Below are 42,077 nucleotides of genomic sequence, written 5' to 3' on the forward strand. Positions count from 1 at the left end.
CCCGCCCACCCCCCCCCGGGGGGGGAGATCTGACGTCCGTCCGGCCGGAAGGAACAGACGGCTCCTGCCAGACAGGTGCGGGATGACCGGTCAACTGGGGTGTGGCCGGGTCAGCGACGATGGTGACCCGGTAAGGGCGACGATGGTGACCCGGTAAGGGCGACGATGGTGACCCGGTAAGGGCAGCGTGCTGCTGCCGGACGACCGGTCGGGGGAGCATGCCCGACCAGGGCACTGGATGGTGCCGAACCTGTCCAAGAAGTACGAAACGTGCCGACGCGTGGACGTGTACGGCTGCTAGCTGACCGCGGCCGGAGGGGGGTGGCCGCGGGCGGCGTCAGACGTCCAGGTCAGGTCGTGTCCACGGCAGGCGCCGCGAGGTCCAGGAAGGGCTGCTGGCTACCCTCGGAACGTGCGGGAGGGTGGCCGCTGGGCCCGGCTCGGACGAAGCGGTGGCGAAGGTGTCGTCAGATCCGGCCCACGTAGTACGACGTGGTGTAGATCGACTGGAGCTTCACGACGTCGCCGGTGTGCGGGGCGACCCACATCTTGCCGTTGCCGGCGTAGATGCCGACGTGGTAGATGTTGCCGGGCGTACCCAGGAAGATCAGATCTCCGGGCTGCTTGTTGTACATGGAGATCCGGGTGGTGGCGGCGAACTGGGCGTCCGTCGTGCGCGGCAGGGTCTTGCCCAGCTGCCGGTAGACGTACTGGACGAGCCCGGAGCAGTCGAACGAGCTCGGGCCGTCGGCACCGTAGACGTAGGGCTTGCCGGCCTGCAGAGAGGCCAGGTAGACGGCCTTCTCACCGATGGAGTTCGCCGGGAGCGGGACGTCCACGTCGACGGAGACGTTGTCGATGATCGCGCCGCGGGCACGCGAGGCCGCCGCCGGGGCGGGCTGCGCGACCTGCAGGGTGGCGTCGTTCGACGAGTGCGCCGACTGGAGGGCGTCCGTCCCGTCGAAGATCGCGGTGACGTTCGTCGTGGTGAGCACCCGGGCCGTGTACGACGTGTAGCCCTGGTCGTTGGTGTACAGGTGCTTGAAGGTCGCCCAGCCGGTGGGCAGCTTGACCTGCACCTTGACGAGCTGGTTCGCCAGCGGCTCGTGGGTGGCCTCGTTGAACAGCGAGAAGCCGATGTCCACGGGCTCGTTCGGGGTGACCGTCACGTTCGGGTTGGTGACCCGCAGGCCGACCTGCACCTTGCCCGCCAGGGGCGGTGCGTCGACGGTCGTGGTGGTCAGGGTGGTGCCGACGGAACCGTCGGAGCTGATCGCCGCGGCGGCGATGCTGCCGCCGAGGGCGGCTCGCGAGCCGATCTGCGCGGCGAGGGTGACCGGGGCGGTGTTCGTCGACTCGTCGCGCGCCTGGTCGGCGTGGACGTCGGTGGCACAGCCAGCCAGGGCCACTCCGGAGACCGCGACGGTCCCGGTGGTCATCGCGGCGAAGGCACGCGCCCGGCCCCGACTACGGGTGACCGGCGTGGGGGACGGGGCACGGTGACGGCCGCGACCCGCGACGCGTGAATCTTCGTCGAGCTGCACGCTTTGTGCGGACAACGATGTATTCCTTCCCGTACGCCTGCGAAGTGAGCTGTCGGGTTCGGGCTGGGCTGCCCGGCCCGCGGCGTGACCTTCACGCTGCGGACTTCACCCCTAGGCCGGCACCGTGGCTCGGTGCTGGCCGGTGTGGAGGATGGGTCCCCCGCTCCTGCCCCAGATGACGACTCGGAGGGGACACCGGGGCCGGGGGCAGGATTCGGCGTTCGGCCCGGTGTTGTCGTTTCGTCGGCGTGAGACTAGTCCACTCGGATGGTGCGGGTAAACACTAGCTCCTCCCAACTACAGGCAGTGTGCACTGAAGTGCCCGTGTCCGGGTCACCGCAAGTGCCGCCCGGCCGAGCCGATCAGGCCGTCCCAGCACGCGAAAACGCCTGGATGGGAGGTGGTCGCCAACCCCCGGATCGATGCCGTGACGTCGTGGAACCGGGTGACCGCAGCCGGGTCGCCCCGATTGGACACCCACAGGTGGACACAGCCTCGGTCGCACCCGGTAACCGCGGAGTCGGGGCCGCGCGGCGGGCCGCCCCGGCCGTGGTTCATGCCCATCAGGCAGATCCGAGGGGGTGTCAACGGGGGGTCCGGCCGCGGCGGGAGAGGAAGCCGGCGGTGTCGAGCATCTGGAGTTCGAGGGCGAGCAGCTGGACCTCGCCGGGCAACGAACGCTGGTGGGCGAGGGAGGCGACGGCGGCGCGGGCGCGGTCGGCGAGCGCGTCCAGGGCGCGTTGGCGCTGACGCATCCGGGCCCGCTCCTCCTGGATGGTGCGGACCGTCTCCTCCTGCCAGTCGCGCGTGCGGGCGAGGAACTCGCTGGCGTCCTTGGCCTGACGCTCGGCTTCCTCCAACCGGCTCAACAGGCCGTCGAGGACCTCCAGGCGGCCGACCAGCTCGACGATCAGATCACCGCGGTCGGGCATGGGGGTGGTCGCTCGCCGGGCGGGGTCAGACGAGGGCATGAGCTCCCCTGGGGGGTGGGGGATCGGGGGCTGTGCCGAGCCGCGGAGACGAGGCCCGGTCGCTCCGACACGGATGGTTACGGTAGCCGACGGCGACGACCGAATGTAACCCATCGTACGGATACGTCGGCACTGTCAACTGATAGTAAAAATGAACCATGGACCACCGGCTGGCTGCGCGTTTTGCGGCGTACTGGCGGTTTGGGCGCTATTTGTATGGGCATGCGCTGCGGGGCACCGGTTCCCGGCCGGCGTCAATGACGCAGGTCACTTTCGGGCCGGCTAAAGCCAGCCGTTACGTTTGAACGCCCGGTACAGCAGCAGACAGGCGACCACCATCACGCTCAGGACCGCGGGATAACCCCAGGTCTGGCGCAGCTCGGGCATGTGCTCGAAGTTCATTCCGTAGATTCCGGCGAGCGCGGTCGGAACGGCGGCGATCGCCACCCAGGCGCTGATCCGCCGCATGTCCTCGTTCTGCGCGATGGTCAGCTGGGTAAGTGTGGCCTGGAGCACCGAGGAGAGCAGTTCGTCAAAGTGCGAGATCCGCTCGCTGACCTGCTCGAGATGGTCGGCGACGTCGCGGAAGTAGCGGCGCATCGCGACGTCCACCATTCGTGGCCGGTCCAGGATGAGGCTGCGCAGCGGTCCGGCCAGCGGCTGGACGGCGTGCTTGAGTTCGAGCAGCTCCCGCTTCATCTGGTAGGCGGACTCGGTGGACGGGGTGTGTTCGCGGCGGAACACCCCGGCCTCGATCTGGTCGACATCCACCTGGATCTTCTCGACGGTGTCCACGTAGTCATCGACGATGCTGTCGCAGATCGCGTGCAGGACGGCGGTCGGGCCGTGGCGCAGCATCTCCGGGGCGGCCTCAAGCTGGCGGCGCAGCTTCGACATCTCACCGTGCCGCCCGTGGCGCACCGTGACGACGAAGTCCTCCCCCAGAAAGATCATGATCTCGCCGGTGGTGACCACCTCCGAGGTGCCGGTCACCTCGGTGTGCGCGACGTAGGTCGTGGTCTTGAGCACCATGAACAGGTGGTTCTCGTACTGCTCGAGCTTGGGTCGCTGCCCGCCGGTGACGGCGTCCTCGACGGCGAGCTTGTCCAGTCCGTACTCCTGCGCGACCTCGGCGAGCTGCTCGTAGGTCGGTTCGAACAGGCCCAGCCAGGCGAACCCGTCCCGTTCGTCGCGTGCGAGCCGGAGCGCGTCGGCGGTGTTGACGTCCATCGTCACCCGCTTGCCGTGGCTGTAGACCCCGCAGGCCATCACCCGTCCGTCCGGCGTGGACCGCCGGATGATCGCGCGGGCCTGGCGCCGCTTGCGGCCGACCCGCACCAGCGAGACCGCCGGTCGGCTGAGCGCGCCGGCCAGCCGGTGGGCGTTCGCCGAGGCGTGCTCCAACGCGTCCAGCACCGGATGCTCACCCTGGGACCCCGACTGGTCGAGCGCACCGGCCGGGTCGGAGCGGTCGGAGCGGTCGGAGTCGTCCGATCCGCCGCCGTGTGGTGTCGAGAAGTGAGGTTGTCCGGTGGTGTTCGCCGTACTGGAGATGTCCACACCGTTGTTGTCCGCGGCGTCGCCTTGTGTCATCGCTTCGTCGCCCCCTTCCAGGCCATCGGCGTACCGTTGGCTGTTCTGACGTACCGGTTGCCATCGTGACAAGGCGGCCGGGACTGCCGGGCAGGGTACCGGTCGGGTAAGAGGATCCGTCCTCGGCGTTCCGTGTGGATGCGCGGGTGCGCCGTGGGATGGCGAGCGTGATGGCGAAGGTGACGCGCACACTGCCGTGGCGGCCCATGGGCGGCCCGGCGCCAGCCACGGAGGTACGGGTGACCGAGATCGAGGTACGCAGGCTGCGGGTGTTCGCCGATGAGACCGGCGCGGCGGGCAGCCTGCTCGCGGTGGTGCTCGACGCCGCCAAACTACTGCCCGACCAGCGGGAACGGGCTCAGATCGCACGGCGGCTCGGTGTGCCCGCTACCGTCTTCGTCGACGACCTGGAGCAGGCGGAACTCGCCGTGCACACCCCTGACCGGCAGGTGCCGACCGCGGGGGACGCTCTTGTCGGCGCCGCGTGGCTGATCGCCCGGCTGCTGGGCGGGCATCCGGCGGTCCTGCGCCTGGCCGGTGGGGACGCGGTGAGCTGGCAGGACCAGGGCCGGGTGTGGACCCGGGCGGCGCTCACCGGTGTCACCGGCTGGACGCACCGCCAGGTGGGCAGCCCCGCCGAGGTCGAGCAGCTGACACTGCCACGCCCCGAACAGGACGATCTCGTGCAGGTCTGGGCCTGGCTGGACGAACAGGCCGGCGTCGTGCGGGCGCGTGCGTTCGGGGAGCGCCACGGTGTCGCCGAGGACGAGGCGTGTGGGTCGGCGTCCATGCTGCTCGCCGCGCGGCTCGAGCGCCGGCTGACGATCCGCCACGGCATCGGCTCGATCGTGCTGGCCGGGCCCGGCCCGGAGGGCTTCGCCGACATCGGCGGCCTTGTCGTCGAGGACGAGACCCTCCACATCGACCATCTCGACGACTTCCTCGCCGACTGAGCCCCACCCGCCAGCGGCGCCTCTCCTCCTCCTCCTCCTGCCCGCTCCTCCTCCTGCCCGCGCGGACGGCTACTCCCCGCGCGGACGGCTACCCGCTCGTCAGAGTGGCGGTTCGGCGGGTGAGCGCAGCATGCGCGTCCACGCGCCTTCGGTGATCTCGCCGCGGGCGTCGATGATGGCCCAGTCGACGATGTCGACGCTGTGGATGCGCAGCGGCAGGCCCATCCGGACGTGGGTGAGCGAGGGGTGCGCGCCGTCGCTGAGGCTGCGCCCGTGCAGCAGCGCCGGATGCGGCCAGCCGGACACGCGCGCCCAGGGCCACTCGACGGTGTCGGCCACCGCGATCTGATGGCGCACGAGCAGACTGCCCAGCGGGGGCAGCGCATGGTTGAGGTAACGCCGCCGGGCGTCGGTCAGGAGTGAGCGGGCGGCGAAGACGGCCTGCTCCCGGACCAGCCGCGACTGCTCTCGCATCGGCTGGTCGGGTGTGGGCTGGTTCTGGATCAGGGGGACATTCCTGACGGCCATGGCGGCCACAGTAGTGGAAATCTTCCGCAGGGTACACATATGCACCCCGGGTTCGACACGCTTTCTTCGATGCCCGCTTACTTTGTGTAGACATTTTCCGGATGCGGTCATCGTGAGCAGGGCGTATGTTCGACGTATTGACAGTGATCCGTTACTCCATTCGTCCGTTCGACGAGGTGATCATGGCTGAGGCGTTGGCGACCCTGGTGGATTCGGCGCATGCGGATGCCTTCCACCTGATCGAACTGGCCGGTGGCTCGCCCGAGGTCGATCCGGGGGGCGCGGCCGATCCGGGGGGCGCGAACGCCACGCCCAGCGACCCGCGGCAGGTGCTGCGGGCCAACGACGTCGCCGTCGCGGCGATCTCCGCGCATCTGAGCGCGATGGAGGCCGTCGTCTACCCGATGTGCGCGCGCAACGTGCCCGGCGGGCGAGCGCGGGTGACGGAGCTGCGCCGGTTGGCGCGGCGCAGCTCGTCGGTGATGCGCGGCATCGAGCAGTACGTGCAGGGCGATCTCAACCGCCCGGCGGCCAGCGTCACGAGCCTGCGCCGGGACCTCGCGGTCCTGCTCACCGAGCATGCCCAGACCGAGAACGCGCTGCTGCATGAGCTCGACCGGACGCTGTCCGACAGCGAGCGCACCCGCCTGCGGGAGCGGTTCTCCGCCGCGATGCGCCACGCCCCGAGCCGGCCGCATCCGCATCTCGGGCACGGCGGCCCGTTCGGCGGCAGCGCCACCGTCCGGCTGCTTGGCACCATAGATCATCTGCTGGATGTGATGGATGCCCGTGAGGTGGCCGGCGCCCCCGTTCGTGCTCCGGCGCCCGCGGGTCTCTGGGGCTGGTACCTGTTGGGCCGCCCGACCGCACCGGCCCCGGAGTGGCCCGCCGAGACCCTCACCGTCACCACGGCTGATCCCGCGGACGGGGCCACCGCCGCGGCCGGTGAGCGGGCACGATCGGTGGGTGGCGGATAGTCGATCGGGGGGTGGCGACCCTGACCGTATGGTGAAATGTTACTGACCTTGGTCGGGTAATGACCGCGACGACAAGCCCGTTCGGTGTTCCCTTCCCCGCGTCTGCCACTCGACATGCCATGCTTCGGGTCCAGGTTGGGCCGATATGGCCCGCACGTCGTGCACTGCCGAGGAGATGTGTCCGGAACCGAGAGCGCCGTCGCCCCGGCGCCCGCGACGCCAGCGGACGTGATCTGGCCGATCCTGCTGGTCGAGGATGATGACGGGGACGCCTTCCTCGTCTCCGAGCTGTTGGAGGAGGTGTCCGCCCCGGTTTCCGTCACCCGGGTGCGCACCGTCGCCGAGGCGCTGGTCGGCAGCGCCGGCGCCGCCTGCATTCTGTTGGATCTCGGCCTGCCCGACAGCGAGGGCCTGTCCGCGTTGCGGCGGCTGCTCGAGGTCGAGTCCGGCGCGCCGGTCGTCGTGCTCACCGGTCTGGTCGACGAGTACCGCGGCGAGCAGGCCGTCGCCGCGGGTGCGCAGGACTACCTGGTCAAGGGCCAGGTGGACGGGCGCGACCTGGTCCGCGCGGTGCGTTACGCGATCGAGCGGACCAGGGCCGACACGGCCGCCCAGGCGCTGCGTGAGTCCGAGTTGCAGGCCGCGGAGCGGTCCCGGCTCGAACGCGGTCTGCTCCCGCGCCCCCTCTACGACGACGTGCGGCTGCGCCACGACACCCGCTATCGCCCCGGTCGGCGCCAGTCGCTGCTCGGCGGGGACTTCTACGACATGGTGGCGACGCCCGACGGTGTCCTGCACGTCCTGCTCGGCGATGTCTGCGGGCACGGCCCGGACGAGGCGGCCCTCGGGGTGAGCCTGCGTATCGCGTGGCGAACACTTGTGCTCGCCGGTGTGCGGGAGGCCGATCGGTTGGGGTATCTCCAGCGGGTGCTGGTCAGCGAACGAGATCATGATGAGATTTTCGCGACGGTCTGTGAGCTCTCCATCGCCGCGGATCGTGAGTACGCCCGGATGCGCCTGGCCGGGCATCCGCCCCCGGCGATCCTGTATCCGCGGCTCGCGGCCCTGCCCGGTGATGTCGTCAGCCCCGCCCTCGGCATCCTCGACGAGGACCTGACCCAGGAGGTGCGGGTCGAGCTCGGCCCGCGCTGGGCGCTGCTGCTGGCCACCGACGGCCTGCTGGAGGGTCGTGACGGCCCCGGTGGCGAACCCCTGGGGTGGGAGGGGGTTCTCCCCGAGCTCGCGAAGCTGTGGCCGCCTCAGGGCCCCGACCACCTGCTCGACAGTCTCATCGACCGGATCGAGGCCCGCAACGGCGGCCCGCTCACCGACGACGTCGCCCTGCTCCTGCTGATGCGGGGCGACGACTGATGCCCGCCGCCGCGGCACCCAGCGCGCCGACGGGTGGCGCGCCGACGGGTGGCGCGCCGACGGGTGGCGCGCCGACGGGTGGCGCGCCGGCCGGGGATGGTGCGACCGGGGGTGGTTCGTCCGGGCTGGGCAGGTGGCGACTGCGGCGGCGGCTGGGAGTCACCTATGTGATCGCGGCGGTGGTGCTGCTGGTCGTGGTGGGTGTGGTCGCGTCGTCGCTGGTGCGGCTCACCGATGCCATCCACACCCGCAGCGACGTGATGGCGCCGGCGTTGCTGGCGTCCAACCGGCTCGTCGCCAGCGTGGTGGACCAGGAGACCGGCCTGCGCGGCTACCTGCTGCAGGGCACCGAGGACTACCTCTCTCCCTACAACGCCGGACGGACCGAGGAACGCCGTGATCTCGCCGAGCTGCGTGGGGTGCTGGCCGGCCGGCCCGACCTGCTGGCCGGTGTCACGGCGTTGGACGCGCGCATCCGCGCCTGGCACACCGCGTACGCCGACCCGGCGATCGCCGCGGTGCGCGCCCAGGGCGTCTCGGCAGCCCGTCAGGTGCCGCTGGCCCCCGGCAAGGTCCTGTTCGACGCGGTCCGCGGCAGCGCCAACGCGCTCAACGCGGTGTTGCTCGAACACGCCAGCGAGGCCCGCTCGGATGTCCGGAGCGCGCTGAACTTCCTGGTGACGGCGCTGTCGATCGGTGCCGCGGCGCTGGTGGCCCTGTTCGCCGCGATCTACTGGGCGCTGCGCGTCTGGGTCACCCGTCCGATCGAACAGGTCGGTGGGGACGCCCGCACCGTCGCCACCGGCAGCCTCGACCATGTGGTCGAACCCACCGGTCCGCCGGAGATCGTCACGCTCGCGGCCGCCGTCGAACTGATGCGCCAGCAGCTCATCGGTGAGCTCGGTGTCGCCCGGGCGGCCCGGTGCGAGGTCGAGGCGCAGGCCGAGGTGCTGCGCCGCTCCAACCGCGACCTCGAGCAGTTCGCCTACGTCGCCTCGCACGACCTGCAGGAGCCCCTGCGCAAGGTCGCGAGCTTCTGCCAGCTGCTCGAACGCCGCTACGGCGACAAGCTCGACGACCGCGGCGTCCAGTACATCGCCTTCGCCGTCGACGGCGCCAAGCGGATGCAACAGCTGATCAACGACCTGCTTGCCTTCTCCCGGGTCGGACGGACCACCGAGAGCTTCGTCGACATCCCCCTCGGGGAGCTGCTCACCCGTGCCACCACGACCCTGTCGCTGACGATCGAAAGCCTCGACGCCGAGGTCAGCGCGGACGAACTGCCGATCGTGCGCGGCGACCCGATGCTGCTCACCCAGCTGCTGACCAACCTGATCGGCAACGCCCTGAAGTTCCACGGGGAGGATCCGCCGCGGGTGCACATCGGTGTGGTCGAACACGCCGACACCTTCGAGTTCTCCTGTGCCGACAACGGCATCGGCATCGAGACCGAGTACGCCGAGAAGATCTTCGTCATCTTCCAGCGTCTGCACAGCCGGGAGGTGTTCGCCGGGACCGGTATCGGTCTCGCCCTCTGCCGCAAGATCATCGAGTTCCATGGTGGTCTGATCTGGCTCGACACCGAGGCCCGCCCCGGTACCACCTTCCGCTTCTCCCTCCCGCGCCGCACCGCCGCCGCTCCCGCTCCCGCGGCGGCATCTCCCGCTGTATCCGTCGGCCCTGTGTCTGCCGGCGCTGTCGATCTCGTCCGCGCCGCCAAGGCCGCCCGACCGTCCGGAGAACAACGTGAGTGAACAGCTCATCCCTGTCGAGGTCCTGCTCGTCGAGGACGACCCCGGTGACGTCCTCATGACCCGTGAGGCGTTCGCGGACCACAAACTGCGCAACCACCTCAACGTCGTCAGCGACGGCGTCGAGGCGCTCGCCTACCTGCGGGGCGAGGGCGAGTATGCCGGCGCCCCCCGGCCCGACCTGATCCTGCTCGACCTCAACCTGCCCCGCCGCGACGGACGGGACGTCCTGCGCGAGGTCAAGGCCGACGAGCGCCTGCGACGCATCCCGATCGTCGTGCTCACCACGTCCGAGGCCGAGGAGGACGTGCTGAGCAGCTACGACCTGCACGCCAACGCCTACATCACCAAGCCGGTCGACTTCGACCGTTTCGTCGCTGTCGTGCGCCATATCGACGACTTCTTCGTCACCGTCGCCCGCCTCCCCGGCCAGTGACCTTCCTCTGCCCGATGCGGTAGCTGGCAGTCGACGTTGCCGCGCGGACGGGCCGAGGTCGCCTACAGTGCGAACATGGCCACCGGACCACGACCCGCCCGCGTGCAGCGCCAGGCCCTGGCCGATCTGCTCGGCGAGTACGGCCCGGCCCATCCCACGTTGTGTGCGGGCTGGACGAACCACGACCTGGCAGCCCATCTGGTCACCCGGGAGCGGTCACCGTGGGCCGCTCCCGGCCTGGTGATCGGCCGCCTGCACGGCATCACCGAACGAGCCGAGCGCGCCACCATGCGCGCCCATCCGTATCCGGACCTGATCGAGATCTTCCGCGCCGGCCCGCCCCGCTGGCATCCGACCCGCTTCGGCCCGCTCGACGACGCCACCAACCTCGTCGAGTTCTTCATCCACGCCGAGGACATCCGCCGTTCCACCGCGGTCCCGACCGCACGCTCCACCATCGGCGCCGGCGCACGCTCCGCCGTCGGTTCCGCCGTGGGCTCCGGTGCAGGCTCCGGTTCGGGTTCCGGCGCGGGTCCGGGCACCGATCCCAGCGCGGGATCCACAGACGGCTCCAGCGTCGGCTCCCACCTCGGCTTCGGGTTCGGCCTGGACATCGACATCGCCTGGAAGCCCCGCGATCTCGACGTGGCCAGCCGCGGCATGATGTGGAACGCCCTGCGCCTGGCCGGACTCGTCGGTTTCCGCCGGGCCGGCATCGGCGTGGTCGCCGAACGCACCGACCGCCCTGGCCGGCTCACACTGCGCGGCGGCGATCCCGTGGTCGAGATAGTCGGCCTCCCCGAGGAGATCCTCCTGTTCGCGTTCGGCCGTGGCCGGATCGCCCAGGTGGACCTGCGCGGCACCGCCGCCGACATCGACCACCTGCGCCACGCCCCCATCGGGCTCTGAGCCGTCCAACTGACCCCCGCCGACCCCCGCCGCGGCGCGGGCGGCGAGCCGTGTGGCCGGGCGGACATCGGGCATTCGGCGCAATTCGCCGGCACTGATGGGCGAGGGCTGCGAGGCTGGGAGCATGGTGGCGAAGTCCCGGCGGGCCGCGCGTGTGCTGCTGGTCGATCCGACGGACGCGGTGCTGCTGATCCGCTCCCATGATCCGAGCCTGGACGCGGCGCCGTCCTGGTGGCATGTGCCGGGCGGGGGGCTTGATCCGGGCGAGACGCCGGAGCAGGCGGCGGTCCGGGAGATCTTCGAGGAGGTCGGCTACCGGTTGGCCGACACGGGCCAGCCGGTCGCGACCCGCCGGACGTCCTTCACCTACCTGGGTCGGGACTATCGCCAGGCCGAGACGTTCTACGCCGTCCGCGTGCCGCATCGACCGGAGCCGGACGCCTCGCGGTGGACGGAGACGGAGCGCCGGTCGATTCTCGGCTGGTCCTGGTGGACGGCGGCCGAACTGCGCGTGACCGGCGACACGGTCTACCCGACCGGTCTGGTGCGCCTGCTCGACAGCTGGCTTTCGGGAGGCCCACCGAGCACCCCCCTACGTCTGTGACCGACCTTCAGGCGACTACCACAGGGAGGCGTAGGTGGCGGCGCCGTTCGGGTTCTCGTTGGGGTTCAGCAGGGACGAGTGGACGTTGCCCGGCGCGGAGTCGTTGAAGTACGCCTCGTAGGCGAGGATGTCCTTGTTCGCCTTGAACGTGTTGTACATGTTGCGGATGTAGACGGGGTTGTCGCCACCGGCCTTCCCCGCCCGTCCGGCACCGGTGTCGGACTTGCCGACCAGACCCCATTCGGGCACCGAGAACTGTTTGCCGTGCTGGCGGGCGAAGGCGATCGCCGAGCACAGGCCGGTGGCCTCGGCGCACTGGGCGGCGAAGGTGGCGTCGCTGGTGCTCGCCGGCCAGTGGTCGTAGGTGTCCACACCGATGATGTCGACGTAGGCGTCACCCGGGTAGACCGACCAGGCTCCACCGCTGTGTGCGTTCAGGGCCCAGTCGATGCGGGCCTGCGGATCGGTCGAGCGGATGGCGCTGACGACCTGCCGGAAGCAGTTGACCCAGGTGGTGGCGTTCGTCTTCGACACCGACCAGGGGAACCAGTCGCCGTTGAACTCCCAGGCGAGGCGGACGATGCTGGCGGGTCGCCCCTTGGCGACGAGCCAGCGGCCGAAGCTCGCCCACTGGCTGCTGTAGGCACCGTTCGCGCAGGAGCTCATGTCACCCTGCCCGTTCGGGAAGAACGGCTGCGAGATCACCCAGGTGCCGGCGAAGGTCGAAAGCTTCTCCGGGCCCGAACCCAGCCACGGGTTCGTGATCGTCTGCCAGCTGTTCCGGTCGCTGAAGGCGACCACGGCGGTGACCGGGGAGCCGCGGAAGGCCGCCCACGCGTTCACCTGTGTCAGGGAGCCGGCGGCCAGCCCGCTCATCCCGCCGGGAACGGCGCCGCCACCGGACACGGCCGGCGGGGCCACCACGGGTGCGGGGGGTGCCTGCGTGGGGGTGGTGGTGCGCGGCGCGGTGGTCGTGGTCGCCCGCGAGCCCGACGCGGTACCGGAGGTGCCGGTTACCCCGGACTTGCCGGGGCCGGTGCCGGTGCCGCCCGCGGCCGGGCTGGGGGCGGGCGAGCTGGTGCCGCGCGCGGTGGCGCTGGCCGAGGGGGTCGGGCTGGCGGAAGGCCGACCACGATGCTGGTTCGGGTGCGCGGCCGCCGCCTCGATGGTGGACGCGCCGTCAGTGCTGTCGCCCGTGGGGGCGAGGTTCCAGCCGATCGCCGCGGCCAGGATGGCCAGCACGCCAAGCGAGGCGAGCCAGACCGGATGGCGGGAGTGCCGCCGTCGACGCCGTGAGCCAGCGCGGGCCTTCGGCGGACTGGACGTGCCCTCCGATCGGTGCTTCACCGCGGTATCCCTCCGTGCGTGGCGTGTCGGCGTCAGAACCCCCCCGGGTCCCGGCTTCGCGAGCGAAGCGGATGACCTCCATGTCGCGCAGCGGCCAGAGATGTCGATGTGGGGTGCGGCCGGGGTACCCCCTCGGTGCCCCAGTGGTCGATCTGGTCAGGTATGACCGGACACTACACGGACGAAATTTTTGGGGACGTCCCAGGTAGTGCAGTATGTCTTAGATGTCCGTAGGCTGACCGTCTGAGCGATGTGTATCCCTTGTTCTTCGGGTGAGATTCGCGGTCTGAGTGCCGAATCGGGGGTCTCCGGGGGCCCTCGCGAAGGTGGCCGGCCAGCCGGCCGCGAGGGTCGCCGATGCCACGACCGGCGGGACGGCACACGGAGGTCAACAAGGTCCCGTTGTGCCACAATGTGCTCGCGCGCATGTGCCCACGAGCGAGCGGTCGCCGTGGTTGGGGTCGTCCGCTCACCCACGACTTTTCCAGACGCCAGGAGCACACCGAATGTCCCAGCCACCCGAGTACCCGTCGGGCACGGATCCCCAGGGCGGCTACCAGCCGGGGCAGGGCGGCTACGACCAGGGGCAGGGCCAGCCCGACTGGAACCAGCCCGGCCAGGGCCAACCCAATCCCGGTTACGAGCAGGGCGGCTACGGCCAGGGCGGCTACGGCCAGGGCGGCTACGTTCAGCCCGACTCCGGTTACGGCCAGCCCGGTTACGGCCAGGGTGGCCACGAGCAGGGTGGCTACGGCCAGCCCGGTTACGGCCAGCCCGGCTACCAGCAGGGGCAGGACGCGCAGGGCTACGGGCAGCCCGCCGGTGGCTACGGTCCGCCACCGGGCGGCTATGGCGCGCCCCAGGGTTACGGGGCGCCGCAGGGTTACGGAGCGCCCGGTGGGTTCGGCCCGCCGCCGCCCTACGGCCAGCCCGTCCCGAACTATCTGTGGCAGTCGATCGTGGTGACGCTGCTGTGCTGTCTGCCAGCCGGCGTGGTCGCGATCCTCTACGCGACCAAGGTCGATCCGCGCCGGCAGACCGGTGACATCGACGGTGCCCGCAACGCGTCCAGCAAGGCGCGGATGTGGTGCGTCATCTCGCTGCTGCTGGCCATCGTGCCGCTGGCGATCGTCCTGATCCTGGGGTTCTCCGGCGCGTTCGACGACGACTCGAGCAGCGGATTCTCCACTCTCGGCCCGCTGACGACCTGAGCGTCCCATGCCCGTCCGGCCTGATCCCGCCGACTCCGCCGACCACGGCACCTCCGCCGACCACGGCATCTCCGCCGACGAGGACGTGTTCGTGGAGTACGGCGGTGTGGGCGAGGCCGGGGCCCCGGTCGTCGAGGTCGGGCCGTCGGGTGAGGTCGAGTGGGAGCGACCGGTCCGGACCTATCTGTGGCAGTCGCTGGTCGCCACCCTGCTGTGCTGCCTGCCCACCGGGGCCATCGCGCTGGTGTACGCGTCGATCGCGCAGAACCGGCTGCAACTGGGGGATGTGCGGGCGGCCCGCCAGGCGTCGGCTCGGGCGCGACGCTGGTGCATCGTCTCGCTGATCACGTTCGTGGTGGTACTGCTGACCTACGTCGTCGCGGTCGTCATCCTCGTGGCGATCGCGCACGACCGGGCCTGACGGCCGGGTCGTCCTCGTCGGTCAGGGTGTCCTCGTCGAGGGTGCGGTGGGGGCGGGCGGCGGATGTCGTCCAGGCGGGGTGTTCGCGGGCGGCCCACCAGGCGGGAACGGTGCCGGTGCGGATGCCGACCCGGGCGATCGGGTCGTGTGCGGCCATCCAGAGGTGGCCGGCGACGCCGAAGAACAGGCCGTAGGCCAGCAGGTCGTGGACGAAGGTCGAGCCGGTGCGCCACGCGTCCGGTAGACCGCCGGGCAGGTCCGGACCCCACTGCATCAGGACGCCGGTGCCGAGCATCACCAGGATGCCGCCCGCGACGAACGCGGCGTAGAGCTTCTGGCCGGCGTTGAACTTGCCGACCCCACCGGCGGTCGCGCCCCGGGCCCGGGCCCGTCGCCAGGCCCCGAGCCGCAGCCTGGCCCGCAGCCAGGCTCCGTCCGACGTGGTGAAACGGTTGAGCGCGCGGACGTCGCGGCGGTAGCTCACGGCGCCTGCCGCGACGAGCATCGGGATGGGCAGAGCCAGCCCGGAGTACAGGTGGATGGTCTCGACCAGCCGCCGCCGGCCCACGAGTTCGGCCAACGGTGGCAGCAGCAGCACGGCCCCGGTGATCAGGCAGCTTCCCATCGCCGCGGCGGTCGTCCAGTGGACCAGCCGGGTCGCTCGCCCGAACCGCCGCACGGACGCCACCCCGCCGCCGCGTCCCGCGTCCGAGGGAACAGCCGGCTCGCCCGGGGTCGTCGGCACGACGGGGAACTCAGACGGGGTCATCGTCGCGACCGTTGGAGCGGCCGATCCAGCCGTCGACGTCGTAGCCGCGCTGCTCCCAGTAGCCGGGGGTGACATGGTCGACGGCCTCGATCTCGCCGAGCCATTTGATCGACTTGTAGCCGTACATCGGCGCGATGTACAGGCGGACGGGTCCGCCATGGTCGTGGGTGACCGGGCCGTCGAGCATCCTCAGGGCGACCAGGACGTCCGGTCGGGTGGCCTGGTCGAGGGTGAGACTCTCGGTGTAGCTGCCGTCGAAGGAGCGAAACGTCAGCGCCCGCGCGGTGGGCCGGACCCCGACGGTGGCCAGCAGGTCGCTCAGCAGCACCCCGGACCAGTGCACGTTGCCGACCCGCCAGCCGGTGACGCACTGGAAGTCGCGGACCAGCGCGGTCTGGCGCATCGCGCCGAGGTCGGCGAGTGTCAGCGTCCGCGGCCGGTCGACCAGGCCGTGCACGCGCAGCCGGTAGTCGGCCGGCCCGAGCCGCGGGACGCTGGAGGTGACCGAGTAGTAGCGGAAGTTGCCGATGGGCACGAGATCGGACAGGCCGGTCGGATCGTTGCGCCGTACCGGGTCGATGGCCCGCTCCAGCACCCGCTCGACCCGTGCGCCGACAGCGATGCCCGCGGCACCGAGCGCGACCATCCCGAGTACGATCCGCCGGCCCACCGGTGTGCCCTCGGATGCCACCTTCTCAGTGAACACCCGGTTCCTTAACAAACCCGACCGGCCGCCGGACCAGCACGGCCCGCGGCCGTCGGCGTCGCGAGGAGACGTCCCGTGTCGGAAGGGGACCCCACATCGGGAGGGACGTCGCGGGTCAGGAGGTGACGTCTCGGCGGGTGAGGGTGAGCGCGGCGAGGGCGGCCGCGGCGAGGGCGTAGGCCGTCCCGACGAGCAGGGCGCCGCCGTAGCTGACGTCGGCGACGCCGCCCTGGCCGACAGCGTCGAAGACCAGGCCGGGGAAGACCCGGTTCGCGCCGTTCCACGACGCCTCGATGATGTGCTCGAGGGGGAACATCCAGGCGACACCGGCGGCGAGCGTCACCGCCGTGGACCGCAGCGCCACGCCGAGCGCGGTACCGACCACGCTGAAGAACGCCGATGCCAGCAGGGCGTTGCGGTAACTGGTGGCGAGCGCGCGGGCACCGTCCACGCTCCACCAGGCGGACGTGTCGATGCCGCGGATCCCGGCGGTCACCACCGCCGCCGCCACGCTGAGCACCAGGGCCGCGACCAGCGCCACCGCGACCAGCGCGAGGGTGAGGATCATCCGCCCGGCCAGCCAGCCGAGCCGGCGCGGCTCGCGCAGAAAGAGGGTGCGCAGCGTTCCCTGGCCGTATTCGAGGGTGATCGCGATGGCGACCACCAGGAAGACCAGCAGCCCGGTGAAGGTGCTGCCGCCCGCGAACCCACGAGCTATCCCGGATGCGGCCGTGAGCTGGGTGGTCGTCACGGCGAACCCCACCGCCCCGTCGCCGGGGCCAGGCGCCGGTGGTCCGCCACCGGGCGCGGGATCGTCCGCCAGGCTGAGGACGAGGACGGTCGAGAGCACACTGAGCGCCGCCAGCAGCCCTGTCGCCACCGCCGTGCTCGGCCGCCACACCTTCACCAGCTCGGCCCGCAGGGAACGCCACGTCGATCGAACACCGTTCATCGCCGAGCCCCCTGAACCGTGGACGTGTGTGCCGTGGACGTGTGCGCCGAGGGCGGGTGAGTCGCGCCGTCGGCGCGGGCCGCGGTGACGAGGCCCTGGTAGCGGTCCTCAAGGCTGTCGCGCCGGGGGGACATCTCGATCAGGGTGATGCCGCGGGACGCCGCTGCCCGGTTCACCTCGGCGAGTGCACGGACGTACTCCTGGGACTCGCGGTCTCCCGCGTCCACCGTGACGACGACGTCGCGTTCCCCGCGGGTGGCCGGTAGGCCAAGGCCGGCGAGCAGGTCCGTCAGGGGTGCGATGTCGCGGTCGTGCTCCGGACGCAGGACGACGTCGACGGTGTGGCTGGCCATCAACCGGTCGGTGGGCCCCTGGTAGGCGAGCCGGCCGCCCTCCACGACGATCAGCCAGTCGCAGATCTGCTCCACCTCGGCCAGCAGATGGGACGAGACGAGCACCGTCCGCCCCCGCGGTCGAGCGGAACCGGCCTCGGCCTCGGCGTCGGTCTCGGTCCTGGGGGGCTGGGTGGGGCGTCCGGTCAGCGAGCGGATGAGGGTGCGCATCTCGCGGATGCCGATCGGGTCCAGACCGTTGGTCGGCTCGTCCAGGACGAGCAGGTCCGGGTCGGTGAGCAGGGCGGCGCCGATCGCGAGGCGCTGCTTCATCCCCAGGGAGTAGGAGCGGAAGCGGTCACCGCCGCGGCCGGCGAGCCCCACCTGGTCGAGGATCGTCTCGACCCGTGCGTCCACCTGGGCGCGGGGGATGCCGGCGAGGACGGCGAGGGCGGTGAGGTTACGTCGGCCCGACAGTGCCGGATACAGCGCCGGGCTCTCGATCAGCGCGCCCACCCGGGGCAGGTAGGCGGCGGGGGCCCGCAGCGGCTGCCCGAGGACGGTCCCGTCGCCGCCACTGGGCCGGACCAGGCCGAGCAGCATCCGCAGCGTGGTGGTCTTGCCGGCACCGTTCGGTCCGACGAAGCCGGCGACGACCCCCGTGGGAATCGTGATGTCCAGCCCGTCCACCGCGGTGCGTCGGCCGTATCGCTTCGTCAGCCCCCGCACGTCAATGGCGCTGGGGACACCTGTGGACGGCCAGGTGGGGGAGCCTGCGGCGGGTCCGGGTCCGGGTCCGGGTCCGGATCGGGCGGAGCCTGGTGGTGTCGGGGTCGCCCCGGGCGGGTGGCCGATCGCTGTTGTCATGTCGAGCAGCGTGCCGGTGCGGGCCGCGTGCGTCGTCCGACGGACAGCGACCTTCACCTACGTAACCGCGCGCAGTCCAGGCTGCGCGTCTCGGCCGGGGTGGCGCTCAGCCGAGGCCGGACTGGTGGGCGAGGACGGCCAGTTGCGCGCGGTCGCGGGCGGCCAGTTTGACCATCACCCGGCTGACGTGGGTGCGTGCCGTCGCCGGGCTGATGACCAGGCGGGCGGCGATCTCGTCGTTGGACAGGCCGCGACCCACCAGGCCCATCACCTCGCGTTCGCGTTCGGTGAGACTGCGCAGGTCAGGGGCATCGAGGGTCGGCCGGCGGGCGAACGTGTCGATCACCAGGCGGGTCACCGACGGGGACAGCAGCGACTCGCCCGCCGCGACCACCCGAACCGCGCGCAACAGATCGGCCGGCTCCGCGTCCTTGAGCAGGAAACCGGACGCCCCGGAGCGCAGCGCCTCGAAGACGTACTCGTCCACCTCGAACGTGGTGACGATGATGACCCTGGTCGCCGCCAACGCCGGCTCGGCGACGATCGCGCGCAGCGCGGCCAGGCCGTCGAGCACCGGCATCCGGATGTCGAGCAGCACCACATCCGGCCGGGTCGCGCGGACCACGTCGACCGCGGCCTGACCGTTCTCGGCCTCGCCGACCAGCGTCAGATCGTCCTCGGTCTCCAACAGAACCCGCAGCCCCAGGCGCACCAGTGGCTGATCGTCCGCGATCACGACCCGAATCACGACACTCCCCGCCGCCGCGGCGCCGCCTCCACCGGCCGCGCCCCCGGCTGCGGGGCCGCCAGCGACGGTGCGCCCGAGTGCGGCTGAGCGCGGGCCGGCAGGACGGCGTGCACCCGCCAGCCGTCGGCCACCGGTCCGGCGGACATCGTCCCACCCAGCTCCGCCGTGCGTTCCCGCAGGCCGGTGAGTCCGTGACCCACCGGCGCCATATCGTCGACGACCGGTGGGATCTGGTCGAGGACGTGGTCCACGACCTCGAGGGTGAGCCGCTGCTCGGTGAGGGTCACGACCACCTCGACCCGGGTCGTACCGCGTGCGGTGTGTCGCAGCACGTTCGTCAGCGACTCCTGGATGATCCGGAACGCCGCCAGGTCGACGTCCAGCGGCAGGTGTTCGAGCTGTTCCGGCACCCCGCCCAGGCGCAGGTCGACCGGTATCCCACACAGCCGCACCTCGTCCACCAGCGACGACAGCCGCCGCAACCCGGTCAACGGCGGAGCCGGCGCGTCCACCTCGGACGCACGGGGCTCGGACGCACGGGGCTCGGACGTGCCAGGGCCGCCTGGGCCGGCGGCAGCGGCAGGAGCGGCAGCAGGAGCAGAAGCAGGGGCAGCGGCGATGGCGGGGCTGAGGCCGGTGCTGGGGGAGAGAGGGCCGACTCGGCTGAGGGTGCCGGCACGGCTGAGGGTCAGGGTGGCACGCAGCTCCTCGAGGGCGTCGACGCTGGTCCGGCGGATCGCCTCGAGCGCCAACTGGGCCTGCTCGGGTCGGCGGTCGAGGACGTGCAGGGCGACGGCGGCGCGCAGCGAGATGACCGACAGGCTGTGCCCGACCACGTCATGGACCTCCCGCGCCAGCCGCAGCCGCTCCTGTTCGATCCGGCGCAGCGTGGCCTCCTCCTTGGCCCGGGCCGCGGCCCCACGACCGCCGCGCAGCAGAATCCCGATCAGAGTCGGGACACCGCAGACCAGGATCACCACCAGGACGCGGACGGACCATCCCCACCCGGACGCCGGCTCCTGGCGGACGGCGGCCACCGTCGTCCCGGCGAGCACCAGCACGGCGGCACCGCCCGCGGCCCACCAGGCCGTCCGGTGATCACGATGCAGACCCAGCGACAGCAGCGCCACCACCAGCGGCGCGAACGACGGCCCATGCGGATACCCGGCGCCGAGATAGACCCCGAGCACCGGAGCGGCCACCGCCACCATCATCAACGGCGACCGTTCACGCAGCAGCACCGTGCCCGTCAGCAACCCGAGCAGCACGAAGGCCGCGGTGTCCAGCTGACGCCCACTCTCGACGTCGTGCGACGCGCCCGCCGAACCGCCGATCACCACCGCCGCCGCGACGACCAGCCGGAGGACCTCCGCCGCCCACCGCGCCGTACGCCTCGCCGCGTCCGCCATCCCGCGACGGTAACGGCTCGCGGACGGGCAGGTCATCCGTCTGCGGACGTACCTCGCCTACGGCACGTCGCGTACAGCGCTAGGCTCCTGCGCGAGCAGGGTAGTCAGTGGCAGGGTAGTCAGTGGCCGGGTACGCGTGTGTTGTGCTCGGTGGTCGAAGCGGAGGGCCGCATGCTGGTGTCGGGAACGCCGCCGGCGCTGCTGTCCCTGTGGTATCTGGCGGCGTGCCTCGCCGGGCGGGGGGACCGGCTGGAGTACCGCCATCCGCTGGTCGCGGTGCGCAACGGGAACAACCTGGTCACCGGTGGTCTGGACGTCGTGCGTGGGGAGCCCGCGGCCTCCGCGGTCATCCGAGGCGAAGGCTGGTGGTCCCGGGCGGTCCTGGGGACGGCGGCGGCCGCACTGCCACCCATCGACGGCGCCGCGCTGACCGGTCTGTGGGCCGGCTTCCAGGGCAAGGCCGGAACGATCGCCCTGCTGCCGCAGCCGGCCCGCTTCGCCCGGATCGGAGCGGCCGCGGAGCTTGCCGGCATCACCCCGACCCTCGCCGGGCGGCTGCTGGCCTGGTCGGACGCGGTCGTCGAGCATTTCCGCAACCAGCCGGTGATGGAATGATCATCACGATCGAGGGTGTCGACGGCGCCGGCAAGAACACCCTGACCGAACGTCTCGTCGCCCGCCTCACCGCCGCCGGCCGCCGTGTCGCCACCCTGGCCTACCCCCGGTACGACGCCGAACCCCTCGGCCCGGCCATCCGCACCATGCTCGCCGGTGGGGGTGGGCTCGCGGCCGTGTCGGCCTCGCCGCGGGCGACGGCGCTGATGTTCGCGCTGGACCGTGCCGCGTCCCGGCCCGAACTGGACGCGCTGCTGGCCGCGTCCGACGTCGTGCTGCTCGACCGTTACGTCGCGTCGAACGCCGCCTACGGTGCGGCCCGGCTGCCCACGGCCGAACGGGCCGACTTCCCCGCCTGGATCGCCGATCTCGAGTTCGGCTCCCTCGGCCTGCCGATTCCCGACCTTCAGGTTCTCCTGCGAGTCTCGACAACCCAGGCCCGCGCGGACGCCACCGCCCGCGCCGCCGCCGACCCGGCTCGGCTACGGGACACGTTCGAGTCCGACGACGGCCTCCAGGCCCGCTGCGCCCACCTCTACGAGGAGCTCGCCGCCGCGAACTGGGCCTCGCCCTGGCTGGTCGTCGGCCGCGAGTCCGGCGTCGACGCCATCCTCCGCGAGCTGCGGATCACCGCGTCGTAGGCCGTTCTCCGCGGCTTCAGCAGGTGAACAGGCAGGTGGGGATGGTGACGACGGGGAGGTTGAGCTCGCCGGGCCGGCTTCCGGACGGACGGCGGGGCGCCGGTGTCGAGCCCGGGTTCACCCGGTCACGGGGGGTGGGCTGGGCGCCCGTGTCGCCGGCGGTCGGGTCGGCATCGGTGTCGTACCGGGCGGCGCTGGCGGCGGCCGGGTCCGCGTCGGGGGAGCCCGCGGCCGCGTCGACGGAGGCCGATGAGGCGATCTTGGTGGCGACCGGCGGTGCGGGTGTCGCACCGCGACCGGTGCCGGTGCCGCCGTCGGTCGGGACGCGAGGGGCGGGGGTGCCGGACGGTCCGATGTCAGTCGTGGCCGCGCCGCCGGACCTGCCGTCCGCGCTGGTGTTACCGGCCTCGCGGGACGGGGAGGAACCCGGCGACTTGATCATCAGGGCGACGATCACCGCCGCGACGGCCAGGACGGCGAGGGCCACCTGCGGGAGGGGAATCCGATAGCCAGGTCGATGCAGACCCACGAGCACTCCGTCCGTCCAGTCACCTGGTCCGTCAGCAGTTGATCAGGCAGTTTGGCAGGGCGATCGCGACGGCGGGCAGGCGCACGTCCACCTCGACGTCCGCCAGACGCTGCGGTGGCGAGGGCGTGGCGGGCCGCGGCGGCCCGAGCGGGGCCGGGGCCGCCGTCCGCGGATTCTGGGCGACCGCGCTGACCACACCGGCCACGACCTCGCCCAGGTCAGGCGCTCCGTCACTGGCAGTGCCAGCAGTATCGCCCACGCCGGTCCCGCCCACGCCGGTCCCGCCCGCGCCGGTCTCGCCCGCACCAGCGTCGCTCACACCCGTGCCGCCAGGGCCAGCGCCGGACACGCCCGATCCACCCCGATCGGGTGGGGCCACAGGTGCCTGCTGGCGGACGGACGGGAGCCGCTCGTCGGCGGCGGATACCCGCTGGGCGACCTTGCCCGGCCCCACCGGCGACGGCCCGGAGACCACGGCCGCGGCCGGAGCCGGAACCCCGTCGACCTTCCCGCCCGACGGGCCGGGAGCCGCCGGCGAGGCGGAGGCACCGCCCGGATCGATCAGCGACGAGGACGTGCCGACGCCGCTGGCGCCCTCGGCAGGGTTGCCCGCGTTGGGGGTGTTGAGCAGGACAGCGACCGCCACGGCGGCGACGGCCACCAGGCCGAGTCCGAGCTGCGGGAGAGTGATCCGGTGGCTGCCTCGGGGCAGGCTCACGGCGGCTCCGTCCGTCCAGTTCCGTCCGGTGCGTACAGATGCGTACGAGTGCGTTCAGGTCTGTCCGTTGATGTCAACGGCCCGGACCCTAGCACGTACACGATCCATCCGGACAGACTGGACGACTCGCCCAATCCTCCCCAAGGAGCGTCAGGCGCTGGCCATGGCCTCCGTGCGGCGGGCGTCGGCGCGGGCCCGGCGGGCCTCGGCCTCGGCGAACTTCTCCGTCTGACGGCTGGCGGCGTCGTCCAGTGCCGCGACGAAGGCGACGATCTCGTCGCGGGCCTGCTCGCCGGCGGCGTCCAGACCTTCGAGTTCGGCCAGTCGCCACTGCCGCAGGACCGGGGCGACCACGTCGTCATGGTGAATGCGCAGGTTGTAGATGCCGGCCTGGGCGATCTGGATCGCCTTGCGCCGGAAGTCGCGAATCCCGACACCGGGCATCTCGAAGCCCATGAGCTCGTCGCGGATGGCCGCGAGCGTCGCCGACGGTGAGATCTCCAGCGCGGCGGCGACCAGGTTCCGGTAGAAGATCATGTGCAGGTTCTCGTCGGCGGCGACGCGGGTGAGCAGCCGCTCGGCGATCGGCTCGGCACACACCCGGCCGGTGTTGCGATGGCTGACCCGGGTGGCGAGCTCCTGGAACGACACGTAGGCCAGCGTGCGCAGCGGGCCGAGGTTCGGCCGGTCGTAGCCGTTGCACATCTGGAACATCCGGTCGCGCTCGACGACCTGCGGGTCCGAACCGCGGGTGACCATCAGATAGTCACGCATCGCGATGCTGTGCCGACCCTCCTCGGCCGTCCATCGGTTGGCCCAGGTGCCCCACGCGCTGTCCTGGCCGAAGCCGGACACGATGAGACGGTGGTAGCTGGGCAGGTTGTCCTCGGTGAGCAGGTTGAGTTCGAAGGAGATCCGGGCCACCGTCGGCAACACCGATTGCCCGGGCTCCCAGGGCAGCTCGTCGAAGTCTCGCGCAAGGCCCCAGGGGACGTACTCATGGGGCATCCACTCCACGGCGATGCCGAGGTGTCGCCGAAGGTTCTCCTCGGCGACCGGCTCCAACTCGCGGAGCAGATCCAGGTCCGTAAGGGATCTCATTAGGAAACAGTTCCAGATTCGAGGCGGGTCAACCATGGCCGCCGGGAGTGGAAACCCGACTGGCGGACTGTACCCCCGGATCAAGTCGGCCACCGTACGCAACGCGCCTGGCCCCCGCCGGACCCCTTCCCGTCCCGCACTGTCCCGTTCCGCCACGTCCGTGGCACTGTCGGCACAGTCGGTGCGGTCGGTGCGGTCGGTGCTTCACATGAAACTCTCACGCTGTTCCGATGAACTGGATGGCGCGCGCAGGTCGGTGTGGACGCACCGCCCGTTAGCGGCGCGCCTACCTCGAGGGAGCCGGCATGACGCCTGCACCGGCCAACGACCGTCCCACCGGCGGTGAGCGGGCGCCGCGGGTTCTCGTCGTCGATGACGAGCCGAACATCGTGGACCTGCTGCGGATGGCGCTGCGCTTCCACGGTTTCGACGTCGTGACCGCCTCCACCGGACACGGCGCCCTGCGTCTGGCCGCCGAGGCCGAACCCGACCTCGTGATCCTCGACGTGATGCTGCCGGACGTGGACGGCTTCGAGGTCTGCCGTCAGTTGCGCGACTACGGGCAGAACGTCCCCGTCGTCTATCTCACCGCGCGGGACTCCCACCGGGACAAGATCGCCGGGCTGACCTATGGTGGGGACGACTACGTCACCAAGCCGTTCGCCGTGGACGAGCTGGTCGCCAGGGTCCGGGCCGTGTTGCGTCGCACCAGGCCCGCGCCGGCGGTGCTGCGCTTCGCCGACGTCGTGCTGGACCCCGACACACACCTGGTCACCCGCGCCGGCGTAGCGATCGAACTGTCGCCGACCGAGTTCTCGCTGTTGCGCTACTTCCTGACCAATCCCGGCCGGGTGCTGTCGCGTACCCAGATCCTGGACGCGGTGTGGAGCTACGACTACGTCGGGGAATCCACGGTGGTCGACCAGTACGTGAGCTACCTGCGTCGCAAACTCGGCCAGCACGGTGGCCCGCTCCTGCACACCCAGCGCGGCTTCGGCTACGCGCTGCGGCTGCCGCCGGGGACACCCGGATGACCCGATGGGTGATCCGATGACCCTGCGGCTTCGGCTGATGGCGGGTCTGGTGGCGTTGTGCGCGCTCGGGCTCGCTGTCGCGGGGACGGCCAGCGCCTTCGCGTTGCGCGCCTACCTGCTCGCGCGGGTGGACGACCAGCTCGTCCGGGTCGAGCAGCTCGGCGGCGCCACCCCGGCGATCATGACGAACCGGCTGCGGTTGCTGGAACGTTCCGGGGTCGACCAGGTCGACGGCCCCAGCGACTACCTGCTGGAGATCCGCCGACCCAACGGCATGGTGCGCCGGATCACCGGAGCCGCCAGCCCCACCCCGCCGTCCACCCTGCTGCTGGACGCGGCCGCCCGCGCGGGTCGGCTCACCAGCGTCGCCCCGCGCACCACCTCGGACGTGTCGCATCCGTTCACGGTCACCGCGGACGGTGCCCGTTACCGTGCCGTCGACCGCGTCTACGCCGAAGGCAGCCGGGTGCTGGTCGCCCTGCCGTTGCGACCGGTCGCCGACACGGTCCGCCGGCTGGTCCGCATCGAGCTGGCCGTCGGGGCCGCGGTACTGCTCGTCCTGGCCGGGCTCGCCTGGATGCTGCTGACCCGGGGCCTGCGTCCCCTGCGCCAGATGATCGGCACGGCCGCCGCGATCGCCGACGGTGACCTGGACCGACGGGTTCCCGCCGACGACTCCCGTTCGGAGACCGGTCAGCTCGCCGCCGCCCTCAACACGATGCTCGCCCAGATCCAGGCCGCCTTCGCCGCCCGCGTCGCCTCCCAGGAACAGGAACGCCGCTTCGCCGCCGACGCCGCCCACGAACTGCGCACCCCCCTGACCTCCATCCGCGGCTACGCCGACCTGCTGCGCGCCGGGATGGTCCCGGCGCAGGACACCGACGCCGCCCTGCGCCGCATCCAGGCCGAAGCGACCCGGATGGCCACCCTTGTCGACGACCTTCTCTACCTGGCCTACCTCGACCTGGCCCATCACGACCCGGCCCATCACGACCCGGCCCACCTCGACCCGGCCCATCACGACCCCGGCGGACGTCCGGATCCCGCCGGGCTGGACGGTCAGCGGCCGCTGCCGATGGCCGAGTTCGACCTGGCCGCGGTCGTCCGCGACGCCGTCGCCGACCTGCGTGCCGCCGCCCCCAACCGGCCTGTCCACGCCGAGCTCCCGCCGGACTGCCTCGTCCACGGCGACACCGACGCCCTGCGCCAGCTCGTCGGCAACCTGCTCACCAACGCCCGCATCCACACCCCACCCGACACTCCCGTCACCATCCACCTGCACCCCGCCCAGCCGGATCCCGCCCACCCGCACCCCGTCGCCCTGCCCCACCCGTCCCCGCGGCCTGGCACACCCGCGCTCGCGCCGCGCGACGGTTCCGCGGAACACCCGCGCGGCCGCGCGGACGCACGGGACGGTTCCGCGGAACACCAGATCGGTTCCGCGGAACACCGTGTCGTGCTGCTCGAGGTCGTCGACCAGGGCCCGGGGATGCCGGCGGACGTCGTCGAGCACGTCTTCGACCGCTTCTACCGAGCCGCGGACAGCCGGGCGGGCGGCCGCGGCGGAAGCGGCCTGGGCCTGTCCATCGTCGCCGCGATCGCGCAGGCCCACGGCGGCCGCATCGAGGCCACCAGCTCTCCCGGGGTCGGCACGACCTTCCGCCTGACACTGCCGAGGTGATGCCGGCTCGTCCGGCGGTGGCTGTGGTGCCGTTTGTCCGGACGGATCGTGGGTCGGTGGGTCAGAGGGTCAGAGGGTCAGAGGGTCAGCCGACGGAGCGAGAGGTGCCGAACATGGTGTCGAGGGTGACGGGCTCGAGGCGGCGTTCGGCGATCAGCTTCTCCACCTGCGAGAACAGACCGAGGATGGTGGCGTGGTTGGCATGGCCGAGCATGACCGTGCCGGGCTGCAGATAGCGGGAGGCCAGGGACATCAGCTGCTCGGGGGTGATCAGGGTGGAGTCGCCGAAGCTGCCGTTCCACAGCAGAATCCTGGTGTAGCCGAGTTCACCGACAAGGCCGTCCACATGCGCGTTGTGGGCGCCGTAGGGCGGGCGAAACCAGGGGCGGCCGGTAATGCCGAAGGTGGTCTGAATCCACTGTTCGTTGCGTTCCACGTCGGCCCGGATGTCGGCGTCCGTCCGGGGGCTTTGCAGGCTTCGGTGTGACCAGGTGTGGTTGACGATCTGTATCTGCTCTGATTCGACCAGCGGCCGCAGCACATCGGCATGTGGGCTCCAGACAGCGCTGTACGCCCCGTTGGGAGAGAAGGTGAGCGGGATCCTCGACCGCTGGGCGAACTCGACGTAGCCGGCGACGGTCTGCGTGTCATAACCGTCGTCGATGGTCAGGGCGATGCGTCGGGTCGGCCCGGGAGCCTGGAAGACCGTCGTCGGCGGGCCCGGACGCGCCGGCGGGATCGGGGGCAGCCCCCGCGATGAGGGTGTGGGGACGGGTGTGACCGGCGCGTCCGGGGAGGTCAGCGGTAGCGGGGAGTGGACGCCGGCTGGCGAGGCGGGGTTGTCGGACAGTGACCGGGCACCGCCACTGTGCCCAGGGGGATCACCGGTCGGCAGGGCTGCCGTCGCGCTGGTGGCCGCGTGGCCGCTCGCGCACCCGATGAGCGCCTGGGCGGCACCGATGCTCAACATCGACAGCAGCAGTCGACGATCCATCGCCGGATGAGCGGACATTCCCGAAACAATACGATCCGTGGCGTTCCGATAATCCCATCGGAAGCCGGACAGCGAAAAAAATAATGTCCGGATAGCACTTTCGAGACAACCAGCCGTCGACGACGGCCGCCAATCAGGTCGGCCGCGGGGGATGTCCTGTCGTGGTCGGGGTGGGAATCGCGCCGGTGAACAGCGCGGGTGCGAGGGCGTCCCGAAGCTCCGCGGTGGCCTCGAGAATCCTCTGGTGTGCGGCGATCTTCGCGTCGAAGGCGTCCAGCGCCGACGCGACGTCCTGTTGCACAGATGTGGGGGGCAGGACGAGGGGAAGCGTCTGCAGCCTGGTCGCACTCATGACGGGCACGGCCACACCGCCGACCTCGTCGGCCATCCAGTGCTGCACCCGCGCCAGCCGAAGGTAGTGATTCAGATACCTGGCATCCACGGAGGGCCCCTCGTCCGGCCAGCCGGGTGGGTGGGGCCGCAGCAGGATGCACGCACCCCCGAGGTAGTAGCCGCAGCGCGTGGCGTCCACCAGCGCGTGGCGACGCGACTCGCCAATGCGGGTGAGCACGATGTCGTCGGTCCGCAGACGGTGGTTGCAGATGCTCTTCGCTCGCTCGGGGCTGAGTGCGATGCGTCCGTGGTCACGGAGCTGGCCGTCCTGAATACAGGTCGGAGTGATCATCCAGAGGCCGGTGTCGGCCGAGCCCGCGGTACCGAAGGCGGCTCTGGACGGCCCGGCCTGCACCTGGCAGACCGCGCCGAGGCTCGTTGCCTGCCAGGTGTCCGGGATGGTTCCGATCAGGCTGTCCACCGGGCGACCTCCGTCATGATGCGGTTCACCGCGTGGTCGGCGGCCAGCGCCTGTTCGTGGCGGTGTTCGAGTTCGGCGGTCAGTGTCCGCAGGTCAGCGCGCGTCCGGGCGAGGTCGACGGGAGCCGGCGGCAGGTGGACGTAGGAACCGGGCGTGAGTCTGATACCGGGCCGCCGGACAACGCGTTCCCGCCGGACGGCCGCCGCGAAGTCCCGGTCGTCCGTGGCATGAAGCGAACCGGAGGTGCGCCAGCGATGGTAGGTGCTGGCCACCCGGTCGGCGTCGTCCTCGGTGAGGTAACGCTCGGCAGTTCCGATCTTGGTGCCGATGGAACGTCCGTCGATGAACAACATGTCGTCGCGTGGGGTCTCACTGCCCGGTGAGCGCAGTATCCACATACCGATCTCGGGGCTGGCAGCACCACGGAACAGGTCACCGGGCAGCGCCACGACGCACTCGAGCACACCCGCGTGGACGAGTCGTCCGCGAACGTGTTCCTCCTCGCTGCCTCTGCTGCTGGTGGCCGCGCTGCTCGGCATGATGACCGCGGCCCGGCCGCCCGCGCGCAGGGCCGACACCGCGGACTGCAACCAGGCGAAGTTCGCGTTGTGCGCGGGCGGTGCTCCGTACGGGAACCGCGGGTGGTCGGTGGTCTCACCGCTGGCCCAGACGGGCTCGTTGAAGGGGGGGTTCGTGACGACGACGTCGTAGCGGTCCGGCAGATCAAGCTGATCGCGCAGCGCGCGCATCTGTGGGCCGAGATCCGCGACCAGCCCGTGGACGGCCGCATGGAGATGGGTCACCTGCCACGACCGCCGACTGCGGGCGAAACCGTGAAGCATCGGCAGGCCGCCGCGGAGCCGGGCGTGCCGGGCGGCGGCGACCAGCAGCTCGCCGGCACCGCAGCACGGGTCGTGAATCCGCTCGCCCGGACGTGGATCGAGGATCTTCATCGCGATGCTCGCCACCGCAGGCGGTGTGAAGAACTCCTCGGGAGTAAGCCGGTCGAGGCCGGAGAGCCGATCGAGGAGAAAATCGGCCACCGCAGTCGCATCGGGCGCTTGGACGGCACCGGTGGTGGCCGCGGTGACCTGATGCAGGATTCTCAGGAGCTTCTTCAGCGTGGCCGCGAGATCTGGATCATTGTCGAGTAGCACCATCGCCGGCCCGTACATCCCGGCGCGGCCGGGGTTCTCCCGGCTTCTCGCCGCCAGGACCTTGCTGAGGTCGCGGGTGCTCGCTGGTGGCTCCAGCAGCGTGCGCCAGGTCGCGGGCGAGAAGCGCCGCACGGCCAGCAGAACCAGAATGATGTCGAGATATCTGACCGTACCGGACGTTCCCCACAGAAACTCGAGTGACTGCCAGAAATCCTTTTGCCACGTGTTCTCGGTGGAGTGCGCCGGTGGGTCGGTGGGTGCCGGGGCCATACCCAGATTTCGGCGGAAGCGCTGGCCGAAGGTGACACCGGGATCCTCGTACGGGCCGCGTCTGTTACGTGGGATCTTTCGCTGGTCAAGCCAGGTGGCGACGGCCTCAACCGGATAGAGTTCCGTTTCACCCTGGATGCTGGGCCGCGGGAATGTCGCGTCGTGCCGTCGGGCCCAGTTGCTCACCGCCTGGGGTTCCACATCGGCCGCTTTGGCCACTTCATGTCGAGTGATGAAGGGCTGGAGCGAGCTCATCGCTGGCCACCGCCGCGGTGCGCCCGCATCAGCCGGGTCAGCCGATTCGTGCGCGCGTCACTACCCAGCACCCAGGCCAGGAAGACAAGGAAGACCGAGATGACTGCCAGGAACAGCAGGACGTTCCCGGTGAGGCCGATCGCCGCCAACATGGTCCCTCTCCGATGCTTGTAGCTGACCACGTCGGCCGCCACCCTGGGCCTGTTCGTTCTGACCGACACACCACGATGGTGGCAGCGAAGCCCACCGTATCCCACCCAGCAGCGTTGGTACGCTAAATCTGTTTCCCTAGGGAGATGGCGACCCCCGCCGGCGGTGGCGCTCCGTAGTCGATTGGAAGCTTTCTGGTGAGTTTCCTCGCATCTTGGCCGCAGCCTGGCTACTTTTCGACAAGGAAGGTTGTCGCCAGATGGCCCCCAAGCCGCGTACCCGCTCGTCCGACAAGAAAAGTTGTCGACCGGGGTTGCCTCGACTGGCGACAACGATCGTTGCGCAACGGTTGTTGTCGTAACAGTTAGGCTTGCTGCTGTGACGGGCATCGAGCAGTGGACATGGCCGCCGGATCCCGGGGCGAGTGCTCAGGCGGTGGCTCTGGCCCACCTGGCCGAACTGACCCGCCAGCAGGAACGGCTGGCGGGTCAGCGGGATCAGGCTGTTTCCGACGCGGTGGCGATCGGAGTGGGCTGGGGGCTTGTCGGCCGCGCGACCGGCCTTACCCGGCAGGGGGCGCGGCAGCGGTGGCACGGCCGGCTGCCGGAGCCGCGGGAAGTCGCTCACGACTCTGCCGTTCCCGCGGAGAACCATGATGTTCCAGCCGACGTCGAGGTGGCCGGTTCGCACATTCTGCTGGAAACACCAGTACCGCGGCTCGCGGCCTATCTCTTCGCGCTGCAGGCCGGTTGGGATGATCCCCCGGACGATCCATGGGGTGAGGACATTCCGTTGGCGGGCACGTGAAAGCCGCCGGTGCGCGCCGCATCCACCTGAACCGCGGGGCACGCGGGAAGGCCCGCCGCGTTTCGCGGGGGGCCGATCGGCAGAAGCAGGCTGTCCATCGCGGTGCGCATCGGGCTGGACGACCCAGAAAACGTAGCGTGCAAGCCCCGTCCTTCAGGGTGGGGTTAGCGTATCGGGGCTGGTCGCCGCTGCCCTTCGATGTACTCGTGCAGCAGTGCGAGCGGCGCTCCGCCAGCGGATACCGCGAAGTACGACGGGGACCAGAAATGTCCGCGCGTCGAGGCCCGGTTCACCCGGCCGGTGAACTCGGCACGCAGCATCCGCGCGGACACGCCCTTCAGGGAGTTCACGAGCACGGAGACGGCGATCTTGGCCGGATACTCGACCAGCAGGTGCACGTGGTCGTCTTCGCCGTTGAACTCGACCAGGCGGGCGCCGAAGTTGTCGCACACGGCGCGCATGGTCCGCTCGCAGGCGTCGAGCATCGCGTCGTCGAACACGCCACGCCGGTATTTCGTCACGAAGACCAAGTGAACGTGGAGCGCGGAAACGACGTGTCTGCCACGGCGGTAGTCGTCGGATATGTCCATAGGCCAAGTATGATGGGTGGCGTGCCGCTGGTCCGTTACCGCTATCGTGCCTACCCGTTTCCGGGTCAGGCGCGGGCGTTGGCGCGGGCGTTCGGCTGTGCCCGGGTTGTCTTCAACGACTGCATCCGGCTCCGCGATGAGACGCACGCGGCCGGCGAGGAGCTGTCGGACACCGACGTGCAACGTCGTGTCCTCACGCTGGCACCGGCGACCTCGGGCGACGTCGGGGTTGATCTCGGTCTGGATCGGCTGGCGACGCTGTCGACGGGCGAGGTGGTGGCCAACCCGCGTCACCTGCGGTCGAAGCAGCGTCACCTTTCCCGCGCCCAGCGGGCACTGGCCCGCAAGCGGAAGGGCTCCGCGAACCGTCGCAAGGCGGTTCGCCGGGTCGCGGTGCTGCACCGCAAGGTCCGGGAAGCCCGCCGCGACCAGCACCACACGCTTGCCGCTTGACTCGTCCGCGACAACCAAGCGGTCTATGTCGAGGATCTGGCGGTATCCGGGCTGGCCCAGACGACACTGGCCCGGTCGGTGTACGACGCCGGATGGGCGACGCTGGTCGCCCTGATCGGCGAGAAGGCCGCCAGGCATCGCCGGACTGTCGTCAGGGTCGACCGTTTCTTCCCGTCGTCGCAGGTGTGTTCGGTCTGCGGGGTGAAAGACGGTCCGAAACCGCTGGCGGTCCGGGCGTGGACCTGCGCGGCCTGCGACACCACCCATGATCGTGATCTGAATGCGGCCCGGAACATCCTGTTCGAGGGCCGTCGGATCGTCGCCGCCGGGCGGGCGGAGACGGAAAACGCCTGTGGAGCCGACGTAAGACCGGGACCCGTCCCGGCGGTTGGCGTCGAAGCAGGAACCCAGCGAGGTGCCGCGTGAACCCGCGCGACACGGCAGGAATCCCCGTCCTTCAGAGCGGGGAGGACGTCAATCTCGGGCTGGTATGTCAGCCCATGGTGCGGTGGCCGTCGATGGCCTCGCGCAGGATGTCGGCGTGGCCGCTGTGCTGGGCGGTCTCGCCGATGAGGTGCAGCAGCACCGTGCGGGCCGACCACTGGGTGCCCGGCTGGAACCAGGGTCGCGGGGGCAGCGGGTGGGCCTGGTCGAGGCTCGCGATCTCGTTGGTGATGATCTGCTCCGTGCGCTGGGCGATCCGCGCGTACAGGTCGAGAACACCGGCCAGGGTCTCCCCGGGTAGCAGTCGGAACGCGTCCTCGTGGGCGATCGGGTTGTCGTCGAAGGCGGTCGGGCCCTCAAGGACGAACCGCAGCCACTCCTGCTCCGTCAGTGCCACGTGCTTGATCAGGCCGGCCAGGTTGAGCGCGCTCACCGTGGACCGGCTGGTCGCCTGTGTGTCGTCGAGTCCGTCGACGGTGTAACGCAGAAAGAACCGTCGCCCCGCCAACTGCGCCAGCAGCTCCGCCCGGGCGTCGGCCTCGTCCGCGGACAGGGTGGGGTGGGCTGGGGTGATCGTGGCCTCGCTCATGGGGTCGCCTCCGTGGTCGGCTGGTGTCGATGTGCGTGCCGAGGCCGGTCGCCTCGGTGCGTCATCACCGACCCTAGAGGCCATTGAGGTCAGATCCTGGCCGCAATATGCGGGGGTGGGGAGCCCGTCCGAGCTGATTCCTCGGCGGTCTGGGATCGCCCGGTCTGGGATCGTGCGGTCTGGGAACGCCCGGTCTCGGATCGTGCGGTTCGGGATCGCGCCGCTCGGGCGGGGGAGGGCCGGGTGGGGGAGTCGCAGGGCTGGGGGCGCGCGGGCAGGCGGTAGACGCGGCGGGCGTTGCCGGCACTGATCAGCTGGGTGATCCGGGTGGCGTCGTCGGGCGTCCAGGCGTCGTCGGCGACGCCGGCGTCGAGGAAGCTGGCCAGGCCCCGGCGGAACAGGGTCGTGCCGAGCAGGAACAGTTCGGCCAGCGCGTAGGCGTCGGTGGAGAACAGCAGCTTGGCGAACGGTGCCAGTTCCAGTGCCTGGGCGAGCAGGGCGGCCGAGCCACGTCCGGTGTTGTGGATGGCGAGGCCGAGATCAAGGTGCACGTTCGGGAAGACCTGGGCGAGATAGGCGGCCTCGCGGTGGTACGGGTAGCAGTGCAGCAGCAGGACGCTCACCTCGCTCGGGGCGATGGCGCGCAGCAGGCCGGTGAGCAGCAGGGGATTGCCGCGGGTGAGGTCGAGGTCGTTGTCGCCGTAGCCGACGTGGATCTGCACGGGCAGCCCGGCGTCCACCCCGCACCAGATCAGGAACGCGTGCAGGACGGGATCATGCAGCCGGATCGGCGCACCCCCACGTATCTCGTTGATCCAGGTCCGGGTGGCGGCGGCGATCTCGCGCTCGGTGGGCCGCACCGCCGGAAGCTCCAGCCCGGCCCGGTAGGCGGCGACGGACTTCACCGCGACGGTCGTCGATGACCGGTCGGCCAGCCGGGCACGGACCGTGTCCGCGAGATGTCCCACCCCGATCTGCCCGGTGAGCACGTCGACCGCGGCGAGCTCGGCGATCCGCTCCAGCCGCATGACATCCAGACCGCACGCCGGCAGCGCGCTGGTGGCGCTGGTGGAAGCGCCGGTGGGGGTGGCGGTGGGCGGGGTGGCGGCGGGTGGAGTGGCGGCGGCTGGAGTGGCGTAGGCGGCGAGCTGCGCGGAACTGGTCAGGGGTTCGGGCTGGAAGCCGGTGTCGACGCAGAAGGTGGTGATCCCGGCCGCGGTGAGCAGCCGACGGTGGACCTCCTCATGGCCGAGTTCGGCGCGCCGCTCGAGGTAGGTGTCGGGCTCGGCGTGCGGCGGCAGATCGAGGTGGGGCGCGCACCAGCGGCGCAGGGCGAACCCGAGCTGGCTGTCGAACAGGGTGGTGCCGGGCGGTCCGGGCGTGTCCGCCTCGGTGAGCATGCTTTCGAACTCCGGCCGGTCCAGGTCCCGTTGGACGAGCCCATGGCAGTGGTGATCGATGAGCTCTCCGTCCACGCGCAGCGCCATCCCTGGTGCATCCCCCCTGGACGGGCTGGTCATGCCTGGCTGGCACGTCCCCCCGGTCATTGCACACAGTGATATGCACCAGTGGACGACACCTGTGGATAACGTGTGGACAACTACGGTGCTCCTGGGGACAGTCGGATCTGAAATCCGTGATGTTGGCGTGTTTTCAGAGTTTCTTGACTCGCAGCTAACTGTGGAAAACGTTGGACGGGCCAAGGGTGGCGCGCGCTGATCTCGGGCCACGGCCGGCAGCTCGGCTACTTTTGGTTATCACTTCGCGCTGTGGTCGGCGTCTCGTCCGATGTTCTCGGGCACCAGCGCGCCGTCGGAAGCACGCTCCTTCGGTCCGGCGTCGCCGCAGCGGGGAAGGGTGGCCAGCAGGCATCCGCCGAGGAGGCGACGATGAACGAGCCCGGTCCGAAACCAGTGTCAACGGCACCCCCCGCCCATCCGACCCCACCCACGTCCCCCGCGGTGACCGTCGCGGTGCGGACGTCCCGGGAGCCGGACGGGGGCGAGGCGGCAGCGGCGGCAGCACCGGCGGCGTCGGCGCTGGCGGCGGTTCGGGGCGGCTGGGAGCGGGAGCGGATCGCCGCGGTGGCACGGCACGCGGCGACGAACCTGGCGGTGCGTGGGGTGGTCTGCGTGGCCTGCACCTTCGTCGACAACAGCGGCATCACGAGGGTGAAGGGCGTGCCGGTCGGACGGCTGGACGCGGCGGCGGTCTGGGGCGTGGGCATGTCGCCGGTGTTCGACGCCTTTCTTCCCGACGACGCGATCCTCGGCGACACGGCGGCCGGTAGCCCCGTCGGCGACCTGCGGCTGCATCCGGACCTTGACCGGCTGACCCTGCTGGCCGCCCAGCCGGGCTGGGCGTGGGCACCCGCGGACCGTCGCGACCAGGACGGCCAGCCCCATCCACAGGACGGCCGGGAACTCGTCCGCCGCCAGATGGCCCGGCTCGCCACCCGGGGGATCGAGGTGGCGCTCGCGTTCGAAGTCGAGTGGACGGTGGCCACCGCCGACGCCGACCCCGACGAGTTCGTACCGGCGGCGCGCGGACCCGCGTACGGGATGACCCGGGTCACCGAGCTCGCCGACTACCTGCGTGACGTCGTCGCGGCGCTCACCGACCAGGGGCTCGTCGTCGAGCAGATCCATCCCGAGTACGCCGCCGGTCAGTTCGAGGTCTCGGTCGCCCCCCAGGACCCGCTCGCCGCCGCGGACACCTGCGTGCTGGTCAAGGAGACGATCCGCGGGATCAGCACGCGCCACGGCCTGCGCGCCTCGTTCGCCCCCCAGTTGGTCGCCGGCGGTGTCGGCAACGGCGGCCACATCCACCTCAGTCTGTGGGCCAACGACAGCCCGTGGCGCGCCGACCCGGACGACCTCGACGACCTCGACGACCTCGGCAACCAGCGTGGCTCCCACGATGCGTCCGGCCCGCGTCGACACGGTGATCCCGGCGCCGTGGCGGGGGCCGCGGCGGGGGCGGGTGTCGGGTCGGCGCGGTGGGACGCGGTGTCGGTGGGTCTGGCCGAGGGCGGATGGGTGAACCTGATGGGGGCGGGTTCGGGTCCGGCCGGACTCACCGCGGCCGGGGAGGCGTTCGCCGCGGGCATCCTGGGGCGGCTGCCGGCGCTGATGGCGCTGGGAGCCCCGAGCGTCGCGTCCTACCTGCGGCTCGTGCCGTCACGGTGGGCGGGTGTGTACGCCTGCTGGGGACGGGAGAACCGGGAGGCGGCGCTGCGGATGGTCCCGGGCCCGGCCGCGGCCGGTGGGCGTTCGGCGAACCTCGAGGTGAAGTGCTTCGATCTGGCGGCGAACCCCTACCTGGTCGTCGCGGCGCTGCTCGCCGCCGGGCAGGACGGGCTGCTCGCCGGCGCCCGGCTGCCCGCCGCGGTGGATGTCGACCCCGCCCGGCTGGAGGCCGCCGAACGCGACCGCCGTGGCATCCGACGGCTGCCCACGACCCTTGGTGCGGCGCTGGCGGCCTTCGAGGCGGACGAGGTGCTGCGGGCCGCCTGCGGGCCGCGGCTGCACGACACGGTCGTCGCCCTCCGGCACGCGGAGATCCGCCGGTTCGCCGCCGCCGCGCCGGACGAGGTCGTCGCCGCGACCCGCTGGCGATACTGACCGCGTGCCGCCGGACGCCGCGTGGAAGCGGATCGAGTATAAACGCCGGGACGTCTTATGTGGCGAAGGCCACGTTGCTTTGGCGTGTGCGTGGGCTTTCCCTTCACAATGATGCGCACCCGTCCGAGGAGGCGCGTGTGCGCAAGGTCCTGGTAGCCAACCGCAGTGAGATCGCCGTCCGAGTTTTTCGTGCCGCCCAGGAACTGGGCCTGCGCACGGTTGCCGTCTACACCCCTGAGGACGTGTCCGCGCTTCATCGCACCAAGGCATCCGAGGCCTATGAGATCGGTGTTCCCGGGCATCCTGTGCGGGGTTATCTGGATATCGACGCGTTGCTGACGGTGGCCAAGCAGGCCGAAGCGGACGCGTTGCATCCGGGCTACGGCTTCCTGTCGGAGTCCGCGGTGCTGGCGGAGGCGTGTGCCGCGGCCGGGGTGACCTTCGTCGGCCCGCCGCCGTCGGTGCTGCGCCTGACCGGAGACAAGGTCGCGGCGCGGGACGCGGCGATGGCGGCCGGGCTGCCGGTCCTGCGCGCCTCGGCGCCGTTGCCCGACGGTGTGGGCGCGGAGCAGGCCGCGGCGGCGGTGGGTTTCCCGCTGTTCGTGAAGGCGTCCGCGGGCGGTGGGGGACGTGGACTGCGCCGGGTGGAGCGCCCGGCGGATCTCGCGGACGCGGTGGGTAGCGCGTCACGGGAGGCGGCGGCGGCGTTCGGGGACGGCACGGTGTTCCTGGAACAGGCGGTCGACCGCCCGCGGCACATCGAGGTGCAGGTGTTCGCCGACTCGTACGGGAACATCATTCACCTGTACGAACGGGACTGTTCGGTGCAGCGCCGGCATCAGAAGGTCGTCGAGATCGCGCCGGCGCCCGAACTGGACGAGGCCGTGCGCGCCAGCATCTGCGCGGACGCCGTGCGATTCGCCCGCCATGTCGGCTATGTCAATGCCGGTACCGTCGAATTCCTGCTGGGCGCCGATGGCTCCTACACCTTCATGGAGATGAATCCGCGGATCCAGGTGGAGCACACGGTCACCGAGGAGGTGACCGGCGTCGACCTGGTGGCCGCGCAGCTGCGCGTCGCCGACGGGGAGAGCCTCGACGATCTGAACCTCAGCCAGGACCGGATCACGCTGCGTGGCACCGCCATCCAGTGCCGGGTCACCACCGAGGACCCCTCCGACGGCTTCCGCCCCGACACCGGGACGATCAGCTTCTACCAGTCGCCCGGTGGTCCCGGTGTCCGCCTGGACGGGGCGACGTACGCGGGTGCGGAGGTCAGCCCGTACTTCGACTCGCTGCTGGTGAAACTGACGACCCGCGGCAGCACCCTGGAGAAGGCCGCCCGGCGGGCCCGGCGGGCCCTGGACGAGTTCCGCGTCCGCGGTGTCCGCACCAACATCGACTTCCTCGGTCGGGTGCTGGTCGACCCGGGTTTCCTCGCCGGCGGGGTCAGCACGTCGTTCATCGACGAACGTCCCGAACTGCTGGTCCCCGGCCGCGGCGCCGACCGCACCAGCCGGATGCTCGCCCGGCTCGCCGAAAGCACCGTCAACGGCCTGCCGCGGCCCGCCGGTGTCCTCGTCGACCCGCGCACGGCCCTGCCGGAGCTGCCCGAGGTCCCCGCCGAACCGCGCGGGTCACGTCAGCTGCTGGCGGAGCTTGGACCGGCCGGCTGGGCCGCGCGGCTGCGCGCCCAGGAGACGCTGGCCGTCACCGACACGACGTTGCGCGACGCGCACCAGTCGCTGCTGGCGACCCGGCTGCGCAGCTTCGACATTCTCGCGGCGGCGCCCGCGTTCGCCGCGCTCACCCCGAACCTGCTGAGCCTGGAGGCGTGGGGCGGGGCGACCTACGACGTGGCGCTGCGCTTCCTCGCCGAGGACCCGTGGGAGCGCCTCGCCGCGCTGCGCACGGTCGCGCCGAACCTGTGCGTCCAGATGCTGCTGCGCGGCCGCAACGCCGTCGGCTACACCCCCTACCCGGACGATGTGGTGCGGGCGTTCGTCGCGGAGGCCGCGGCCACCGGCGTCGACATCTTCCGGATCTTCGACGCGTTGAACGACATGGAACAGATGCGTCCGGCGATCGACGCGGTGCTCGCCACCGGCACGGCGATCGCCGAGGGCACCCTGTGCTACACCGGTGACCTGTCGAACCCCGCCGAGCGGATCTACACCCTGGACTACTACCTGCGGCTGGCCGAGCAGCTCGTCGACGCGGGCGTCCACGTCCTGGCGATCAAGGACATGGCCGGTCTGCTGCGTCCCACCGCCGCCAGCACCCTGGTCACCGCCCTGCGGGAACGCTTCGACCTGCCCGTCCACCTGCACACCCACGACACCGCCGGCGGCCAGCTCGCCACCCTGCTCGCCGCCGCCGCGGCCGGTGTCGACGCCGTCGACGCCGCCGCGGCGCCGATGTCCGGCGGCACCAGCCAGGTGAACATGTCGGCGCTGGTCGCCGCCACCGACCACACGCCCCGCTCCACCGGGATCGATCTGGGCGCCCTGTCGTCGATGGAGGCCTACTGGGAGGCGGTGCGGGACCTGTACGCACCGTTCGAGGCGGGCCTGCGCGCACCGACCGGCGCGGTCTACCGGCACGAGATCCCCGGCGGCCAGCTCACCAACCTGCGCCAGCAGGCCATCGCGCTCGGCCTCGGCGACCGGTGGCCCGCGGTCCAGGAGGCCTACGCGGTCGCGAACGACCTGCTCGGCAAGCCCATCAAGGTGACCCCGACCAGCAAGGTCGTCGGCGACCTCGCCCTGTTCCTCGTCGGCGGCGGCATCGACGTCGACCTGCTGCGCGAACACCCCGAACAGTTCGACCTGCCCGCCAGCGTCCTGGGCTACCTCGCCGGGGAACTCGGCACCCCCCCGGCCGGTTTCGCCGAACCGTTCCGCGAGCGTGCCCTCGCCGGACGACACCCGGAACCGCCCTCGGCCACCCTGGACGCCGCCGACTCCGCCGAACTCGACGCCGGTGGCGCCCGCCGCCGCGCGGCGCTGTCCCGGCTGCTGTTCCCCGGCCCGTGGAAGGACTACCTCGCCGCCGTCGAGGCCTACGGCGACACCTCCGTCATCCCCACCGAGGGCTATCTCTACGGCCTGCGTCCCGGCGCGCCGCTCGCCGTCACCCTGGAACCCGGTGTGGAGATCATCGTCGAGCTGGAGACCCTCTCCGAACCGGACGACGCCGCCCTGCGCACCCTGTACCTGCGGGTCAACGGCCAGCCCCGCCCGGTGCGGGTCCGCGACACCTCCATCACCGCCACGACCACCGCGGCCCGCCGGGTCGACCCCGCCGACCCGAAGCAGATCGGTGCCGGCCTGCCCGGCATCGTCACCTTCGTCGTCGGCGTCGGCGACACGGTGACCGCCGGCCAGAAACTCGCCGTCGTCGAGGCCATGAAGATGGAAGCCGCTGTCACCAGCCCCGTCGCCGGTACCATCGCCGAACTCGTGCGCACCAGCGGCGACTCCGTCGAGGTCGGTGACCTCCTGCTCATCCTGCGCCCCTGACTTCCCCGCGGCCTCTGACCAGACGTGAAACGCCGGGCCGGCCCGTCCCAGGACTCTGACTGGGGCGGGCCGGCCCGGCGTCGTACCGGGACCGGAAGGCGGGTGGGCGCGGCTCAGGAGGCCTGGCTGGTGGCGGGACGCCGCGGACGGAAGACCCAGGCGCGCATCAGCAGGAAGCGGATGACGGTGGACAGCAGGTTCGCCAGGACCAGGACGGTGACCTCCAGACCGCGTCCGGGATGACCGCTGCCGGCGTGCAGAAGAGCGAGCGAGCCGCTGGTCAGCCCCAGCCCGATACCGAAGACGACAAGGCCCTGGAGATGGTGGCGGCCGGCCTGCTCGGGGCCGGTGAGACCGAAGGTGAGCCGACGGTTCGCCGCGGTGTTCGCCACGGCGGTGATCAGCAGGGCGAGCAGGTTCGCGGCCTGGGCACCGGTGACCGTCCGCAGCAGGACGAACAGAAGCAGGTAGGCCAGGGTGCTGGCGACGCCGATCGCGGCGAAGCGGACCAGCTGCCTCGGCAGCCCCCGTGGCACTCCAGGAACCTGCACGCCGTCTCCCGTATCCCTCGAACTGTCAGTGTTTCCGCTGGTCAGAGCACTACCGGCGGCGGCGGTCAGGGGTCCGCGGCCGAACTCGCGGCGCAGGTCCGCGACGGGGAGCGCGCCGCTGCCGAGAGCACGCAGCAGGCGGGCGACGCCCTTGAGGTCGGCCATGGCGGTGGCGACCACGTCGACCCGGCTGTCGGGATCGTCCACCCAGTCGACCGGCACCTCGTGGATGCGCATGCCGGCCCGTTCCGCGAGCACGAGCAGTTCGGTGTCGAAGAACCAGCCGGTGTCCTCGACCAGCGGCAGCAGCGCGGACGCCGCGTCCGCGCGGATCGCCTTGAACCCGCACTGGGCGTCGGAGAAACGGGCCGCCAACGTCCCCCGCAGGATCATGTTGTAGCAGCGGGAGATCACCTCGCGGCGCGGCCCGCGCACCACGCGGGACGTGCGGGACAGCCGGGTGCCGATCGCCAGGTCGGAGTGCCCGGTGATCAGCGGGGCGACCAGCGGCAACAGGGCGGCCAGGTCGGTGGACAGGTCGACGTCCATGTAGGCGAGCACCGGCGCGGACGACTCGCTCCACGCCGCCCGCAGCGCCCGGCCGCGTCCCTTGGCGTCCAGGTGGAAGGCCCGGACCCCGGGCAGCTCCTCCTGGAGGGCCAGCGCGATGCCCAGGGTGTTGTCGGTGCTGGCGTTGTCCGCCACCGTGATCTGGAAGGGGTAGGGAAAACCGTCCCGCAGATGTGCGTGCAGCCGGCGCACGCACGGCGCGAGGTCGTCCTCCTCGTTGTAGACGGGGATGACGACGTCCAGGACGGCGACGGGACGCTGGTCGTCCACCGTCCGCTCGTCCTGCGGTGTTGCTGTCGTGGCCTGTGCCCACCCGCCGCCAACGCGCTGCACGGGGGCGGTGGAGGCAGTACCGGTCGCCAGGGATCGCATCGACGTCGTCATGACACTCACTCTCGGTCGGTGAGCTGTGGCACCCGTGTGCCGATCCTGTGCGGTGACTGTGAACAGCGACGGCCTCGCCCGGATGGGTGAGGCCGCCTGGCCTGCCACGTGGCCGTGGGGGCCCCCCCCCCCGGGCGGGGGGGGGGGGGCCCCCCCCCCCCCGGGGGGGGGGCCCCCGGGGGGGCGC

At 71.3% G+C, this 42,077-nt stretch carries 40 protein-coding genes and 1 riboswitch; of the genes, 18 read left to right on the forward strand and 22 right to left on the reverse strand.

What is annotated here, in order from left to right:
• Window positions 1-467: 467 nt before the first annotated feature.
• The 3 genes from MXD61_RS15130 to corA all read right to left on the reverse strand — a co-directional run bounded on the left by MXD61_RS15130 (window position 468) and on the right by corA (window position 4,108).
• Window positions 468-1,439: a C40 family peptidase gene (locus MXD61_RS15130; RefSeq protein ID WP_248813820.1), complete on the reverse strand. Its 972-nt coding sequence runs from the start codon at window positions 1,437-1,439 to the stop codon at window positions 468-470.
• 125 nt (window positions 1,440-1,564) lie between these two features.
• Window positions 1,565-1,735, reverse strand: a riboswitch (cyclic di-AMP (ydaO/yuaA leader).
• Between the two features lie 393 nt (window positions 1,736-2,128).
• Window positions 2,129-2,515 carry a hypothetical protein gene (locus MXD61_RS15135; RefSeq protein ID WP_163548335.1) on the reverse strand — a complete coding sequence of 129 codons (387 nt, stop codon included), beginning with the start codon at window positions 2,513-2,515 and terminating at the stop codon, window positions 2,129-2,131.
• Window positions 2,516-2,797: 282 nt separating this feature from the next.
• A complete protein-coding gene (gene corA / locus MXD61_RS15140; protein ID WP_248813822.1) occupies window positions 2,798-4,108 on the reverse strand; it encodes a magnesium/cobalt transporter CorA in 1,311 nt (436 codons plus the stop codon).
• Between the two features lie 170 nt (window positions 4,109-4,278).
• On the opposite strand from corA, the gene MXD61_RS15145 reads away from it, so the two are divergent.
• The gene (locus tag MXD61_RS15145; protein WP_248813825.1) at window positions 4,279-5,061 is read left to right on the forward strand and encodes a PhzF family phenazine biosynthesis protein; all 783 of its coding nucleotides are present in this window, start codon (window positions 4,279-4,281) and stop codon (window positions 5,059-5,061) included.
• A 99-nt stretch (window positions 5,062-5,160) separates the two neighbouring features.
• Here MXD61_RS15145 and MXD61_RS15150 read toward each other — a convergent pair whose 3' ends face one another.
• The gene (locus tag MXD61_RS15150) at window positions 5,161-5,589 is read right to left on the reverse strand and encodes a hypothetical protein (protein WP_248813827.1); all 429 of its coding nucleotides are present in this window, start codon (window positions 5,587-5,589) and stop codon (window positions 5,161-5,163) included.
• A gap of 125 nt (window positions 5,590-5,714) precedes the next feature.
• Here MXD61_RS15150 and MXD61_RS15155 point away from each other — a divergent pair, with 125 nt between their 5' ends.
• The 6 genes from MXD61_RS15155 to MXD61_RS15180 all read left to right on the forward strand — a co-directional run bounded on the left by MXD61_RS15155 (window position 5,715) and on the right by MXD61_RS15180 (window position 11,637).
• A complete protein-coding gene (locus MXD61_RS15155) occupies window positions 5,715-6,566 on the forward strand; it encodes a hemerythrin domain-containing protein (protein ID WP_248813829.1) in 852 nt (283 codons plus the stop codon).
• A gap of 177 nt (window positions 6,567-6,743) precedes the next feature.
• Window positions 6,744-7,937, forward strand: a complete 1,194-nt coding sequence (locus tag MXD61_RS15160) for a PP2C family protein-serine/threonine phosphatase (protein ID WP_248813831.1) — start codon at window positions 6,744-6,746, stop codon at window positions 7,935-7,937.
• Window positions 7,937-9,691 (forward strand): CHASE3 domain-containing protein, encoded by a 1,755-nt coding sequence (locus tag MXD61_RS15165; RefSeq protein ID WP_248813833.1) that lies wholly within the window; start codon window positions 7,937-7,939, stop codon window positions 9,689-9,691. The genes MXD61_RS15160 and MXD61_RS15165 overlap by 1 nt, the downstream gene beginning before the upstream one ends.
• Window positions 9,684-10,124 carry a response regulator gene (locus MXD61_RS15170; RefSeq protein WP_248813835.1) on the forward strand — a complete coding sequence of 147 codons (441 nt, stop codon included), beginning with the start codon at window positions 9,684-9,686 and terminating at the stop codon, window positions 10,122-10,124. The genes MXD61_RS15165 and MXD61_RS15170 overlap by 8 nt, the downstream gene beginning before the upstream one ends.
• A gap of 75 nt (window positions 10,125-10,199) precedes the next feature.
• Window positions 10,200-11,033 (forward strand): TIGR03085 family metal-binding protein, encoded by an 834-nt coding sequence (locus MXD61_RS15175; RefSeq protein ID WP_248813837.1) that lies wholly within the window; start codon window positions 10,200-10,202, stop codon window positions 11,031-11,033.
• A 124-nt stretch (window positions 11,034-11,157) separates the two neighbouring features.
• Window positions 11,158-11,637, forward strand: coding sequence for an NUDIX hydrolase (locus MXD61_RS15180; protein WP_248813840.1), 480 nt, complete (start codon window positions 11,158-11,160; stop codon window positions 11,635-11,637).
• Between the two features lie 15 nt (window positions 11,638-11,652).
• On the opposite strand, the gene MXD61_RS15185 is transcribed toward MXD61_RS15180, so the two are convergent.
• Complete coding sequence (locus MXD61_RS15185) at window positions 11,653-12,984, reverse strand: glycosyl hydrolase (protein WP_248813842.1); 1,332 nt, start codon at window positions 12,982-12,984, stop codon at window positions 11,653-11,655.
• Window positions 12,985-13,490: 506 nt separating this feature from the next.
• On the opposite strand from MXD61_RS15185, the gene MXD61_RS15190 reads away from it, so the two are divergent.
• On the forward strand, window positions 13,491-14,195 hold the full coding sequence (locus tag MXD61_RS15190; protein WP_248813844.1) for a CD225/dispanin family protein: 705 nt from the start codon (window positions 13,491-13,493) through the stop codon (window positions 14,193-14,195).
• A 7-nt stretch (window positions 14,196-14,202) separates the two neighbouring features.
• Window positions 14,203-14,616 carry a CD225/dispanin family protein gene (locus tag MXD61_RS15195; protein ID WP_248813846.1) on the forward strand — a complete coding sequence of 138 codons (414 nt, stop codon included), beginning with the start codon at window positions 14,203-14,205 and terminating at the stop codon, window positions 14,614-14,616.
• Here the strand turns inward: MXD61_RS15195 and MXD61_RS15200 are convergent.
• From MXD61_RS15200 to MXD61_RS15225, 6 genes are all read right to left on the reverse strand, one after another.
• Window positions 14,582-15,385, reverse strand: a complete 804-nt coding sequence (locus MXD61_RS15200) for a cytochrome b/b6 domain-containing protein (RefSeq protein ID WP_248813848.1) — start codon at window positions 15,383-15,385, stop codon at window positions 14,582-14,584. The two genes, MXD61_RS15195 and MXD61_RS15200, sit on opposite strands and share 35 nt — an antisense overlap.
• On the reverse strand, window positions 15,372-16,031 hold the full coding sequence (locus MXD61_RS15205) for a molybdopterin-dependent oxidoreductase (RefSeq protein WP_248813882.1): 660 nt from the start codon (window positions 16,029-16,031) through the stop codon (window positions 15,372-15,374). Before MXD61_RS15205 ends, MXD61_RS15200 begins: the two co-directional genes overlap by 14 nt.
• A 175-nt stretch (window positions 16,032-16,206) precedes the next feature.
• Window positions 16,207-17,043, reverse strand: coding sequence for an ABC transporter (locus MXD61_RS15210; protein WP_248813850.1), 837 nt, complete (start codon window positions 17,041-17,043; stop codon window positions 16,207-16,209).
• Entirely contained in the window at window positions 17,040-18,299 is a 1,260-nt protein-coding gene (locus tag MXD61_RS15215) for an ABC transporter ATP-binding protein (RefSeq protein ID WP_248813852.1), read from the reverse strand. Before MXD61_RS15215 ends, MXD61_RS15210 begins: the two co-directional genes overlap by 4 nt.
• 49 nt (window positions 18,300-18,348) lie before the next feature.
• Window positions 18,349-18,990, reverse strand: coding sequence for a response regulator transcription factor (locus MXD61_RS15220; protein ID WP_248813853.1), 642 nt, complete (start codon window positions 18,988-18,990; stop codon window positions 18,349-18,351).
• Window positions 18,987-20,399, reverse strand: coding sequence for a histidine kinase (locus MXD61_RS15225; protein ID WP_248813854.1), 1,413 nt, complete (start codon window positions 20,397-20,399; stop codon window positions 18,987-18,989). Before MXD61_RS15225 ends, MXD61_RS15220 begins: the two co-directional genes overlap by 4 nt.
• A 171-nt stretch (window positions 20,400-20,570) precedes the next feature.
• Here MXD61_RS15225 and MXD61_RS15230 point away from each other — a divergent pair, with 171 nt between their 5' ends.
• Complete coding sequence (locus MXD61_RS15230) at window positions 20,571-21,014, forward strand: hypothetical protein (RefSeq protein WP_163550297.1); 444 nt, start codon at window positions 20,571-20,573, stop codon at window positions 21,012-21,014.
• Window positions 21,011-21,655 carry a dTMP kinase gene (locus MXD61_RS15235; protein WP_163550298.1) on the forward strand — a complete coding sequence of 215 codons (645 nt, stop codon included), beginning with the start codon at window positions 21,011-21,013 and terminating at the stop codon, window positions 21,653-21,655. Before MXD61_RS15230 ends, MXD61_RS15235 begins: the two co-directional genes overlap by 4 nt.
• Before the next feature lie 16 nt (window positions 21,656-21,671).
• Here MXD61_RS15235 and MXD61_RS15240 read toward each other — a convergent pair whose 3' ends face one another.
• The 3 genes from MXD61_RS15240 to MXD61_RS15250 all read right to left on the reverse strand — a co-directional run bounded on the left by MXD61_RS15240 (window position 21,672) and on the right by MXD61_RS15250 (window position 24,003).
• A complete protein-coding gene (locus MXD61_RS15240) occupies window positions 21,672-22,184 on the reverse strand; it encodes a hypothetical protein (protein ID WP_248813855.1) in 513 nt (170 codons plus the stop codon).
• Between the two features lie 31 nt (window positions 22,185-22,215).
• Window positions 22,216-22,902, reverse strand: a complete 687-nt coding sequence (locus MXD61_RS15245; protein ID WP_248813856.1) for a hypothetical protein — start codon at window positions 22,900-22,902, stop codon at window positions 22,216-22,218.
• A 150-nt stretch (window positions 22,903-23,052) separates the two neighbouring features.
• A complete protein-coding gene (locus tag MXD61_RS15250; protein ID WP_248813857.1) occupies window positions 23,053-24,003 on the reverse strand; it encodes an acyl-ACP desaturase in 951 nt (316 codons plus the stop codon).
• Between the two features lie 305 nt (window positions 24,004-24,308).
• On the opposite strand from MXD61_RS15250, the gene MXD61_RS15255 reads away from it, so the two are divergent.
• Together MXD61_RS15255 and MXD61_RS15260 are read left to right on the forward strand one after the other, a co-directional pair.
• On the forward strand, window positions 24,309-25,037 hold the full coding sequence (locus MXD61_RS15255) for a response regulator transcription factor (RefSeq protein WP_248813859.1): 729 nt from the start codon (window positions 24,309-24,311) through the stop codon (window positions 25,035-25,037).
• Between the two features lie 16 nt (window positions 25,038-25,053).
• Window positions 25,054-26,718 carry a cell wall metabolism sensor histidine kinase WalK gene (locus tag MXD61_RS15260; protein ID WP_248813861.1) on the forward strand — a complete coding sequence of 555 codons (1,665 nt, stop codon included), beginning with the start codon at window positions 25,054-25,056 and terminating at the stop codon, window positions 26,716-26,718.
• Between the two features lie 85 nt (window positions 26,719-26,803).
• On the opposite strand, the gene MXD61_RS15265 is transcribed toward MXD61_RS15260, so the two are convergent.
• From MXD61_RS15265 to MXD61_RS15280, 4 genes are all read right to left on the reverse strand, one after another.
• Window positions 26,804-27,730 carry a polysaccharide deacetylase family protein gene (locus MXD61_RS15265; protein WP_248813863.1) on the reverse strand — a complete coding sequence of 309 codons (927 nt, stop codon included), beginning with the start codon at window positions 27,728-27,730 and terminating at the stop codon, window positions 26,804-26,806.
• A gap of 115 nt (window positions 27,731-27,845) precedes the next feature.
• The gene (locus tag MXD61_RS15270; protein ID WP_248813865.1) at window positions 27,846-28,526 is read right to left on the reverse strand and encodes a restriction endonuclease subunit S; all 681 of its coding nucleotides are present in this window, start codon (window positions 28,524-28,526) and stop codon (window positions 27,846-27,848) included.
• Window positions 28,514-30,154, reverse strand: coding sequence for a class I SAM-dependent DNA methyltransferase (locus MXD61_RS27685; RefSeq protein WP_248813867.1), 1,641 nt, complete (start codon window positions 30,152-30,154; stop codon window positions 28,514-28,516). The genes MXD61_RS15270 and MXD61_RS27685 overlap by 13 nt, the downstream gene beginning before the upstream one ends.
• Before the next feature lie 50 nt (window positions 30,155-30,204).
• Window positions 30,205-30,360, reverse strand: a complete 156-nt coding sequence (locus MXD61_RS15280; RefSeq protein ID WP_248813869.1) for a hypothetical protein — start codon at window positions 30,358-30,360, stop codon at window positions 30,205-30,207.
• A 376-nt stretch (window positions 30,361-30,736) separates the two neighbouring features.
• On the opposite strand from MXD61_RS15280, the gene MXD61_RS15285 reads away from it, so the two are divergent.
• The gene (locus tag MXD61_RS15285) at window positions 30,737-31,165 is read left to right on the forward strand and encodes a hypothetical protein (protein ID WP_248813870.1); all 429 of its coding nucleotides are present in this window, start codon (window positions 30,737-30,739) and stop codon (window positions 31,163-31,165) included.
• A gap of 164 nt (window positions 31,166-31,329) precedes the next feature.
• Here the strand turns inward: MXD61_RS15285 and tnpA are convergent, their stop codons facing one another.
• Window positions 31,330-31,755, reverse strand: a complete 426-nt coding sequence (gene tnpA, locus MXD61_RS15290) for an IS200/IS605 family transposase (protein WP_248813871.1) — start codon at window positions 31,753-31,755, stop codon at window positions 31,330-31,332.
• Window positions 31,756-31,776: 21 nt separating this feature from the next.
• Between tnpA and MXD61_RS15295 the strand changes: the two genes are divergently transcribed.
• Window positions 31,777-32,208 (forward strand): transposase, encoded by a 432-nt coding sequence (locus MXD61_RS15295; RefSeq protein ID WP_248813872.1) that lies wholly within the window; start codon window positions 31,777-31,779, stop codon window positions 32,206-32,208.
• A 78-nt stretch (window positions 32,209-32,286) separates the two neighbouring features.
• On the forward strand, window positions 32,287-32,634 hold the full coding sequence (locus tag MXD61_RS28895; protein WP_374628996.1) for a zinc ribbon domain-containing protein: 348 nt from the start codon (window positions 32,287-32,289) through the stop codon (window positions 32,632-32,634).
• 67 nt (window positions 32,635-32,701) lie between these two features.
• Here the strand turns inward: MXD61_RS28895 and MXD61_RS15300 are convergent, their stop codons facing one another.
• Complete coding sequence (locus MXD61_RS15300) at window positions 32,702-33,241, reverse strand: DinB family protein (protein ID WP_248813873.1); 540 nt, start codon at window positions 33,239-33,241, stop codon at window positions 32,702-32,704.
• A gap of 89 nt (window positions 33,242-33,330) precedes the next feature.
• On the reverse strand, window positions 33,331-34,728 hold the full coding sequence (locus tag MXD61_RS15305) for an amidohydrolase family protein (protein ID WP_248813874.1): 1,398 nt from the start codon (window positions 34,726-34,728) through the stop codon (window positions 33,331-33,333).
• Between the two features lie 402 nt (window positions 34,729-35,130).
• Here MXD61_RS15305 and MXD61_RS15310 point away from each other — a divergent pair, with 402 nt between their 5' ends.
• Together MXD61_RS15310 and MXD61_RS15315 are read left to right on the forward strand one after the other, a co-directional pair.
• Window positions 35,131-36,864 carry a glutamine synthetase family protein gene (locus tag MXD61_RS15310; protein ID WP_248813875.1) on the forward strand — a complete coding sequence of 578 codons (1,734 nt, stop codon included), beginning with the start codon at window positions 35,131-35,133 and terminating at the stop codon, window positions 36,862-36,864.
• Between the two features lie 137 nt (window positions 36,865-37,001).
• Complete coding sequence (locus tag MXD61_RS15315; protein ID WP_248813877.1) at window positions 37,002-40,385, forward strand: pyruvate carboxylase; 3,384 nt, start codon at window positions 37,002-37,004, stop codon at window positions 40,383-40,385.
• A gap of 113 nt (window positions 40,386-40,498) precedes the next feature.
• Here the strand turns inward: MXD61_RS15315 and MXD61_RS15320 are convergent, their stop codons facing one another.
• A complete protein-coding gene (locus MXD61_RS15320; RefSeq protein ID WP_374628998.1) occupies window positions 40,499-41,878 on the reverse strand; it encodes a glycosyltransferase in 1,380 nt (459 codons plus the stop codon).
• Window positions 41,879-42,077 lie beyond the last annotated feature (199 nt).

It is taken from the genome of Frankia sp. AgPm24 (genome assembly GCF_023243055.1).
Classification (GTDB): Bacteria; Actinomycetota; Actinomycetes; order Frankiales; family Frankiaceae; genus Frankia; species Frankia umida.

Excerpts from the sequence above, each read along its gene's own strand:
- MXD61_RS15130 (WP_248813820.1), bottom strand. The coding sequence starts at position 1,439 with ATGACCACCGGGACCGTCGCGGTCTCCGGAGTGGCCCTGGCTGGCTGT.
- MXD61_RS15135 (WP_163548335.1), bottom strand. The coding sequence starts at position 2,515 with ATGCCCTCGTCTGACCCCGCCCGGCGAGCGACCACCCCCATGCCCGAC.
- corA (WP_248813822.1), bottom strand. The coding sequence starts at position 4,108 with ATGACACAAGGCGACGCCGCGGACAACAACGGTGTGGACATCTCCAGT.
- MXD61_RS15145 (WP_248813825.1), top strand. The coding sequence starts at position 4,279 with ATGGCGAAGGTGACGCGCACACTGCCGTGGCGGCCCATGGGCGGCCCG.
- MXD61_RS15150 (WP_248813827.1), bottom strand. The coding sequence starts at position 5,589 with ATGGCCGTCAGGAATGTCCCCCTGATCCAGAACCAGCCCACACCCGAC.
- MXD61_RS15155 (WP_248813829.1), top strand. The coding sequence starts at position 5,715 with ATGTTCGACGTATTGACAGTGATCCGTTACTCCATTCGTCCGTTCGAC.
- MXD61_RS15165 (WP_248813833.1), top strand. The coding sequence starts at position 7,937 with ATGCCCGCCGCCGCGGCACCCAGCGCGCCGACGGGTGGCGCGCCGACG.
- MXD61_RS15175 (WP_248813837.1), top strand. The coding sequence starts at position 10,200 with ATGGCCACCGGACCACGACCCGCCCGCGTGCAGCGCCAGGCCCTGGCC.
- MXD61_RS15180 (WP_248813840.1), top strand. The coding sequence starts at position 11,158 with ATGGTGGCGAAGTCCCGGCGGGCCGCGCGTGTGCTGCTGGTCGATCCG.
- MXD61_RS15190 (WP_248813844.1), top strand. The coding sequence starts at position 13,491 with ATGTCCCAGCCACCCGAGTACCCGTCGGGCACGGATCCCCAGGGCGGC.
- MXD61_RS15195 (WP_248813846.1), top strand. The coding sequence starts at position 14,203 with ATGCCCGTCCGGCCTGATCCCGCCGACTCCGCCGACCACGGCACCTCC.
- MXD61_RS15200 (WP_248813848.1), bottom strand. The coding sequence starts at position 15,385 with ATGACCCCGTCTGAGTTCCCCGTCGTGCCGACGACCCCGGGCGAGCCG.
- MXD61_RS15205 (WP_248813882.1), bottom strand. The coding sequence starts at position 16,031 with ATGGTCGCGCTCGGTGCCGCGGGCATCGCTGTCGGCGCACGGGTCGAG.
- MXD61_RS15210 (WP_248813850.1), bottom strand. The coding sequence starts at position 17,043 with ATGAACGGTGTTCGATCGACGTGGCGTTCCCTGCGGGCCGAGCTGGTG.
- MXD61_RS15225 (WP_248813854.1), bottom strand. The coding sequence starts at position 20,399 with ATGGCGGACGCGGCGAGGCGTACGGCGCGGTGGGCGGCGGAGGTCCTC.
- MXD61_RS15230 (WP_163550297.1), top strand. The coding sequence starts at position 20,571 with ATGCTGGTGTCGGGAACGCCGCCGGCGCTGCTGTCCCTGTGGTATCTG.
- MXD61_RS15235 (WP_163550298.1), top strand. The coding sequence starts at position 21,011 with ATGATCATCACGATCGAGGGTGTCGACGGCGCCGGCAAGAACACCCTG.
- MXD61_RS15250 (WP_248813857.1), bottom strand. The coding sequence starts at position 24,003 with ATGAGATCCCTTACGGACCTGGATCTGCTCCGCGAGTTGGAGCCGGTC.
- MXD61_RS15255 (WP_248813859.1), top strand. The coding sequence starts at position 24,309 with ATGACGCCTGCACCGGCCAACGACCGTCCCACCGGCGGTGAGCGGGCG.
- MXD61_RS15260 (WP_248813861.1), top strand. The coding sequence starts at position 25,054 with ATGACCCTGCGGCTTCGGCTGATGGCGGGTCTGGTGGCGTTGTGCGCG.
- MXD61_RS15265 (WP_248813863.1), bottom strand. The coding sequence starts at position 27,730 with ATGTCCGCTCATCCGGCGATGGATCGTCGACTGCTGCTGTCGATGTTG.
- MXD61_RS15280 (WP_248813869.1), bottom strand. The coding sequence starts at position 30,360 with ATGTTGGCGGCGATCGGCCTCACCGGGAACGTCCTGCTGTTCCTGGCA.
- tnpA (WP_248813871.1), bottom strand. The coding sequence starts at position 31,755 with ATGGACATATCCGACGACTACCGCCGTGGCAGACACGTCGTTTCCGCG.
- MXD61_RS15300 (WP_248813873.1), bottom strand. The coding sequence starts at position 33,241 with ATGAGCGAGGCCACGATCACCCCAGCCCACCCCACCCTGTCCGCGGAC.
- MXD61_RS15305 (WP_248813874.1), bottom strand. The coding sequence starts at position 34,728 with ATGGCGCTGCGCGTGGACGGAGAGCTCATCGATCACCACTGCCATGGG.
- MXD61_RS15310 (WP_248813875.1), top strand. The coding sequence starts at position 35,131 with ATGAACGAGCCCGGTCCGAAACCAGTGTCAACGGCACCCCCCGCCCAT.
- MXD61_RS15320 (WP_374628998.1), bottom strand. The coding sequence starts at position 41,878 with ATGCGATCCCTGGCGACCGGTACTGCCTCCACCGCCCCCGTGCAGCGC.